56 protein-coding genes (2 of these 56 running past the window's edge) are annotated in these 56,434 nt (G+C 66.3%); 16 read left to right on the top strand and 40 right to left on the bottom strand.

The annotated features are described in order from the left end of the window. On the bottom strand, positions 1–189 hold the start of the coding sequence (locus HDC29_RS10325) for a hypothetical protein (RefSeq protein ID WP_179496863.1). 195 nt of this gene lie to the left of the window's left edge; the window shows 189 of its 384 coding nt (coding positions 1–189); its start codon is at positions 187–189; the stop codon falls past the left edge of the window. A 272-nt stretch (positions 190–461) separates the two neighbouring features. On the opposite strand from HDC29_RS10325, the gene hutC reads away from it, so the two are divergent. After that, the gene (gene hutC / locus HDC29_RS10330; protein WP_179496865.1) at positions 462–1,262 is read left to right on the top strand and encodes a histidine utilization repressor; all 801 of its coding nucleotides are present in this window, start codon (positions 462–464) and stop codon (positions 1,260–1,262) included. An 11-nt stretch (positions 1,263–1,273) separates the two neighbouring features. On the opposite strand, the gene HDC29_RS10335 is transcribed toward hutC, so the two are convergent. From HDC29_RS10335 to HDC29_RS10370, 8 genes are all read right to left on the bottom strand, one after another. Continuing rightward, a complete protein-coding gene (locus tag HDC29_RS10335) occupies positions 1,274–2,008 on the bottom strand; it encodes a PepSY domain-containing protein (RefSeq protein ID WP_179497452.1) in 735 nt (244 codons plus the stop codon). Continuing rightward, on the bottom strand, positions 2,005–2,709 hold the full coding sequence (locus tag HDC29_RS10340) for a PepSY domain-containing protein (protein ID WP_179496867.1): 705 nt from the start codon (positions 2,707–2,709) through the stop codon (positions 2,005–2,007). Before HDC29_RS10340 ends, HDC29_RS10335 begins: the two co-directional genes overlap by 4 nt. Positions 2,710–2,720: 11 nt before the next feature. Then, entirely contained in the window at positions 2,721–5,423 is a 2,703-nt protein-coding gene (locus tag HDC29_RS10345) for a TonB-dependent receptor domain-containing protein (RefSeq protein WP_179496869.1), read from the bottom strand. Between the two features lie 455 nt (positions 5,424–5,878). Then, complete coding sequence (locus tag HDC29_RS10350; RefSeq protein ID WP_179496871.1) at positions 5,879–7,069, bottom strand: copper resistance protein B; 1,191 nt, start codon at positions 7,067–7,069, stop codon at positions 5,879–5,881. Further along, positions 7,066–8,859, bottom strand: a complete 1,794-nt coding sequence (locus HDC29_RS10355; protein WP_179496872.1) for a copper resistance system multicopper oxidase — start codon at positions 8,857–8,859, stop codon at positions 7,066–7,068. The genes HDC29_RS10350 and HDC29_RS10355 overlap by 4 nt, the downstream gene beginning before the upstream one ends. Positions 8,860–8,955: 96 nt before the next feature. After that, positions 8,956–9,540, bottom strand: coding sequence for an RNA polymerase sigma factor (locus tag HDC29_RS10360; RefSeq protein WP_179496873.1), 585 nt, complete (start codon positions 9,538–9,540; stop codon positions 8,956–8,958). Then, complete coding sequence (locus HDC29_RS10365) at positions 9,537–9,977, bottom strand: periplasmic heavy metal sensor (RefSeq protein WP_179496874.1); 441 nt, start codon at positions 9,975–9,977, stop codon at positions 9,537–9,539. The genes HDC29_RS10360 and HDC29_RS10365 overlap by 4 nt, the downstream gene beginning before the upstream one ends. Next, entirely contained in the window at positions 9,977–10,282 is a 306-nt protein-coding gene (locus HDC29_RS10370; RefSeq protein ID WP_179496875.1) for a hypothetical protein, read from the bottom strand. Before HDC29_RS10370 ends, HDC29_RS10365 begins: the two co-directional genes overlap by 1 nt. A gap of 103 nt (positions 10,283–10,385) precedes the next feature. Here HDC29_RS10370 and copC point away from each other — a divergent pair, with 103 nt between their 5' ends. Continuing rightward, positions 10,386–10,769: a copper homeostasis periplasmic binding protein CopC gene (gene copC, locus HDC29_RS10375; protein WP_179496876.1), complete on the top strand. Its 384-nt coding sequence runs from the start codon at positions 10,386–10,388 to the stop codon at positions 10,767–10,769. A 173-nt stretch (positions 10,770–10,942) separates the two neighbouring features. On the opposite strand, the gene HDC29_RS10380 is transcribed toward copC, so the two are convergent. Both HDC29_RS10380 and HDC29_RS10385 read right to left on the bottom strand, forming a co-directional pair. Continuing rightward, positions 10,943–12,361, bottom strand: coding sequence for an amidase family protein (locus HDC29_RS10380; protein WP_179496877.1), 1,419 nt, complete (start codon positions 12,359–12,361; stop codon positions 10,943–10,945). Further along, positions 12,358–13,713, bottom strand: a complete 1,356-nt coding sequence (locus HDC29_RS10385) for an MFS transporter (RefSeq protein ID WP_179496879.1) — start codon at positions 13,711–13,713, stop codon at positions 12,358–12,360. The genes HDC29_RS10380 and HDC29_RS10385 overlap by 4 nt, the downstream gene beginning before the upstream one ends. A gap of 131 nt (positions 13,714–13,844) precedes the next feature. Here HDC29_RS10385 and HDC29_RS10390 point away from each other — a divergent pair, with 131 nt between their 5' ends. From HDC29_RS10390 to HDC29_RS10400, 3 genes are read left to right on the top strand one after another with little or no spacing between them, the layout of a single operon-like run. Beyond that, on the top strand, positions 13,845–14,717 hold the full coding sequence (locus HDC29_RS10390; RefSeq protein WP_179496881.1) for an alpha/beta hydrolase: 873 nt from the start codon (positions 13,845–13,847) through the stop codon (positions 14,715–14,717). Between the two features lie 34 nt (positions 14,718–14,751). After that, the gene (locus HDC29_RS10395; protein ID WP_257018145.1) at positions 14,752–16,977 is read left to right on the top strand and encodes a TonB-dependent receptor; all 2,226 of its coding nucleotides are present in this window, start codon (positions 14,752–14,754) and stop codon (positions 16,975–16,977) included. Between the two features lie 47 nt (positions 16,978–17,024). Further along, positions 17,025–17,645: a TetR/AcrR family transcriptional regulator gene (locus HDC29_RS10400; protein ID WP_179496883.1), complete on the top strand. Its 621-nt coding sequence runs from the start codon at positions 17,025–17,027 to the stop codon at positions 17,643–17,645. 78 nt (positions 17,646–17,723) lie between these two features. Here HDC29_RS10400 and HDC29_RS10405 read toward each other — a convergent pair whose 3' ends face one another. Further along, positions 17,724–18,173 carry a nuclear transport factor 2 family protein gene (locus HDC29_RS10405; protein ID WP_179496885.1) on the bottom strand — a complete coding sequence of 150 codons (450 nt, stop codon included), beginning with the start codon at positions 18,171–18,173 and terminating at the stop codon, positions 17,724–17,726. Between the two features lie 335 nt (positions 18,174–18,508). On the opposite strand from HDC29_RS10405, the gene HDC29_RS10410 reads away from it, so the two are divergent. Further along, positions 18,509–20,692: a calcium-binding protein gene (locus tag HDC29_RS10410; RefSeq protein WP_179496887.1), complete on the top strand. Its 2,184-nt coding sequence runs from the start codon at positions 18,509–18,511 to the stop codon at positions 20,690–20,692. A 25-nt stretch (positions 20,693–20,717) separates the two neighbouring features. Here the strand turns inward: HDC29_RS10410 and HDC29_RS19405 are convergent, their stop codons facing one another. After that, the gene (locus HDC29_RS19405; RefSeq protein ID WP_179496889.1) at positions 20,718–25,529 is read right to left on the bottom strand and encodes a calcium-binding protein; all 4,812 of its coding nucleotides are present in this window, start codon (positions 25,527–25,529) and stop codon (positions 20,718–20,720) included. A gap of 286 nt (positions 25,530–25,815) precedes the next feature. Between HDC29_RS19405 and HDC29_RS10420 the strand changes: the two genes are divergently transcribed. Further along, positions 25,816–27,930, top strand: a complete 2,115-nt coding sequence (locus HDC29_RS10420) for a type I secretion system permease/ATPase (protein ID WP_373562782.1) — start codon at positions 25,816–25,818, stop codon at positions 27,928–27,930. Continuing rightward, positions 27,927–29,321, top strand: coding sequence for an HlyD family type I secretion periplasmic adaptor subunit (locus HDC29_RS10425; protein WP_179496891.1), 1,395 nt, complete (start codon positions 27,927–27,929; stop codon positions 29,319–29,321). Before HDC29_RS10420 ends, HDC29_RS10425 begins: the two co-directional genes overlap by 4 nt. 170 nt (positions 29,322–29,491) lie before the next feature. Here the strand turns inward: HDC29_RS10425 and HDC29_RS10430 are convergent, their stop codons facing one another. The 13 genes from HDC29_RS10430 to trbB form a co-directional block, all read right to left on the bottom strand. Further along, a complete protein-coding gene (locus HDC29_RS10430) occupies positions 29,492–29,806 on the bottom strand; it encodes a TonB-dependent receptor (RefSeq protein WP_218844318.1) in 315 nt (104 codons plus the stop codon). A 445-nt stretch (positions 29,807–30,251) separates the two neighbouring features. After that, entirely contained in the window at positions 30,252–30,482 is a 231-nt protein-coding gene (locus HDC29_RS19110) for a helix-turn-helix domain-containing protein (protein ID WP_179496893.1), read from the bottom strand. Positions 30,483–30,504: 22 nt separating this feature from the next. Beyond that, positions 30,505–30,726 (bottom strand): DUF2274 domain-containing protein, encoded by a 222-nt coding sequence (locus HDC29_RS10440; protein WP_179496895.1) that lies wholly within the window; start codon positions 30,724–30,726, stop codon positions 30,505–30,507. After that, a complete protein-coding gene (locus HDC29_RS10445; protein WP_179496897.1) occupies positions 30,723–31,931 on the bottom strand; it encodes a TrbI/VirB10 family protein in 1,209 nt (402 codons plus the stop codon). Before HDC29_RS10445 ends, HDC29_RS10440 begins: the two co-directional genes overlap by 4 nt. Then, complete coding sequence (gene trbG, locus HDC29_RS10450) at positions 31,928–32,776, bottom strand: P-type conjugative transfer protein TrbG (RefSeq protein ID WP_179496898.1); 849 nt, start codon at positions 32,774–32,776, stop codon at positions 31,928–31,930. Before trbG ends, HDC29_RS10445 begins: the two co-directional genes overlap by 4 nt. Further along, the gene (gene trbF, locus HDC29_RS10455; protein WP_179496900.1) at positions 32,773–33,456 is read right to left on the bottom strand and encodes a conjugal transfer protein TrbF; all 684 of its coding nucleotides are present in this window, start codon (positions 33,454–33,456) and stop codon (positions 32,773–32,775) included. The genes trbG and trbF overlap by 4 nt, the downstream gene beginning before the upstream one ends. 4 nt (positions 33,457–33,460) lie before the next feature. Continuing rightward, positions 33,461–34,741 carry a P-type conjugative transfer protein TrbL gene (gene trbL / locus HDC29_RS10460; RefSeq protein WP_179496902.1) on the bottom strand — a complete coding sequence of 427 codons (1,281 nt, stop codon included), beginning with the start codon at positions 34,739–34,741 and terminating at the stop codon, positions 33,461–33,463. Next, a complete protein-coding gene (trbK-alt, locus tag HDC29_RS10465; protein WP_179496904.1) occupies positions 34,738–34,989 on the bottom strand; it encodes a putative entry exclusion protein TrbK-alt in 252 nt (83 codons plus the stop codon). The genes trbL and trbK-alt overlap by 4 nt, the downstream gene beginning before the upstream one ends. A gap of 1 nt (position 34,990) precedes the next feature. Then, positions 34,991–35,701, bottom strand: a complete 711-nt coding sequence (gene trbJ, locus HDC29_RS10470; protein ID WP_179496906.1) for a P-type conjugative transfer protein TrbJ — start codon at positions 35,699–35,701, stop codon at positions 34,991–34,993. Further along, positions 35,698–38,142, bottom strand: a complete 2,445-nt coding sequence (gene trbE, locus HDC29_RS10475) for a conjugal transfer protein TrbE (RefSeq protein ID WP_179496908.1) — start codon at positions 38,140–38,142, stop codon at positions 35,698–35,700. The genes trbJ and trbE overlap by 4 nt, the downstream gene beginning before the upstream one ends. Then, the gene (locus HDC29_RS10480) at positions 38,139–38,408 is read right to left on the bottom strand and encodes a VirB3 family type IV secretion system protein (RefSeq protein WP_179496910.1); all 270 of its coding nucleotides are present in this window, start codon (positions 38,406–38,408) and stop codon (positions 38,139–38,141) included. The genes trbE and HDC29_RS10480 overlap by 4 nt, the downstream gene beginning before the upstream one ends. Next, a complete protein-coding gene (locus HDC29_RS10485) occupies positions 38,408–38,740 on the bottom strand; it encodes a TrbC/VirB2 family protein (protein WP_179496912.1) in 333 nt (110 codons plus the stop codon). Before HDC29_RS10485 ends, HDC29_RS10480 begins: the two co-directional genes overlap by 1 nt. Positions 38,741–38,742: 2 nt before the next feature. Further along, positions 38,743–39,717, bottom strand: coding sequence for a P-type conjugative transfer ATPase TrbB (trbB, locus tag HDC29_RS10490; protein ID WP_373562783.1), 975 nt, complete (start codon positions 39,715–39,717; stop codon positions 38,743–38,745). Between the two features lie 218 nt (positions 39,718–39,935). Between trbB and HDC29_RS10495 the strand changes: the two genes are divergently transcribed. From HDC29_RS10495 to HDC29_RS10510, 4 genes are all read left to right on the top strand, one after another. Continuing rightward, complete coding sequence (locus HDC29_RS10495; RefSeq protein WP_179496916.1) at positions 39,936–40,454, top strand: helix-turn-helix transcriptional regulator; 519 nt, start codon at positions 39,936–39,938, stop codon at positions 40,452–40,454. A gap of 56 nt (positions 40,455–40,510) precedes the next feature. Beyond that, entirely contained in the window at positions 40,511–40,840 is a 330-nt protein-coding gene (locus HDC29_RS10500) for a hypothetical protein (protein ID WP_179496918.1), read from the top strand. Between the two features lie 41 nt (positions 40,841–40,881). After that, complete coding sequence (locus tag HDC29_RS10505) at positions 40,882–41,355, top strand: hypothetical protein (protein ID WP_179496920.1); 474 nt, start codon at positions 40,882–40,884, stop codon at positions 41,353–41,355. A 71-nt stretch (positions 41,356–41,426) separates the two neighbouring features. Further along, positions 41,427–42,290 carry a JAB domain-containing protein gene (locus HDC29_RS10510; protein WP_179496922.1) on the top strand — a complete coding sequence of 288 codons (864 nt, stop codon included), beginning with the start codon at positions 41,427–41,429 and terminating at the stop codon, positions 42,288–42,290. On the opposite strand, the gene HDC29_RS10515 is transcribed toward HDC29_RS10510, so the two are convergent. The 13 genes from HDC29_RS10515 to HDC29_RS10570 form a co-directional block, all read right to left on the bottom strand. Then, entirely contained in the window at positions 42,266–42,706 is a 441-nt protein-coding gene (locus HDC29_RS10515) for a CopG family transcriptional regulator (protein ID WP_179496924.1), read from the bottom strand. The two genes, HDC29_RS10510 and HDC29_RS10515, sit on opposite strands and share 25 nt — an antisense overlap. Then, on the bottom strand, positions 42,703–44,676 hold the full coding sequence (locus HDC29_RS10520; RefSeq protein WP_179496926.1) for a conjugal transfer protein TraG: 1,974 nt from the start codon (positions 44,674–44,676) through the stop codon (positions 42,703–42,705). Before HDC29_RS10520 ends, HDC29_RS10515 begins: the two co-directional genes overlap by 4 nt. Before the next feature lie 12 nt (positions 44,677–44,688). Continuing rightward, complete coding sequence (locus tag HDC29_RS10525) at positions 44,689–46,434, bottom strand: DUF3363 domain-containing protein (RefSeq protein WP_179496928.1); 1,746 nt, start codon at positions 46,432–46,434, stop codon at positions 44,689–44,691. A 223-nt stretch (positions 46,435–46,657) separates the two neighbouring features. Beyond that, entirely contained in the window at positions 46,658–47,380 is a 723-nt protein-coding gene (locus HDC29_RS10530; RefSeq protein ID WP_373562784.1) for a transglycosylase SLT domain-containing protein, read from the bottom strand. A 3-nt stretch (positions 47,381–47,383) separates the two neighbouring features. Next, positions 47,384–47,716, bottom strand: a complete 333-nt coding sequence (locus HDC29_RS10535; RefSeq protein WP_179496930.1) for a DUF736 domain-containing protein — start codon at positions 47,714–47,716, stop codon at positions 47,384–47,386. Beyond that, the gene (locus tag HDC29_RS10540) at positions 47,713–48,303 is read right to left on the bottom strand and encodes a S26 family signal peptidase (protein WP_179496931.1); all 591 of its coding nucleotides are present in this window, start codon (positions 48,301–48,303) and stop codon (positions 47,713–47,715) included. The genes HDC29_RS10535 and HDC29_RS10540 overlap by 4 nt, the downstream gene beginning before the upstream one ends. Beyond that, the gene (locus tag HDC29_RS10545; RefSeq protein ID WP_179497462.1) at positions 48,300–48,824 is read right to left on the bottom strand and encodes a DUF2840 domain-containing protein; all 525 of its coding nucleotides are present in this window, start codon (positions 48,822–48,824) and stop codon (positions 48,300–48,302) included. The genes HDC29_RS10540 and HDC29_RS10545 overlap by 4 nt, the downstream gene beginning before the upstream one ends. Before the next feature lie 17 nt (positions 48,825–48,841). Further along, positions 48,842–49,093 carry a helix-turn-helix transcriptional regulator gene (locus HDC29_RS10550; protein WP_373562797.1) on the bottom strand — a complete coding sequence of 84 codons (252 nt, stop codon included), beginning with the start codon at positions 49,091–49,093 and terminating at the stop codon, positions 48,842–48,844. 129 nt (positions 49,094–49,222) lie between these two features. Next, positions 49,223–49,834, bottom strand: coding sequence for a DUF2285 domain-containing protein (locus HDC29_RS19115; protein ID WP_257018148.1), 612 nt, complete (start codon positions 49,832–49,834; stop codon positions 49,223–49,225). Beyond that, positions 49,785–49,994 (bottom strand): transcriptional regulator domain-containing protein, encoded by a 210-nt coding sequence (locus HDC29_RS19255; RefSeq protein ID WP_257018149.1) that lies wholly within the window; start codon positions 49,992–49,994, stop codon positions 49,785–49,787. Before HDC29_RS19255 ends, HDC29_RS19115 begins: the two co-directional genes overlap by 50 nt. 181 nt (positions 49,995–50,175) lie before the next feature. Next, complete coding sequence (locus HDC29_RS10560; RefSeq protein WP_179496935.1) at positions 50,176–50,493, bottom strand: DUF736 domain-containing protein; 318 nt, start codon at positions 50,491–50,493, stop codon at positions 50,176–50,178. Between the two features lie 354 nt (positions 50,494–50,847). Further along, entirely contained in the window at positions 50,848–51,294 is a 447-nt protein-coding gene (locus HDC29_RS10565; protein ID WP_179496937.1) for a hypothetical protein, read from the bottom strand. A 123-nt stretch (positions 51,295–51,417) separates the two neighbouring features. After that, a complete protein-coding gene (locus tag HDC29_RS10570) occupies positions 51,418–51,582 on the bottom strand; it encodes a hypothetical protein (protein WP_179496939.1) in 165 nt (54 codons plus the stop codon). A 365-nt stretch (positions 51,583–51,947) separates the two neighbouring features. Here HDC29_RS10570 and HDC29_RS10575 point away from each other — a divergent pair, with 365 nt between their 5' ends. Further along, positions 51,948–52,175 carry a hypothetical protein gene (locus HDC29_RS10575; RefSeq protein WP_179496941.1) on the top strand — a complete coding sequence of 76 codons (228 nt, stop codon included), beginning with the start codon at positions 51,948–51,950 and terminating at the stop codon, positions 52,173–52,175. Between the two features lie 99 nt (positions 52,176–52,274). On the opposite strand, the gene HDC29_RS10580 is transcribed toward HDC29_RS10575, so the two are convergent. After that, positions 52,275–52,595 (bottom strand): DUF736 family protein, encoded by a 321-nt coding sequence (locus tag HDC29_RS10580; protein ID WP_179496943.1) that lies wholly within the window; start codon positions 52,593–52,595, stop codon positions 52,275–52,277. 341 nt (positions 52,596–52,936) lie between these two features. Between HDC29_RS10580 and HDC29_RS10585 the strand changes: the two genes are divergently transcribed. The 3 genes in view from HDC29_RS10585 to HDC29_RS10595 are tightly spaced (at most 34 nt apart) and all read left to right on the top strand, a layout consistent with a single transcriptional unit that may run on beyond the window. Next, complete coding sequence (locus tag HDC29_RS10585; RefSeq protein ID WP_179496945.1) at positions 52,937–53,668, top strand: ImuA family protein; 732 nt, start codon at positions 52,937–52,939, stop codon at positions 53,666–53,668. After that, entirely contained in the window at positions 53,589–55,136 is a 1,548-nt protein-coding gene (locus HDC29_RS10590) for a DNA polymerase Y family protein (protein ID WP_179496947.1), read from the top strand. Before HDC29_RS10585 ends, HDC29_RS10590 begins: the two co-directional genes overlap by 80 nt. Before the next feature lie 34 nt (positions 55,137–55,170). Beyond that, positions 55,171–56,434: the beginning of an error-prone DNA polymerase gene (locus tag HDC29_RS10595; protein WP_179497466.1), read on the top strand. 2,054 nt of this gene lie beyond the right edge of the window; only the first 1,264 of its 3,318 coding nucleotides appear in the window; its start codon is at positions 55,171–55,173; its stop codon lies off the right edge, out of view.

The following is a 56,434-nucleotide window of genomic DNA, read 5'->3' on the forward strand; positions in this document are numbered from 1 at the left end:
CCCCGGCCTGGCGTTCATTTTGAACGCTTCGGCCAGCGCTGGCCGATGCAACGGAACGATCGTTGCGAGCAGCAGTTCAAACTCGAACGGAGGGTGGTTCGCCCTTGCCGTCGGAGAGAGAGAAATGAAAAAGCTTCTGACAATTTTCGCAATTGGCAGCTCGATGTTGCTTATGTCGGCTTGCAACACTGTTGAAGGCGCGGGAAAAGACGTTGAATCCGTCGGAGACTGTGCTGATGGGGTCGAAGGCAATTGCTAGGCGGCGTGGACAAACTAGCGTGAAGCGGCATTCGCGGATCGCCTTCGTTGCCCATTAGGAGCCATTCCGCTTTCCGGCGTTGACCGGGAAGCAGACCCTCGCAGGCCTCGTGAACTAACAGAGTGCTCGGCAAGCTTGCGCCGATCCGATTTTCCGGTTCGGGCGCTTGGAATTTTATCGCAGCGACCTGTATAGACGGGTTATGGATTCCATTGCGCGCACGCCCGGGAGCGGTTCAAGCTTTTCAAAGGGTTCAACTACGTCCCGGCGAAGTGAAACCGATGACAAAGAAGCTCGCACCGGGCCGCGCTATGCAGCGATCAAGCAGAGCATCTGCAACGCCGTTAGAGACGGACTCCTGAAACCGGGCGATCGAGTGCCGTCGGAGGCCGAATTGGTCCACCAGTTCGACGTGTCGCGCATGACTGCAAACCGGGCGCTTCGCGAACTCCAAGCCGCGGGTATTCTGGTCCGCCGCGCCGGCAGCGGTTCGTTCGTCGCCGAGCCGAAACCGATCGGCCAGATGATCGAGATTCGTAATATTGCTGACGAAATAAGGGCGCGGGGGCATGTTTATCGTGCCCGCGTCGTACAGAATAACGAAATACGGGCTAGCGCCGACACGGCGGCGCTTCTGGAAGTTCCGGTCGGGACAAGATTGTTCCACTCGATCATCGTGCATCATGAGGCCGAGTTCCCAATCCAGCTCGAAGAGCGATTTGTGCTCGCGTCGGCCGCTCCCGACTATGGAAAGATGGACTTCACCCAGACGACGCCGAACGAGTATCTGACGCGCACTGCGCCCTTGGAGCGGGTTGAACATCGCGTCCGCGCGGAGATGCCAGACGCGCGGACGCACACCATGCTGGGGCTGTCGAACGGCGAGCCGGTGCTACGGATGACGCGCCGTACCTGGAGCCATTCGCGCCTCGTCTCACATGCCTGGCTGACGCACCCCGGATCACGCTTCGAATTGTCGGCTGCCTTCTCGATCGACGACTGACGGCTGACGGGTCATGCTGCGCCGCGGGTCTCGACAGGCTTGCGGCGGCGACGTAGCCAGCGAAAATCGGCGCGGCTGAAGCTTTTGAACAGCAGGTAGAATCCGGTTCCCGACAGCCACAGTGCCCCGAACGCGACGAAGATGATGAGCGGATGGTTGAAACTTTTCCGGTTCAGATAATCCATATTGTGGAGCATCCAGAAAAAGTCCCATGTCCGCCAGGTATCGCCGCGCATCACGAGGAAGCGCGCGGTGTCGAGCGAAACATAAGCGCTGCTATTCTCGGCATCGGCGAAGTCGACCCGCCACATGGCACCTTCGTGATCACGCGATTCGAGGTTCGGCCTCGTGAGTATGCTGATCTTGCGGATCGGGGCGTCGTTCATCATCGAGGCGACATCGCGGGCCATTTGCTCGTCCACCAGGACTGTCTTGCCATCCGTCGCATCCACAAGCCGCACGCCTTTCGTAGTCCGAAGTTCGTAAATCGGGCGAGCACCGAGATCGCGGAGGACGACAGCTGTCACGGGTTCATGACGCGGCAGCGAGGCGAGATCGAAATAGTCCCCGGGCGGCAGGGGGTGGGCGTGCGACATTCCGCCGCCATGACCGCCGACCCGGTCCTTATCGAGCAGCGCCATCACCGAGCCGCTCAAGGCCCACAGCAGGAACTGAAGACCCAGGATCAGGCCAACCCATTTGTGGATGCGGCGGAAAAGCAGCGGCGTCAGGCGTATCTTCTTCATGCCTTCTTCCCTTTGCGACGCTTGAAGGACCAGATCAGGAGCCACGCTCCGCTCAGCGCCATGGCGAAGGCGCTCCAGGTCGCGACACGAAGCAGCGGATTATTGACGTCGGTTCGTTCATCATAGTCCATGATGTGGAGCATCCAGGCGAAATCGAAGACGCGCCATAGCGCGTGGCGCCGTGAAATCAGCTCGCCGGTCTGGGGCGAGAGGTAGAGGGTGGGACGGTTCCATCCCTCGAACTCGACCTGCCAATAAGGCGGCTTGCGCGCTTGCATTTCCAGCGGCGCCACGGCCAGCAGCTTGACCGATACGATCTTGCCGTCGCCGGTATAGATGCGCCGCGCCTGCTCGCGGACCTGGGACTCGGTCAAAGCAGGTAGCGGCGCACCCGAGCGAGCATCGAACAGCCTCGCACCATCGGGCGTTTCAGCACGCCAGACGGCGCGATCGAACAATCGCTGCAATCGAACCTCGGACGCGCCGGGCGCGGCCGCCACGATCTGCGACGGCGGCGCCAGCCCGGCCAGCTCGAATGGCCGGAAAGCAGGCGCGCGCACCAGATGATCGCCATGGATGGTGTCGATGTGCACGACCACCATGTAAAAGCCGGTCAGCGTCCAGAGCAGCGCCTGGACCCCGACCACCAAGGCCAGCCATTTGTGCGTTCGCCGGACAAGCAGCGGCCAACGGATCGCCATTTCGATTACCCTCAGAACGCGGTTCGGAAGCCGACGTAGAAACGCCGTCCGAGCAGGTCGTATGTCATCGTGTCGGTGTTCGCATCGGTGAAACTCTGGATATAGGGGGCCTTCCGATCGAAAAGATTGTCGACGCCAACCTGGAACCGCGCCTTCTCGTCGATCTCAAAGGCGACCTGGAGATTGTGATAGAAGACGTTGGGCGTTCGGTAGCCGATCTCCCCGGGGGCCGCGTTGAAGTCGGTCGCCTTGCCGATCCACTGCGTCGACCAGGTCGCACTGATGCCGTCCTTTTCCGCGGTCAGGACGCCATAGCCGCGCCACTTCGGATAACCGCCGTTCCCCCCGCCGATGAATCCGTCGAAATCGATCGGTGCACCCCCGGGGAAGGGCAGGACGACATATTTGTTGAGGTAGGTCAGGTTGACGTCGAGCGAGACATTCAAGGCGCCGATATCGTTATTGTAGACGAGGCCGAGATCGAGGCCGTTCATCTCTTCGCGACCGGTGTTGATCGGCTGCGCGGAGAGGAAGGTGACCTCCCCGGTCAATGGGCTGCGCGTAAAATCATCGCAGAAGGGATGCGACAGGTTGGCGCTGGCATAACAGATGGCAAGCTTGGTCGATCCTGGAATGGCGCGGATCGCATCCTTGATTTTGATGTCGAACCAGTCGGCGGTGAGCGACAGTCCCGGAACCAGTCCCTTGGGCGTGACGACCGTACCGACCGTCCATGTCGTCGAGCTCTCGGGCTGGAGGTCCTCATTGCCCCCGACCGTGGTCAGGATGGTGGTGCCGAGCTGAACATAATTGGCTGGCACGCCCGACGCCTGGCAGTTTGCGATCAACGTCGCGTTGCCGCTGGTCGAATAACGCGAGCAAGGGTCGGTCGTCGTCAGATTGCCTTCCGACACACCGCCGAATAGTTCAGGGACGTTCGGGATACGAAAGCCGGTGCCATAGGTGCCGCGCAAACGGAAGCTGTCATTGATAACCCAGTCGAGGCTCGCCTTGTAGTTCCAGTCGCTGCCGAACAGGTCGTAGTTCGAATAGCGCACCGCCCCGCCAGCGGTCAGCGCCTGGAAGAAGGGCGTATCGGCGAGAATGGGCACCGAAAGTTCGAGATAGGCCTCCTTGGCGACGCTCGTTCCCGAAATCGGACTCTGCTGGTTTGTATTGGCGATCCCCAGAACGGTAAGCGGATCGGGATCGCGCCAGCCCTTTTCCTTACGATAGACGACACCGGCCGCGAAGGAGACGGGACCCGCGGGCAGCTTGAAAAGGTCGCCGTTGAGGTCGGCGGTGACCGTCGCGAGCTCGTTCCCGCCGCGGTCGCGCGAGGTGAAGAGAATATAGTCGAGCACCTGCGGGGTCAGGTCGCCGAACCCGAGATAGTCGCCGCATGGAATGGCCGCGCCTGGCGCGGGGCTGCAGACGCCGGTATCGATCGTATTCCGGACGCGCTCAAGATTGGCAATGTTGGTCGAACCATCGACCGCGGTGTTGCGACCAAAGGCGCCCGCCACTTCCCAGCCCCAGTCATTCGACAGCTTGCCGCGAAGACCGAAGGTTCCCTGCCAGGTGTCGGTTTCCTGAAAGAACTGGCGCGGGCCCGGTTCGGCGAGGCGGCGCTGGATCAGGACGATATCCTGCCCCGTGGGATTGGTGGGATTGCTCGCGGCGATCGCCAGGTTGCGCAACGTGCCGGGCGTCGCGATCTGGTTCGACTTGCGGAAGGTGTAGAGGAATTCGCCGAACGCCTCGATGTTGTCGGTCAGGTCATAGTCGGCGAAGAAGGCCGTGCTGACACGCTCGACCGGGCTCACCGCATTGAGGAACGGGTTCGAATTGAAGTTGTGCTTGGCGGCGCTGTAGGGCTCGAAGAAATCGCCGTTGCCGCCGAGTAGCTGGTTGAAGTTGATCTGCTGGCCGTTCGGCAACACCGCACGACCACCGATCGTCGAAGCGCTGTTGACGCAGCCCAGGGCGCCCGGTGTCGTCTCGGCGAGCGAACAGGGCGCGCGTGTCGCCATATTGACCGCACTCGTCTTCTGATAGGTGACCGCGGCCATGAAGCCGCCGCGATCGTTGCGCACGCCCCATAACAAATCGGCGGTGAAATCCGACCCATCGCCCTTTTCGGTGATGCCCTGCCGAACGCTGAGTCCAAGGCCTTCATAGTCGGTTCGGGTCACGAGGTTGACGACGCCCGCCATCGCATCCGCACCGTAAATCGCCGATGCGCCGTCCTTGAGCACGTCGGTACGCGCAAGCGCGGCGACCGGGATCATGTTGAGGTCGGGCGATGAGTTTGCCCCCGTGCCGCCTGCGACAAGGCGGCGGCCATTGAGCAGCACGAGGGTGCGCTTGATGCCGAGACCGCGCAGGTTCACCTGCGCGGTGCCATAGCCATTGTTCGCCCAATAGGCTGAAGTCTGGTTGCCGGCAAAGCCGGCGTTGGCCGGCAAGCGCTGCAACACGGTTTCGATATTGACCACACCCGTGTTCTCGATCTGCTCGGCGGATACGACGGTCGCCGGACCGACGCCGGCAAGATCTTGTCGCCGGATTCGCGAACCGGTTACCACGATCTCGCTGCCCGATTGGCTCGCCTCAACCTCGGAAGCCGTGGGTGCCCCGTCTTGGGCGAACGCAGGCGTTGCCATTGTTGCGAGCACCGCCCCGCTCGCGAGCAATGATTTTCTGATCGACATGCGAAACCCCCTTTTTGGTTGCGTAATGAACCTTAGAGAGCATCAATTGTATATACAGGTCAACAGAAAAAATCGTGCTTGTTCAATTGGTTAGTTATACGTTGATAGGTCGCACCGGATATTGCTAATACGCATCCCAAAGACTTACCCCTCACCGACGCGACATCTTTTTTCACCTGGGGTAGCGAAGCTGACGATGAGCGCCGCCCGACGTCCCTTTCGTGTAATTTAATTACCACGACGGGATGGCGTTGCGGGCGCCCGGATCCTCACAAAACGATGAATGTTGATAAGGAATACACGCGCTCGGCCAGCGCGGGCGCTGTTCCTGCAGTCACGCGCGAAATTGAGCGACGCTGCCGTCCGCCGGATTTGATCGACTTCCGGCTACCGCTCCTGTGCAAGGCGGTTCGCAGCAGCGGACCTTGCCCGTGCCTTTGTTCCGCCAGCCGAGGTTAGAACCAGGCCCTGACCCCCATGACCCAGCTCACGCTGTCGGCATCATCGCCCGCTGCGCGAGCGAAGCGCGCGGTATCGCCGACCTTGCGCGCCCATTCGACCCCCACATAGGGCGCAAATTCCTTCACGATTTCGTAGCGCAGGCGCAGTCCGAGCTCCATGTCGGACAAGCCGGACCCGACCCCGATTTCCGGAACATCCTGCAAAGCGAAGTTAACTTCCGCCATCGGCTGGAGGACCAGCCTTTGCGTGATGCGCTGATCATAATAGCCTTCAAGCCGGCCGTGCAGATCGCCCTTGTGCGACAAGAACAGGGCGCCTTCGACCTCGAACCAATAGGGCGCGAGACCCTCGAAACCGACCGTCGCATAAGTGCGATCAGGACCGGGCCCGAGATCTTGCCGGATGCCCGCCTGCGCATTGAAATAGGGGCCGACGGCTCGGCTGTAGAGCAATTGTGTCTCGGTCTCTTCGATGCCCTCGCCAAAGACGCCTTCGCCTTCGCTCTTGAGGGTCAGTCGGCTGATGTCGCCGCCATACCAGGCCTCACCGTCCCAGCGGAAACCGTCACGTCCCTTGCGCGCCTGATATTCAGCGAGGTTAAAACTGATGAAGGCGATCTTCTGTGCGCCATTTTCTTCCATCATCGCATGGCGCGAATGCTCCATTTCGGCCTTGGAATAGATACGGTCGGCGTACCAGTCGCTTGGCGGTGCAGGCGCGGCAGCGTCCCCCGGCGGCAAGTCGGTGCCGCTTGCCCCGCTCATCCCGTCCATGCCCGCAGTGGGGACCTTCGGCGTGCAATGCCCCATCTTGGCATGTTCGGGCGGACAGTCGGGGTCGGACGGGACGGCCGTACCATGGTCCATCGCGTCCATATTCGGCATTTGCGCGCCTGAAGCTTCCTTGCCCGAAGACTCCGCCTCAGGCGTACAATGGCCCATCGCCGCATGCTCGGGCGCGCAATTTGCCTCCTTCGGTTTCATGTCCATGCCGCCGTGACTCATATCGGGCATCGGCGTGGGTTCGGGCTGCGGCGGCGAGGACGACTGCAGCGTGGCAGCAGACTTCGGTTCGGCGGGCATGGTCATGCCCGGCATCGACGAATGATCCACCGACTGCGCGGTGACCGGAACGGCGAGGGCGAGCGCGGCTGTGCCCGCGAGGAAAAGCGTTGCGCGGGTCATGCGGCGTCTCCCTTCGGACGGACGCTGACGACGCGCATCATGCCTGCGTGCATATGGTAAAGCATGTGGCAGTGAAACGCCCAGTCGCCGAGCGCATCGGCGGTGAAGTCAAAGCTGGCAGTGCCGCCGGGCTGGACGAGGACCGTGTGCTTGCGCGGCGAGCGATCCCCCTTCCCCGTAACCAGTTCGAAGAAATGGCCATGGAGGTGGATGGGGTGGCTCATCATCGAATCGTTGATGAGGTTGATCCGCACCCGCTCCCCTTCAATGAAGGGTATCGGCTCGTGATGGTCCGACATCTTGACGCCGTCGAACGACCACATGAACCGCTCCATGTTGCCGGTCAGATGGATGTCGAGCGAGCGCTCCGCGGCGCGCACGTCGGGATTGCGCTCGAGCGCGACCAGATCATGATAGGTCAGCACCTTGTGCCCGACATCTTCCAGGCCTTGGCCGGGCTCGCCCATGCGGTCGACCGGCATCGGCGAGATGGTCTGGACGCTCGGGTCGCGTTTGACCTGGGGGGCGACGTCGAAATCGCGCATGCTGTGCTGCATGCCGCCATCGCCATGCCCCATCGCGGCATGATCTGTTTGTGCGGCATCGGCGGACGGGGTGCAATGGCCCATCGCGGCATGTTCAGGGGTACAAGTGGCATCGCCAGCCGTGCTGCCCGACATGGCACCCATACCCATGTCCTTCATGGTCGCCAGCGGCCGCTCGCGCAGCGGCGGCACCTCGGCGGCCATGCCGGCGCGGGGGGCGAGCGTCGCGCGCGCCATCCCTGATCGGTCGCTGGCTTCGGCGACCAGCGTATAGGCGCGCTCCTCGACCGGAGTCACAATGACGTCGTACGTCTCGGCAACGGCGATCTGGAACTCGTCGATCTCGGTCGGGACCACGTTGAGGCCATCGGCCTGCACGACGGTCATCCTGATGCCGGGAATGCGGACGTTGAAGATCGTCATCGCCGAGGCGTTGATGATCCGCAGACGGACGCGCTCGCCGGGATTAAAGAGCGCGGTCCAATTGTCGCGCGGGCCGTGACCGTTGACGAGGAAGGTGTAGGTTGATCCATTGACATCGGCGACGTCGGTCGGATCCATTCGCATCGCGCCCCACTCGACGCGCTCCTTCAGCGATTGGTCCTTGCCAGCGAGCAGCCCAGACAGTGTCTGGCGCTGCATATTAAAATGCCCCGGGTTGACCTTCAGCTTGCGGAAGATCGCTTCGGGCGACAATTGGCTGTGGTCGGATAGCACCACGACGTGCTCGCGGTCATAGCCGATCGGGTCGGGACCCGCCGGATCGATGACGATCGGGCCATAATGGCCGAGCTGTTCCTGCAGCCCCGAATGGCTGTGGTACCAGTAGGTCCCCGACTGGACCACCGGGAATTCGTAAACGAATTTCGAGCGCGGTTTGATCCCGGGGAAGCTGACGCCCGGGACGCCGTCCATCTGGAACGGCAGAATCAACCCATGCCAATGGATCGAGCTGTCCTCATCGAGATCGTTGATGACCGTCAGGCGCGCCGTCTGCCCTTCCCTCAGGCGGACAAGCGGCGCGGGCACGGTGCCGTTGACGCCGATCGCGCGGCTGATCTTGCCGTCGATCCGCATCGTCTGCCGCGCGATACGGAGGCTGATGTCGTTACCGGACACGGTCGGGAGCGGCGCGACAATTCCTGGCGACACAGTTTGAGCCCAGGCCGGAAACCAGGGCGCCAATGCGGCGACAGCGCCCCCGCCCAATGCTCCGCTCACGAAACGACGCCTGTCTATCTGCATAAAATTCCCGGATGTTGCCTTGTCTCGTTTGTCATACGCAGCGCAATCGCGCGCCCCTCAGCCTTTTGGACGAAATCGACTGCGCGCAACGCACGTTCACCCCGCCGCACGCGTGGATGGTTCGTCGAGGAACGTCTTCAGTTTCGTTCGAGCCCGGTAGAGACGTGTCTCGACCGTCTTTTCGCTGATTTGCAAGAGCTCGGCGGTCTCGGCCTGCGTAAGCTCCTCTACACCTCGAAGAACGAGTACCTCGCGCAAGTTCGGCGCGAGGCGCGACATAGCGGCGCGAACGCGCGCGAGTTCGGCTCGGTCGGCCGCCTCGGCGTCGGGCGCCGGTCCGTCACCGGCGACATCATGCGCGCTTTCAAGCGGCAGCGCGCGGGCGAAGAATGAACGGACTGTGCGCCGCCGCGCCCAGTCGCGGCACTTGTTAAGCGCGATCCTCGCAATCCAGATCCGGAAGGGCCGGTCGGGATCGTATCGGCCAAGCGCTGCGAAACCGGCGACAAAGGTCTCCTGCGTCAGGTCCATCGCTTCGTCCGGATCGCCGATATTGCTGCGGATCAAGCGAAACACCGGCGCTTTGTAGCGCCGCAGCAACTCGCGATAGGCCAGCTGCTGGCTGGCTCTTGCAAGAGCGACAAGGTCGCGGTCGCTACATTGCGAAAGATCGAGGCTCACCGCGCATCGGCGGTCAGCGCATTGACCACGCGCCTGTCGAACATCTCCGCCTGGTCGCGATCGAGAACGACGCGCATCGCGAACAGATGCTGGAGCGTTTCCTTCTGCAGCTCGCCCATCACGCGGTGCGTCTCGTCGATGGCCTCGGTGACGCGGGGACCATAGCCATGTTCGGCTTCGATCGCTTGGGCGAGCCGGATGTTGGCCGCGCGCATATCGAGTTCGAGGGCGTCGCGCCTTAGCCCGAATTTCGCTTCGATCCGATCGATCTTCACCTGCTGCGCCGGCGTAAGCTTCAGCTCATTGTGAAGAAGCGCATGCAGTTCGGTTTCGCTGGCGCGGGGCGTCTCGACGACGAATCGTCCGGCAATTACACCGGCAAGCGCGGCGATGAACGCGACCAGACCAAAGATCAGCAGACGGCGCGACGACGTCATCAACGCGAATCCAGCAAGGTCGAGGGAGCCAGCGGGCTGGCTGGAATGAGAGGCGTGATCGGGCTCGCAGCCACGGCAGGGGGCACGACGGCGGTGCCAACAACGAATCCGCCGCCCAGCGAGACGAACGCGGCAAACGCCATCATGCGCCGCATGGACGCCGCCTCGCGCTGGCGCCCCGCCAGGCCGGCGAGAACATGCTCGTCGAGCGTGTCGAGGGCAGCGGGCAGCTTCGCGTCATTCAATATCCGGAGTTCGTCCATCGACTTTTCCTGCCAGTCCTTCCCAAGGTCATACGCGCGCAATCTCGGTATCCCTTGGAAATAATCCATTCCGCCATGTCAGATTTTCCAAGGGGCGGTTTGCAGATTTGCGTATTAGCAGGACAGACCCGAAAATGGAGCATTTATGATCAAGTCCCTCCTCCCTGCTGCGACCGCCGTCCTGACGCTGCTTCTCGCCTCGACGCCGGCCAGCGCGCACGCCAAGCTCGTCGGGTCCACACCCGCCGCGAACGCAACGGTTTCGAAGGTCACCTCGATCGCACTGAGGTTCAACGAAAAGGTCATTGCGTCGACCGTCAAGGCAGAGGTGGTGATGACGGGAATGCCCGGCATGGCCAATCATGCCCCGATGAAAATCCCCGCGACGCCGATGATGGGCAAGGACGGGAAGTCGATGACGCTTGCGGTTAAGCGCGCGCTCGTCCCCGGCACCTACAAGGTAAAATGGGCGGCGGCGGGCGCCGATACGCACCGTATGGGAAGCGAGTTCAGCTTTACCGTAAAATAGGGCCATGGCCGACCTTATTTTGATCGGCATCAGGTTCGCGCTCTTTGCGAATCTGATGCCGATTGTGGGACTTGCCGCGTTTATCCTCTATGCGCTTGACGGCAATCGGTCGGCACGATGACATCGGCAGCACCCGTGGCGTCGCTTTGCGGACGTTCCCGAAAAAAGCGCCGTCACCGGGCCCCGGCCCAGATCGGGGGGATATGGCGGTGCCATTCGATCGCGGCTTCGAGCTGATAGCCGAGCGCGAGCAACAGGTCTTCGCCGCCGGGGCGCGTCGCGAACTGGACGCCGACGGGAAGCCCGTTGTCGCTGAATCCCATCGGGAGGCTGATCGCCGGCGAGCCCGCGAAATTGTCGATCCAGCAATAGCCCGCATAATCGATGAGCGCGTCCTTCTGGTCGTCCCATGCAACATCGGGCCCGAAGACGCCGATACGCGGAATCTCCGTGCTGAGTGTCGGCGTCATCCAGACATCAATCTGTTCGAGCCGGTCGAGATAGGCGGCGACGACGCCCTCGATCGTCGTCCATGCCGACGCGAATTGCTCATCGCTTATCGCCGCGCCCGCCGCGATCAGCGTCGCCGACCGATGCTCGAGGTCTTCGGCTTTGACCTCGATGCCGATCGCTTGTGAAAGCATCCCCAGCCGGCGGCAGAACATGCCTTCGGTGATCGTGCCGAGGAGCTCCATCGCGCGCGCGCCGTCAAAGGGGACGTCGGCATCCGAAACCCGGTGGCCGAGCCGGCCGAGCAATGCGATCGCCTCGCCCAAAACCCGCTGGACGCTGGCGTCGGGCAGTTCGCCGGTCCGCATCACCCGGCTATAGGCATGGATGCGAAGGCGGCGATCGACCGGCGATGTCACCAACGGAACCGGCGGCAGACAGCTCGGGTCGCGCGTCTGCGTCGCCTCGATCCAGGCCGCGGTGTCGCGCACCGTGCGGCTGACGCAGCCGTTCACCGTCAGGTCGGCGATCGACCGGAATGTTTCTTCGCCGGCATTGCGCCCGCGCGACGGCTTGAGGCCGACGAGGCCGCAAGGCGCGGCACCGTGGCGGATCGATCCGAGCCCGTCGCTCGCGTGCGCGATCGGGACCACCCCGGCGGCAACCGCCGCCGCCCCGCCGCCCGAAGATCCGCCTGGCGTATAATCGGGGTTCCACGGGTTGCGCGTCGGACCGAGCAAGGGCGATTCCGTGACCGCGTTGAGCCCCAGTTCGGGCATTGCCGAGCGCGCGATCGAGATCAGCCCCGTACTCGCGAGAGCCCGCGTGTAAGGCGCGTCGTCGGGCGCGATGAAATCGCGCAGCGCGGCCGAGCCGAAGCTCGCGGGGATCCCCTTTTCGGGGAGCATGTCCTTGATCAGCGTCGGGACCCCGGCGAGCGGGCCGGATCGGGACTCCCCCGCCTGGCTGCGCGCGCGCTCGAAGGTCGGCCAGGCGATGAAGTTGAGCTGCGGGTTGACCGCTTCGGCGCGCTCGATCGCCTGTTCGACCAGCGCGGACGCGGTGACGCGACCGGACGCCATCGCCTCGCGCATGGCGGTCATGTCCGCAGGCGCGGGGCCGGTCGATAGCGTCGTCGTCATGAGAAATCCTTCGAAAGCTGAGGCCGGATCGCCCGCAGAGTAGCGGCATAGGGGCCGGGTGCGAATGCCATCAGTATCGCCGAGACGATCAGCGACGGCAGGCTGACGATCGTGATGGCGTAGAGCATGCCGCGCGGCCCCGCGATCAGCCCGGAGATCGAGCCGACCGCCAGCGGCGACACGGCGAGCGCCAGCGCGTTGACGATGCCGAGCAGCGCCAGAACGCGCGAACGCAGGTGCGGCGGCGCCAGATTCTGCAGCACGCCGGGCATCAGCGAGGAGGCGGCGATACCCAGCGCGCCCTGCACCGCCGCGATGCCATAGGCCTGAAACGCCGAGGTCGCGAACGGCAGGAAAGCGGCGGGCAGCGGGGTCAGCGCGACGAAAATCGCGGCCGCCCTGACCGGGTCGAGACCGGCATCCGTCCGGCGCAGCCTGAGCATCAGCGGGGCGAGCAGCACGCCGACGATCGTCGCGATCGTGATCGCGGTGCCCAGCCCGACCCCGACCGTCGCAGGATCGATCCCGAAGGCGCGCGGCAGCGCCAGCGGAAACCACATCAGCCCCGACGTCATCGCGACGGCCATCGCGAAAATCGACCCGAAGATGCAGGCGAGCGTGCGCCAATGCGCGGTCGCATAGGGTATGAAATCGCGGGAACCCGCGTCATCGGTCGCGATCGGCGTTGCCGTTTCGCTCCCTTGACGACCGAGCGGCATGGTCAGGACGAGGAGGAAGAAGATCGGCCCCGGCAGCGCGATCAGCATCATCGCGAGGCGCCAGCTGTCGATACCGGCCAGCCAGCCGGGGAGACTGCCATGCGCGCCCGCCAGCCATTGCAGCATCGCGCCCCCCAGCGCCATGCCAAGTCCGGCACCGAGCAGCGAGCCGCCGTAGAAGATGAAGTTCGCGGTGTTGCGCTGTCGTTCGTGAAAGAGATCGGGGATCAGGGCAAAGACGATCGGGGCGAGACCTGCCTCGCCGATCGCGATCCCGATCGTTGCGGCGAACAGGCCGCCGAAGCTGTCCTGAAAGGCGAAGAGCGCGGTCGCGAGCGACCAGCAGGCGACGCCGAGCGCGAGGAGGAGGCGGCGCCCGAACCGGTCGGCGAGCCAGCCCATCGGATAGCTCGCAATGCTGGCGAAGACCGCCATGCCGAGCCCCTGCAACATGCCGAGCTGCAAGTCGGAAAAGCCGAGCGACGTCTGCAGCGCCGGCGCAATCAGACTGAGCATCTGGCGCACGACGAAGGCGAAGAGCGTCGTCATCAGCAGCACGCCGAGCCCGTACCACGCCCATGCGGCGGCATGGCGCGCTTCGCCTTTGCCCGCCCTTGGCATTCCGATTTCCATATCGCTCTCCTCGAGCCGGTTTCGCGGTCTATAATAAACAAGTTGACTTTATTGTAAATGGGGCAGATGAGTCGCATCGACGAAAAGAGGCTGGCAGCGTCAGGCGCCAGCCTTCTGTCGGGAGACGATCGATGCCCTTTTCGGTGCGTGCCGCCCTCGAGCAATTCACCCTCCCCCATCCTTCGGGCGAGGGCGCGCTGACGGTCAGCGTCGCACCGCCGGCGGGGCCCATGCCCGACAGCGGCGTTCCCGTCCTCTATGTCGTCGATGGCGACCTGCTGTTCGGCATGGCGGCCGAAATCGCGCGCGCGGTATCGAGCGTCGCCGCCTTTCCCGCCCATTATGTGGTCGGTATCGGTTATGACGCTGCCTATGCCGATTTCCTGAAGCTCCGCACAGCGGACCTCACCCCGCCGATCGGGGTCGAAGCGCTGGAAAAGCTGGGTGGACTCGCCGCGGCGATCGGCGGCGACCGGAACGGCGGCGCCGACGCGTTCCTCGCCTTCCTGACGGACACGCTGCGCCCCGAAATCGCAGCGCGTTACCCCAAGGCGGCGGAGGGGCCGCAAATATTGTTCGGCCATTCGCTCGGCGGGCTGTTCGCCGCGCACGCATTATTGACCCGGCCCGACAGCTTCGCCGTCTTCATCGCGAGCAGCCCGTCACTCTGGTGGAACGGCTTCGCGATCCTTGGCGAACTGCCTGCTTTCGGGGAGCGGCTCGCCGCCCTGCCCCGCCAGCCGCGCGTGTTCGTCGATGTCGGCGCCAAAGAGCAGGAGCTGCCGACCAGCGTGCCCGACGGCATCGCGGTGACGCTGGAGGAAGCGCAGGCGCAAATCCGCGCCGCGCGCATGGTCGATGCCGCTCGCGAGTTCGCCGATTCACTCCGCGACGCAGGCCTGGCCGAGCTCAGCCATATCGCCTTCGCCGGGGATGACCATGTCTCGGCCGCGCCCGCCGCGATCCTGCACGGCATGCGCTTCGCGCTCGGCCACGGCCGCTGAAACGAAAAGCGAAAATCTGATGAGGGGACTGACAATGCGACTTCCGACCAAGGCCCTGAGCGGCACGGCCCTTACTCTCGCTCTCGCCTCGCCCGGCGTGGTGTGGGCGCAAGACGGCGAAACGGGCTTTGGCGACGAGATTGTCGTGACCGCCCAGAAGCGATCGCAGACGCTGATCGACGTGCCGCAATCGGTGTCGGTCGTGTCAGGCGCGACGCTCGAACAGCAGGGCGCGACCAGCTTCGCCGATTACCTCAAGAATGTCCCGAGCCTGCAGCTCGTCCAGGGCACGCCGGGTCAGGGGCGGCTCGTGCTGCGCGGCATCAACACGGGCGGGGTCGCCTCGACGGTCGCCGTCTATGTCGACGAGACGCCCTTCGGATCGAGCACCGGCCTTGCCAACGGGTCCGAACTCGCGGGCGATTTCGACAGCTTCGACATCGCGCGGATCGAAGTGCTGCGCGGCCCGCAGGGCACGCTCTATGGCGCCAGCTCGCTGGGCGGCCTGCTCAAATTCGTGACCAACGAACCCTCGACCTCTGCCTTCGAGGCAAAGGCGCTCGGCGGGGTCGAATTCACCGACGGCGGCGACGTTTCCTATCGCGGCGCCGCGATGATCAATGTCCCGCTCGGCGAGACGTTGGCGTTTCGCGCCTCGGGCTCGTACCGCAAGCAGGGCGGCTATATCGACTCGATCGGCACCGCGGGATCGAACGTCCACAGCAACATCAACGATTTCGAAAATTACGGCGGCCGCGCCTCGCTGATCTGGAAACCCGACGCCAATCTCGACGTTCGGCTCAGCGCGCTCGTCCAGAATCTCCATGTCGACGCGCCGAGCATCGTCGAGGCTGACCCGGCGACGCTGAAGCCGCTCTATGATGGCCTTACCCAGTCCGAATATCTGCCGACCTTCAGCAATGTGAAATACCGGCTCTATAACGGCACCATCGACTATGATTTCGGCGACGTCACGCTGACCTCGGCTACGAGCCATGGCGAACAACTCCAGTCGTTCCGCGCCGATTATACCGCCAATCTGATCGGTGTTCTCGGCGCCTATGTCTATTTCGACCAGCAGACCGAGAATCGCAAATGGACGCAGGAACTGCGCCTCGCGTCGAATGGCGGCGATTTCCTCGAATGGATGGTCGGCGGCTATTACACCCGCGAAAAGGCGCGGATCTTCCAGAATCTGAAAACCGCCGTGCCCGGCACGCCCGGCGTCCTGACCCCGATCGACCTGCCCTTTGACTATGCGGTGTTCAATCTCGATTCGCGCTATGAGGAGATCGCGGGCTTCGCCAACGCGACGCTGCACCTGTCGCCCTGGTTCGACGTCGATCTCGGCGGCCGGTACAGCCACAACAGCCAGCACGCCGAGCAGGCGACCGACGGCGTTCTGCTGGGCACCGCGCTGATCGACGGCCTGCGCTCTTCGGACGACGTCTTCACCTGGTCGGTCGCGCCCAAGGTCAAGTTCGGCAGCCAGGCATCGCTCTATGCGCGCGTCGCCAAGGGCTATCGCCCCGGCGGCCCGAACGTGATCCCGATCGGGTCGCCGGCGGGCACGCCGACGACCTTCGAGCCCGATACCGTCACCAGCTATGAAATCGGCTTCAAGGGCGACACCGCCGACCGCAGCGCCTCGATCGAGGCGTCGCTCTATCATATCGACTGGAACGACATCCAGTTCGCGGCGGTGGTCAACGGCTTCGGCGTCAATGTGAACGGGACGAGCGCCAAGGTCGACGGCGCCGAAGTCGTCGCCACGCTGCGTCCGACGCGGGGCTTAACAACCTCGATCGGCTTGACCTTCACCGACGCGAGACTCGGCGGCGACACCGACCCGATCGCTGTTGGCGCGGTCAAGGGCGACCGCCTGCCCTTCACGCCCAAATATGCCGTCAACCTCAACGCCGACTATCAGTGGGATCTGGGATCGAACGTCACCGCGTCCATCGGCGGCTCGATCCGGTCGCTCTCGCGGCAGAGCGGCAGCTTCGACCCCGCCTATCGCGCGGCCTATGGCCATTTCGCGCGGGTGAGCGCCTATGAGGCCATCGACCTGCGCGCCGGTCTCGACTTCGGCCGCTATTCGCTCAGCGCCTATGCCAATAACCTGACGGGCAGCGGGGGGATCACCTCGACGCAGGCCTTGCTGGGCGTCGCGGGAGTGCCAAGGAACGCCAACGGCGCACTCGGCACGGGCGTCGTCCGGCCGCGAACGATCGGGGTCAATGCGACCGTGGCATTTTGAGGCGCTCGCTTATCGGCGGCGCGACAGCTATCGCAGATGACCAAGGCATGACGACAACCGCGACCCGACCCCGCCGCAGCCAGGCCGACCGCAGCGCCGCCACGCGTGCCAAGGTGCTCGCGGCGGCGCGCGACGTGCTCTGCTCGCAGGGCTATTCGGGGGCTACGATGCTCGCGATCCGCGATGCCGCGGGGATGAGCCTCGGCGCCATCCAGCACCAATTCCCGACGAAAGCCAAGCTGATGGCCGCGGTCGCCGCCGAATTCGCGGCCTATCGCACGCGCGTTTACGCCGAGGCCATCCGGGCCGGCGCCACGCCCCGGCAGTCGATGGAAAATCTGATCGACGCCAATTATCAGATGGTCAGCCGGCCCGAAATGGCTGCGGTGCTCGAAATCCATCTCGCCCGGCGCAACGATCCCGACCTCGATCAGGAGGTCGGCCCAAGCGCGCGGCGCTTTGACCGCAGGGTCCGCTTATGGGGTCATATGATCCTGCGGGCGGCGGGGATCGATAACGACCAGGCCTATCAGACGCTTCAACTGCTCAACAACGCCGTGACGCGCGGCTTGACGGTCGAATATATTCGCAATCCGGACATGGCGCTGATCGAGCGATCGGTCGCGATCTGGAAACGCCAGATGCTCGAACTGGTTTTCGGCAATTGAGACAGCCCGAAGCGGCCGTGTGTGGACGGCCCGGCGTGCGTTGCCATCCCCCGCATGGCCGAACGATCGTCGCCGGCGTCAGTCGCGCTCGACACGAATACGGCTGAGCCGCGTCCGGGCGATCAGCCAGCGTCCGCTCGCCTTGCGATAACAGTCGTGATAATGACCGAAACCATGGCGCGAGCGACCGGCAAGATCGCTTCCCTCGCCCGCCCAGAAATGGTCGTCCATCGCCCAGATGCCCTCCGCGTCGCGTGCGCCGGTGAAGCGGATTTCAAAGCTGTGGACATGATGGACCGTGGTGGCATTCTCGAGCGCCGAGGCGACCCCCGCGACAAAGGCGTCGGCGCCGGTGGTCAACAACTGCTCGTCAAGCTCGCCGCCCGGCATCTCGCGAAAGTCGCCGACCATGTCGTCGGTCAGCAGGCTGCGCAGCAACGCCCAGTCCTTGGTATCGAGCGCGCGCAGATAACGCGCCTTGAGCAGCCGGATTTCTTCGATTGCGGCGAGATTGACGGCTTCGGTCATGTTTTCCCTCTCCAGGACGGCGGCTCGACAGGCCGTGAAACGCTGCCCGACATCGGAGCGGAGCGGGCACGAATCTTCAAGTGGATATTTGTGCTGGGACCGCGGACCGGGGGCTTTTGCGATCGAAAGCGCAAAAACAGATCATGCCGCTTTCGGGGAGGCTGCCGCAGCAAATTTCCCTGCAGGCAGAAAGCCTTGCCTCCAGCCGGACCCCGCGACGGCCCATCGTAATAACCCCACCGATGATCAGCATAATGCTGGCCTAACCATACCGCAGTGCAGCATGATGGCTTGGCCGAGGTTAACCTCGCCGCAACAACAAGGGGTCGATCGCCATGCCAAGCCTGTACATCTCACCTGCCGGATCCGGGGACAAAAGCGGCAGCGACATCAACAATGCAGCGTCGATCGGTTCGCTCAACACGCTGATCGGAAGGGCGGGACCAGGAGGCGAGGTGCTGATGCTGGCCGACCAGGGCGACTATAATGTCACCGGCATCCTCGGCATCACCCGCGGCGGGGCGGAGGGCGAGCCGGTAGTGGTGCGCGGCATCGATTCCGGCGGCAATGCCATGGCGGCGCAGTTCACCGGTTCGCGCCCGGTCGACTGGCAGGCGGGCGACGCTTCCGGCAACGAATTGTTCAAGCTCGGCTCAGGCGCCGACAATCTCGTATTCCGCGACTTGCAGATCGACAATGTCGGCACGGCCTTCCGCGTCACCGCCGATCTCGCCAATCTCCATATCGAGGATGTCGACGCGAAGAATGTTCGCCGCTTCTTCGAGGATTATGCCAGCGCGCCTTCGGCTACCGCGACGATAACCGGGCTGACGATCCGCGATGTAGACGTGGAGGGATTCTCGAGGGTGGCGATCCGCCTCCAGTACGACACCAACAATGTGGTCATCGACAATGTGACGGCGGACATGGCGGGGCAGACGGGCGACGACCTGCCCGCGGGCGTTCATCTCGACGGCACCGTCCATAACGTCACGCTCAGCCAGGTGGTGATGGAGAATGTCCAGAGCACGGCCGGCGCCTATTTCAACGGCGACGGCTTCGCGACCGAGCGCGGCGTCCATGACGTGCGCTTGATCGACACCGCCGCACGCGGCAACAGCGACGGCGGCTATGACCTCAAGTCGAGCGGCACCCTTGTCGTCCGCGCGCTCAGCGAGGAAAATGGCCGCAACTACCGGCTCTGGGGGGAGGCGACGCTGATCGACTCGGTCGGCCTGAACCCGGTACTGCGCGGCGGCATCTCCGAACAGAACCAGCTCTGGCTCGACGACTCCGCAGACGTCACGGTGATCGGAGGCCGCTTCGATGATGCCGGTTCGCGCACCAAGGTGATCTCCTCGCAGGGGCGGCTCACCCTGCAGGGCGTCGAGATCACCCTGTCCGAACTCGCCACGCTCGCCACCCGCGATTCGTTTCCCGGCCTCAGCGGCATCGAGACGATCCGCGAAACGCTGACCGTCGATCGGGGCGACGCTTCACCCGGCGCGACCGACTTTATCGCGCTGCTTCCCCTGCCCGCCACCGCCACCGCGGATGAGCTGCTTGGCACTGCCGGTGACGATATTTTCCTTGTCGACGACACCGGCGACCGAATCGCCGAAGCCGCAGACGCCGGGTTCGACCGGGTCGAAACGACACTCGATGGCTATACGCTCGCGGGCAATGTCGAGGGATTGATTCGCCGCGGCGCCGCCGATTTCACCGGCAACGGCAATGCGCTCGCCAATGCGATGATCGGTGGCGCGGGCAGCGACACGCTGGGCGGCCTCGGCGGCAATGACGACATCGCCGGCAACTCGGGCGACGACTGGCTCGTGGGCGGCAATGGCGAAGACCTGCTCCGGGGCCAGTCGGGCGCCGACATGCTGCTCGGCGGCTGGCAGTCGGACATGCTCGCCGGCGGCTCGGGCGCGGACCGGCTGGTCGGCGATCAGGAATGGTTGAGCAGCCAGGGCGCCAACGACCGGCTCGACGGCGGCGACGATGCCGATTTGCTGATTGGCGACGCGACCAACATCTATGGCAACGGGAAGGGCGGCGGCGACCGGCTGGCTGGTGGCGCGGGCAACGACATTCTGATCGGCGACGGCGACGTGATGATGGACAGCGCGAGGGGCGGCGCAGACACGCTGGAGGGCGGCGACGGCAATGACTGGCTCTATGGCGACGGTCGGGAGTCGGCCGCGGATGTGGCGGGCGGCGCCGACAAGCTCTATGGCGGCGACGGCGCCGATCACCTGATCGGCGGCGGCGGCGCCGACATGTTAGCGGGTGGCGCCGGTGCCGACTGGTTCGTCTTCGCGCCCGGCTCCGGTGCCGACGAGATCAGCGATTTCACCTCGGGCGCGGATCATATCGACCTCAGCGCCTTCGATATCGCCTATGAACAGCTCGGTTTCATGGCGAGCGCGGACGGGGTCCGCATCACCATGGGCCCGGACAGCATCTTCGTCCGCGGTGCGCAGGCGTTTTCGCCCGCTGATTTCGTCTTCGGCTAATACCCGCCCGCCGGCCGGGAGCGGGTCAGCCGAAGACGAAGTCCGTCTGATCGAGCGCGGTCGCACCGCGCACGAAGATCGTGTCGGTGCCGCCTAACTGGATCGTCACGCCCGCGCTGCTCGTGGTGAAGCGCAGCGCCTCATAGGCGATGTCGAAGGCGCTGAGGTCGATCCGGTCGGCCTCGCCGCCGCCGCGGGTAAAATCGCTGATCTCGTCGGCACCCGAGCCGGGCGCGAAGACGAAGCGATCGCTCCCGCCGCCGCCGGTCAGCTTGTCCGCCCCGCCGCGCGCCCCGACCGCCATATTCACCGCATCACCGTACAACACATCGTTGCCCAGCCCGCCAATCAGCGTGTCCGCGCCGCCGATCCCGCTCGCCGTCATGCTCATTCCGTCGCCGACCAGCATATCGTCGCCGTCGCCGCCGTCGAGATGGTCCCTGGCCGCGAGGGACGAGATCCATTCGGTGTCGCCGACCAGCAGGTCGTCACCCGCCCCGCCGTACAGCTTGTCCGTTTGCTGGCCGCCGTAAAGCGCGTCGCCGTCATCCTCGCCGTAAAGCATATCTTCGTTCTTGCCGCCGTCGAGTTGGTCGGATCCGGCGCCTCCCCGCAGCGTATCGTTGCCGTCGTCGCCCGCGAGCGTGTCGTCGCCATCACCGCCCGTCAGCACATTGGCGCCGGTGCTGCCCAGCAGCACATCAGCAAACGCCGAACCCTGCGCATTCTCGATACTGACCAACTTGTCGCCCATGGCATCGCCCCCGGTCGCAGTCTGCGCCCGCAGGTTGACGAGCACGCCGCCGAGCGAACCGGCGTATTCCACACTATCCGATCCCGCGCCCCCGTCGAGCAGATCGCCGCCCGCCCCGCCGCGCAGCACGTCCGCGCCATCTCCGCCGGCCAGCCGATCCTCGCCGCCGCTTCCGACGATGAAATTGTCGAGCGTATTGCCGGTCATCGTCGCGCCGATCGTGCCGGTATAGACCAGCTCCTCGACATGGGCGCCGAGCGTGTAGCTGCTCGCCGCGGTGCGGATGCGGTCGCGTCCCTCCCCCGCCGCCTCGATCACCTGGTCGCCGGCCTCATAGACGACATAGAGGTCGTTTCCGGCGCCACCGCGCAGCAAGTCGTTGCCGCTGCCGCCATCGAGCTGATCGTCGCCCGCGCCGCCGACCAGCAGGTCGCCGCCGCCACGCCCATAGAGGATGTCGCCGGCCAGCGGATCGTCGCTGCCGGTGATACTGTCGGAATAGTTGGAGCCGATCACGATCTCGATGCCGACCAGCCGGTCTCCCTCGGCCTCGCCGCCGTGATTGACGTTGGTGACAAGGTTCACCGTGATCGCGGCGGACTTGGTATAATCGACCTGATCGCGTCCCGCACCGCCGTCGAGCAGGTCCGCGCCCGCGCCGCCCACCAGCTTGTCGTCGCCGTCGAGCCCATAAAGCGCGTCGTCCGCCGCCTTGCCATAGAGGCTGTTGTCTAGCGCGTTGCCGGTGCCGGAGAAGCCGCCGCTACCGACATAGCTCAGGTCCTCGACCCCGTCGGCAAGCGTCAGCGAGGACAGGGTCGTGCGCACGATATCGACCCCGCCGCCAACCGCCTCGGCCACCTGGTCGCCGGCGTTGTCGACCACATAGGAGTCGTTGCCCTCACCGCCGATCATCACATCGGCGCCCGCCCCGCCGTCGAGCGCGTCGTTGCCGCCGCCGCCCTCGATCCGGTTGATATTGGCATCGCCCGTCAACGTGTCGGCGAAGGCACTGCCCACCAGCCCCTCGATTCCGGAAATGCTGTCACCCTGTGCATCTCCGCCCGACAGGATGCTGGTCGCGAGGTTGACCTTCACGCCCGCGGCGCTGCCCGCGTAGACCGCTATGTCGAAGCCGCCCGCGCCGTCCAGCCGATCGCCCGCCGCGCCGCCGACCAGTATCTGATCCGCCCCGTCGCCGACGATCGTATCGGCAAAGCTGGTGCCGATGAACCGCTCGACGCCGTCGAACCGGTCGCCCTCGGCATCGCCGCCGCTGCTCGCGCCGGTCTGGAGGTTGATCGAGACGGCACCCGCATTGGCGCTGTAGTCGACCGTATCGATGCCTTCACCGCCGATCATCATATCGGCGCCCGCACCGCCCTGAAGCAGATCGTCGCCGCCGCGCCCGTCGAGCCGATCCGCGCCCGCACCGCCGTACAGCGCCTCGTCGCCCCCCACGCCCGCCAGCACATCGTCGAAGGCCGAGCCGACCAGCGCCTCGATACTCGTCAGCCGGTCGCCCGCTGCATCGCCGGTACCGCCCTGCACCGACAGGGCAAGGTCGACCTGCACCGCCGTCGCCGAGCCCGAATAATCGGCCGTATCAAGGCCATCGCGCCCATCGATCACGTCCGCGCCCTGACCGCCGAGCAGCAGGTTGCCGCCCGCGTCGCCGTTCAACACATCGTCGAACGCCGAGCCGATCAGGCCCTCGATCGCGACGAGCGTCACCTCGCCCGAAGCCGTGCCCGCCGCAAGATCCGCCGTCACTGTGCCCGCGGCGGCCGAAAAGTCGGCAACGTCCGAGCCCGCACCGCCGTCGAGCCGGTCCGCCCCGCCGTTGCCCGCCAGCCGGTCGTCCCCGCCGCCGCCCGACAACATATTGACCGCGCCATCGCCGACCAGCACGTCGCCAAACCCACTACCGACCAGATTCTCGATCCCCGTCAGCACATCGCCCTCGGCATCGCCGTCGCTGCCCGCGCCGCCCAGCACGGCGTTCACCGCCCCGGCGCTCGCCGAATAATCGGCGGTGTCAGTCCCGGCGCCGCCAGTCAGCCGGTCCGCGCCAGCGCCGCCAATCAGCACATTGTCAAAACCGTCGCCGGTCAGCACATCGCCGAAGCGCGAGCCGATCAACCGCTCGACCCCTTGCAGCCGGTCGCCCTGAGCATCGCTGCCGCTTCCGGTGCCCGCGGCAAGGTCTACGGTGACTGCCCCCCCGCTGGCAGAATAATCCGCGCTGTCGATCCCGGCGCCACCGATCAGCATGTCGGCACCCGCGCCGCCGACCAGCAGGTCGTCGCCGCCGCGACCGTCGATCCGGTCGTCGCCCGCGCCGCCGCCGATCCAGTCCGCGCCTTCATTGCCCGACAGCATATCGCCAAAGCCCGAGCCCTCGACTCCTTCGATCCCGATCAGCCGGTCGCCCGCCGCCTCACCGCCACTCGCCGCGCCATTGGCGAGATCGACAACCACGCCCGCGCTGCTGCTGCCATAATCCACCCGATCGATACCAGCGCCGCCGTCGAGCAAGTCCGCACCCGCACCGCCGTCGAGCAGGTCATCGCCGGCACCGCCCGAAAGCGCGTCGTCGCCCGCGCCGCCGAACAGCCGGTTCGCGCCCGCGTCGCCTGCAAGGACGTCGGCGAAGGCCGAGCCCTCGACATCCTCGAACCCGTCGAACAGGTCGCCCGCGGCATCGCCGCCGCTGGCGGAGAGCCGCAGCAGGTCGACCCGCACCGCAGCATCGCTGCCGGCGTAGCTGAGCAGATCGCGCCCGGCGCCGCCGACCAATATGTCCGCGCCCGAACCGCCGGTCAGCACGTCGTCGCCGGCATTGCCGACCATCATGTCATCGCCGGCACCGCCGATCAGCAAATCGACGCCCGCCGTGCCGCCGATCAAGTCGTCTCCGGCCGTCCCCGCCGCGACCACCGCCCGCTGCCCGTCCAGCGTCAGCACCGATCCCGTGCCCTTCTTCCAGGTCAGCGTGCCCGCACCGGTGGCAAGGCCATAGTCCTGCACGGTCAGCGCGCCATTCCTTTCGGCGAGGTTGAACAAAGTCGGCGAGCCGGGATCGGAGAAAAACGCCCCGTCGATCGTCGCATTGGCGCCCTCGGCCAGCCAGATATGTTCGCGATTGCCGCCGGCGAGTGGTGCGCCCGCGTCGAGGCTGACGATATTGCTGAGCTGCGCGCCCGTGCCCCACAGCCGGATGTTGCGACCATTGCCCGAGACGATCGCGCCGTCGACCACGATGTTATCGCTCTTGAGGTCGAGCCCGCCATCACTGTTGCCGGTGGCGATCACATCGCGCAGCGTGATGTCATAGGTGCCGCGTTCGGTCGCGAAGCCGTCGCCGTTGCGATAATCATTCACCGTGTCGAGCGCGTTGCGCATGGCGACGCGGTCGATCGTCACGTCGTGCGCGGTGCCGGTGATATGGACGCCGATCGCGAAATTGTCGCCGTCCTGAAACTGGCTGTCGCCGCGCACATCCTCGATCAGCACATTGTTGCTATCGTACTGGATCCGGATCGCGCCCTTCGAATAGCCGTCCACCGCGACGTCGCGGATGGTGAGCCCGCTGATCGTCGCGCTGGCATTGGCCCCCGACACCATATTGTCGAAAAAGCGCGAGACGTTCGCGGCATCAACATGTTCGATCGCAAGGTTGCGCACATCCGCGCCCACGCGAAAGGCCGTGCCGACATTCTCGAAGGCCAGATCGCTGAAGCGCAGATTGTTCGCACCGCCGAGCAGGCGGAAGACCTCTTCGCCCGAGGGGTTGGCCGGGTCGAAGGGCTCGGGCCGCGTGCCGGCAATCGTCGCCGCCATCGCATTGCCCGCGCTGTCGACCCCGCGGATCGTCACGGGCGCGCTCGCCGTCCCTCCTGCGACGATCGCCAGCGGCCCGGTCGGCGCACTATAGCCTCCCTGATCGGCGAGCAGCAGCACCTGCCCGCCCGGCCCCGCCGCCGCGATCAGCTGCGGCAGGTCCTCGATCGTCGCGGCGTTCGCGGCGCTCGAACCGTCGCCCGAACCGCTGCCGGTCGGTGAGATGTAAAGGGTGGGCATGGCAGGGCTCCCGTCATAAGCCTGAAAACATACCCCCCACTTGATCGCGACCAGACAGCCCGCGACGGCATCGGGGTCAACCATATGCTGCACCTGCGAACGCCGAATTGCCCCTTTGCTCCGACGACCGGAGCGGCGGCGCCTTCGCTCGCCAGGCTTTGGCGGCTACCAAGGTTCGTGCCGGACGATTTACCTTGCCGCACCCCGCAGATTGTCGACGCCTGAAGAACCCGATCGGAGACCCACCGTGCAGCAGGACCTGTCCCTCGGGACATCGGAGGCGCCCGTGGATAGCGGGCTCGTCGCCTTCGCCCAGATTCTCGCGATGCACCGCATTGTCGCGGACCCGGCCGAACTGCGCCACAGCCTGGGCCATTCCGATCCGGTCACGGCATCCGATCTGGTACGCCTGGCCAAGCGCATCGAGGGCGTCCGCGCCCGCGCCTCGACCGCCGATTTCGAACGGTTGAGGCGCCTCCCCATGCCGGTATTGGCCAGCGGCGCGGAGGGCTGGTTCGTCATCGGCCGCGTCGGCGAGGATGCCGTCGCGGTCCAGCGTCCCGGCGCCGCGATCGAGCGCTGGGACCGCGCCGCGCTGGAAGCCCGCTGGTCGGGGGCGCTGCTGCTCGTCGCCACGCGCGATTCCGCGCAGGTTGCCGCGCCCGCCTTTGACATAACCTGGTTCGTCCCCCAGATCGTCAAATATCGAAAGCTGATCGGCGAAGTGCTGCTGATCACCCTCGCGCTCAACCTGCTCGGCCTCGCCGCGCCGCTCTTCTTCCAGAATGTCGTCGACAAGGTGCTGGCGCACAACAGCCTGGCAACGCTGCAGGTGCTCAGTATCGGGCTCGTGCTGGTTTCGCTCTGGGAAGTCGCGTTCGGCTGGCTGCGCACCCGTCTCTATTCGGAGACAAGCCAGAAATTGGATGTCGAGCTGGGCAGCCGCCTTTTCCGTCACCTGCTCCGCCTGCCGCTCGCCTATTTCGAAAATCGCCGCGTCGGCGACACCGTGACCCGCGTCCGCGAGCTGGAGACGGTGCGCGAATTCATGACCAATGCTTCGCTCACCGTGCTGGTCGATCCGCTGTTCACGATCGTCTTCCTCGTCGCGATGTGGCTCTATTCACCGCTCCTTTTCGTGATCGTAGCGCTCACCCTCCCGGCCTATGTGATCGTCTCGCTGCTCGTCACCGGCCCCTTGCGCCGCCGGCTCGACGAGAAGTTCGCGCGCGGCGCCGCCAACAACGCGCTACTCGTCGAGAGCGTCTCGGGCATGCAGACGCTCAAGGCCGCCGCGGTCGAGCCGCAATGGCAGGACCGCTGGGAACGCCAGCTCGCCGCGTACAGCGCCGCCAACCAGCGCGTGATCAACCTCGGCAATTCGGGCAGCCAGGCGGTCCAGCTCATCTCCAAGCTCAGCCTCGCCGCGATCCTGTTCTTCGGCGCGCAGCAGGTGATCGCCGGCGCGCTGACCATCGGCGGGCTGGTCGCGTTCAACATGTTCGCCCAGCGCGTCTCCGGCCCGGTCATCCGCATGGCGCAGCTCTGGCAGGATTTCCAGCAGGTCCGCCTCTCGGTTCAGCGGATGGGCGACATCCTCAACACCGGTGCGGAGCCCGGCGCAGGATCGCGTACCGCCTTGCCTGCGCTCGCCGGCCATGTCCGCTTCGAGAATGTCCGCTTCCGTTATGCCGCCGACGGCCCCTGGACATTGGACGACATCAGCCTCGACCTGCCCGCCGGCGCCACGCTCGGCATCGCCGGCGCCTCGGGCTCGGGCAAATCGACGCTCACCAAATTGCTCCAGCGCCTCTATCTGCCCGCAAGTGGCCGGGTGCTGGTCGACGGCGTCGATATTGCCCAGATCGACCCCGCGTGGCTGCGCCGTCAGATCGGCGTGGTGTTGCAGGAAAATATCCTGTTCAACCGCTCGATCCGGGAGAATATCGCGCTCGCCGATCCCGTCACCCCGATCGAGCGGGTGATGACCGCCGCCCGCCTCGCCGGCGCGCACGACTTCATCCTGGAGCTGCCCCGCGGCTATGACACGATCGTCGAGGAGCGCGGCGTCAACTTCTCGGGCGGGCAGCGCCAGCGCCTCGCCATCGCCCGCGCGCTGATCACCAATCCGCCCATCCTGATCCTCGACGAGGCAACGTCGGCGCTCGATGCCGAAAGCGAGGAGATCGTCCAGCGCAATCTCAAGGCGATCGCTGCCGGCCGCACCGTGCTGATCATCGCGCACCGCCTCTCTGCGATCCGCCAGTGCGACCGCATCCTGACGCTCGACAAGGGGCGCATCGTCGAGAGCGGCACGCATGACGAGCTGCTCAAGCTCGGCGGCCGCTATGCCGCGCTCCATCACCGCCAGATCGGCGTTCAGGCGGGAGCGGCGGCATGAATGCGCTCACGCGTCACTGGACCGCCGTTCGCGACGCGCTCGACAATGAACGTGCGCGGTCGCGCCAGGTTTTGCGCACCGAGGAGGCCGACTTCCTGCCCGCCGCGCTCGAAGTGGTCGAGCGGCCCGTGTCGCCGACCGCGCGGGTCACTGCCTGGCTGTTGCTCGGCCTGCTCGCAGCCGCGCTGCTCTGGTTGGTGCTTGGCCGGGTCGACGTCGTCGCCTCCGCACCGGGCAAGCTGGTCCCCGCCGACGACGTCAAGCTGATCCAGCCCGGCGCGGCGGGAATCGTCCACGCCATATTGGTACGCGACGGCCAGCGCGTCCGCGCCGGCCAACCTCTGGTCGAGCTCGATCCCACCGTCTCGGATGCCGACGCGGCGCAAGCCGGCAAGGCGCTGGAAACCGCGGTGCTCGACGCGGCGCGGCTGCGCGCCATACTGTCGGCACTCGACGGTAGGGGTCTGCGCTTCACCCCGCCCGCCGGAACTGCGGCCGACGTAGCCGACACCCAGATCGCGCTCGCCCGCGCCCAGCTCGCCGAGATCCGGGCGGGTAGCCAGACGCGTGCGGCCGACACCGAATCCGCCCGCGCCGCCCGCGCCGAGGCGGAAATACAGGCGGCCAAGCTCAGCGAGACGCTCCCGCTGCTCGACGAGCAGATCGCCGCCAACGAAAAACTGCTCGAAAAGGGTTATGTCTCGAAGCTGCGCGTGATCGAGATGCGCCGCCAGCGCCTCGTCGCCGCGCGCGATCGCGACGCCGCCCTCGCCACCGCGCGCAAGGCGGAGGCGCAGATCGGCGTGGCCGGCGGCAATTCGAGCCAGTCTATCGCCGAGGCGCGCGCCCGCATCCTCGCCGATCTTGCCAAGGCCGAGAGCGACGCGCGGCTACGCAAGGAGGAGCTGACCAAGGCAACGAAACGCAGCAGCCTCCAGCGCCTCGTCAGCCCCGTTGACGGAACGGTCACGCAACTGGCCGTCCACACCGTCGGCGGCGTGGTCGAGGCCGCCAAGCCGATCATGGTGATCGTGCCCGCGCGCGGGAAGCTGATCGCCGAAGTGGCGATCGCCAACAAGGATGTCGGCTTCGTCCGCGCCGGCCAACCGGTCGCACTCAAGGTCGAGGCCTTTTCCTTCACGCGCTACGGCGCGGTGCCGGGCAGGCTCGAGCAGATCAGCTCGGACGCGGTGCAGGACGAGACGCGCGGACTGATCTATACCGCGCGGGTAGCGCTGGACCGGGCAACGATCCGGGGGGACGGTGCGACAATCCCCCTGACCCCCGGCATGGCGGTCACCGCCGACATCCGCACCGGTCGCCGTTCGCTCGCCTCCTACCTGCTGAGCCCGATCGACGAGATCCGCGCGACGGCGGCGCGGGAGCGCTAAATGCCATCTCCCCGTTAGGGAGCGGGGCTGCCGCGCAATTCCTGCTTTGCAAAGTTCCGCGACAAGCTGTTCGTCTTCGGCAGGTTTCAAAGCACGAGCGTCTGGCCGAAATCGGAATGGCATAGGGGAGCGAAACCCGCTCTCACTTCCATCGGATCATATACTCGGCGTCAGAAGGAATGGCGCATGCCAAAGGCGATGCTGCGGCCGCGCAGCGGTGACTGGTCCTTCACGAATGACGTGTGGGAAAATGCCAGTTCGTCGAGCAAGTTGGTGCCGCGCACATAAAATTCCACCCTCCTCGTGCCACCGAGATCGAAGCGATAGCTGAGTGTGGCGTTCAGCATGTCATAGCCGTTCGTGCGCGTCTCGTAGGACGCAAATTTATCCTGCCCGAACGTGCGATAATATTCGAGTTCGCCCGCCAGGGGTCCAGCGCTGTGCTCGTAACGCGCGCCCAGCCGTCCCGGCGGAATGCGCGGCAAATTGTCGTCTTCGCGCGATGAAATCTAAGCGTTGTCATAACATTACCCCTTCATGGCCAAGGGCCCGTCAAATAATAATATGTTATGCCGTCAAGTCATAATTGATGCTTTGGAGCAGAGGGTCGCGACCGTCATACCGCAGATGGACATGGGCGTTTGGGCACGCGAATCATCCGGAAGCCGCCCAATAATCGGCCTTCTGTGGATGCTCTCGGTCTGATGGGGTGGCCCCCTGGTGGACAGGGCTTCCGCCCCAAAAATCCAATAAAATGCCAAAATCTAAGAGAAAACATGGGATTTTCTAAACTACATCCCACGCGTTCTCCCACACCGGTTGTCCGATACCAGTTCGGCTATTCGTTACACTCGCATGGACAAGCATGGATTGTCTATAAAAAAATGGGCCTCAATTGCGACCCGTGCAACGAATATTATACTTCCCCGACTATTCCGATTTGATGCGCCTGCTGTCCACAAAACGACGGAGGCTGTCGACCGGGATGAGCGTGACGCTGCCAACCTTCGCCGTATCAAGGTCGCCCGACCTTATGAGGTTGTAGATTGTCGACCGACTTAGCCCGGTCAGCTTTACCGCCGTTGGTATCCTGACGCTCACCGGCTCGACCGGAAGATAGGCCGGGCACGGGAGTTTCTCGGGCGTCGAATAGGGCTTCACGACGATTTCATCCGCGCGCCGGCTATCGCTTCCTCAGCCGGGCAAACCCCCGGTCGGTCGCGATGAACCTTTCGAGCATCGGGGCGATCAGCCGCTCGGGCGGAAGCGCCGCCGCCAGCCCTGTCTCTCGCGCATGCAGCTCGGCATATTCCGATAGCTGGGCGTGGAGGATGCTCGACAATTCCAGTGTGATCTTGACTGGCTTTTCCTCGACGATCGGCCCGAGACGAAGACCCTGGCTCATCGCCCCACTCCGTCGGCGGGTTCGAGGATGAGATCCCGCGTGACGAGCACTCGAAGAGGGAAGCCCGGCCGCACCGTCAGCGTCGGCGGAATTCGCAATTGGCGATCGACGAGCCGCTGCCCTACTTCGCTGACACCATCCTGCGGGCCGCGCCGGAGCGCGCGAACCAGACGATCATCGTCCCCCGAGCCGATCTCCGCGCCGGCACCGAGCAGCGATGTCACGAGCGCCGCGCGGATCATATGCCCCCAGTGATTGTCGGTGCGATCGGACAAGCCAGCCATTCCGCGAGCATCGGCGCCCGGCAGGCGTTCGAGCGAGACCGATCGGCCGTCGGCAAAAAGCAGCCGGTCCCAGCCGAGCAGCACCCGGTTCTGACCGGCGGCCACTTCACTGTCATATTCCCCGATCAGCCTTGCACCTTGCGGGATCAGGAGAATGCGGCCTGTCGGGCTGTCATAGACATTCTCGGTAACCTGGGCGATCACCTGCCCCGGCAAATCCGACTGGATACCCGTCACCATCGCCGCGGGGATGACGCTTCCGGCCTGCAACAGATAGGGAGAACTCGCCGCACGGATGGGTGCCGTGCTTTCCTCCGCCCTGTCGCCGGCTGCCATGAAAGACCGACGTCCGGCTGTTGGCGCGGAGTCGGTTGGATTGCCCTGCCCCGCTGCCGAGGGCTCGATTTCAGCGTCAAGAGCCGGCCCGCGCGAAGCCGCGCCGCCCGCCAGAAAGAGCCGGCTCGCATTCGCACTTTCCCTCTCCTCTCGCGCACGATCTCGCGCATCGAGGGCGGGATCGGGTGCGCGCGCCTGGCCAGGTGGAGGCGGCACGGGCGGCAATTGGCCCTCCTGCTGCGCCGACAGGATGGGACGACCAAGATCGCCGGGTAGTGGCGGCCCGAGTTTCGGAATAGCGCCATAATCGGCTGGCGCGCCGGTGACCGTGTCGGGCTTGTTGGTCCCTTCGGCGACATACAGATTCTCGGGTGCTTTCTTGTCCGCAGGTTGCAAGGCCCAGAGCAGCGCCCCGCCGATCGCCGTTCCCGCGAGGGCGCCGGCGATCGCGAGCGTCTTTCGCGACAGGCGCATCACGGAGGGCGGCTCGCCGCGCAATCGAAAGGGGTCCGACTTCGCCAACGAGGCCTCTACCGGCTCCGGCAGCCTGTCGTCCGCCACGGGCTGCTCTTCTGCCGCGCTCATGTCCGGTCCCCGCGGATCGGCGCGGTGCGCTCGATGCGGACGGCCTTCGCCCGCTTGCCCGCACCGAGCCGGAGTTCGCTACGTTCGAACAGGCGGTCGACGATCAGATATCGTCCGCGGACGCGGTAATTGACGAGCTCTGCCTGTTTCGATGCGCCGATCACGAAGAGCGGCGGCATTTCCGACGTCGCAACATCCGCGCCGAATTCGATGAAGACTTGCCGCCCGTCGTCGAAGGCTCGAACCGGCCGCCAGGCCGTGCGGTCGCCCGATATCCGGTAACGGAAATCGAGCGACGCGAGTTGGATGCTGTCGGCGACGGGCGCGGCGGCATCGGCTGCCGCGGCCGCTTTTTCGAGCGCGATAAGCTCGTCCGCCGGATAGGTCCAGGATACCGACGCCATCCACGCTGCCGCCGTCGCGCGAAGCTCGACATGATAGGTCCGCCTGTCGGTGTTGATGACGAGGTTCGTGGAAATGTCGGATCGCGTTGGTTTCACGAGCAAATGAACGCGGCGCTTCGCGCCTGCTCCGCTCACCGTGTCCCCGATGATCCAGCGGACCGTGTCGCCGGAGGCGACCGGACCGGGACCCACGAGCTGCTCTCCCTCCTGTAGCACGATGTCGGTGACCTGACCGGGCGCGGCATAGACCTGATAGAGTGCGCCATCACTCCAGGGATATTGCTGGATGGCGTTGCGGAAGCCCTGCCGATCGGGCTGTACCCGCGCTTCCGAATTGGCGCGCCCGATCCGGACCTTCGGATCGGCGGGCTCGCCGGCGATCGCGGTGGGGGCGAGCAACGAGAGCAATATGCCGAACGGCACGAGGGGGAGTTTTGTCATTGGCTGAGTTCCTTCGACCAGTTGAGCGCGGAGACGAAGACGCCGAGCGGGTTCTTCCGGAGGGCATCGGGGGTGCGTGGCGGCTGGATCGTGACCGTCACGATCGCGGACCAGCGCGAGGTTTCGAGAAGACTGCCGTCCTGATAGCGGCGCTCGGTCCAGGCGATGCGGAAGCTGTCCTTCGACGCTCGGATGACGCTCGACACGTCGACGGCGACCTGCTGCTTGCCGATCAGCGCAAAGGGATCGTTCGAGCGCGCATAATCATTCAGCGCCTGCGTGCCGCTCGTCGTCGTGAAGTCGTAAGCGCTCAGCCAGTCCTTGCGCAGCACCACTGGGTCGGCGGGGATCGAGCGGACGTGCTCGATGAAGCGGGCGAGGTGGAAGGCGATCTGTGGATCGGTCGGCGAGAACTCGCCATCGGCGGGCGCGACCGCCCTCGCCTCGCCCAGCTTGTCGACCTCGACCACCCAGGGCGTCACGGTCCCGCGCGCCGACTGCCAGACCAGCGCCGAGGCCAGCCCTCCTGAAAGGCACAGACAGCCGAAGAAGGCGAGCCGCCAGTTCTTCGCCTGGACACGCGCGGAGCCGATCCGATCGTCCCAGACCTGCGCGGCGCGCTGAAAAGGCGTTACCGGCTCGGGGCTCTTGCCATAATGATTGCTGGGTCGTCGGAACATCGTCTCAGTCCTTCTGGCTAATGTCGGGAGCGGAACCGGCGCCATGGCTGTCGCCGGCCTTGAGGGTCTGCGATGCGATCGTCGCACCGGAGGTGACCGCCTGGCGCCGCTTCATCGCGGCCGCCCAGGCTGGCGGTCCGTCGGCCGCTGCGCCTGCAGCAGGCGCGGCCGCGGCACCTGCCCGGCCTTCCTCGAAATTCTCGCGCATCTTGCTGCCCGCGGAGCGTAAGGGAGAGCTGGCGCCGCTCGCCGCATCGCGCGCGACGTTCGCGAGACCCGCGCCGAACGCCCGCATTCCGCTCTTTCCGGCTGCGCCCCGGGCATAGGAGGCCGACGCGCCGCCCGCGGCGCGGGAGGCGCCGAGTGCCGTCCGGCCGAGCGCGCTGCTCGCAGCTCCGGCCGCGAGCGTGGCGCCGGCGGCGCCCGCTGCCAAGGTTGCGCCGGCGGCAACCGTCGTCCCCGCCGCGGCGCCGGCTCCGAGCTGAGGCCCGCCCGCCACGATGCCATTCGCGACGCTCGGACCGAAGATGCCGAGCCCGAGCAGCGTCAGCGCGCCGAGCGCGATCGCCATGACCTGGCGAATGTCGGGCTCGGTGCCGAGCCCCGCATCCATGAAGCGCTGGAACAGCGTCGTGCCGATGCCGGTGATGACGGCGAGCACGAGCAATTTGATGCCCGAGGAGATGATGTGCCCGAGAACCCGCTCGGCCATGAAGGCGGTCCGGCCAAAGAAGGCGAAGGGAATGAGGACGAAGCCCGCAAGGGTCACGAGCTTGAATTCGAGGATCGTGACGAAAATCTGCACCGCGAGGATGAAGAAGGCGAGCACGACGATCACCCAGGCGATCAGCAGGATCATGATCTGGACGAAGTTGGTGAAGAGGCCGACGGGTCCAACGAGATCGGCCGACGCGTCGAGGAGCGGCTGCGCCGCGTCGAGCCCGGTCGCCGCGACCATGCCCGGGCGCATGAAGTCGCCGACCGCCATCGCCCCGCCGCTCGCCTTCAGACCAAGCCCCGCGAAGCTTTCGAGCATGATAACGGCGAGCGCCTGGAAGTTGCCGATTATGAAAGCGAATACACCGATGTAGAGCGTCTTCTTCACGAGCCGCTGCAGCACATCCTCGTCGGTCCCCCACGCCCAGAAGAGCGCCGCGATCGTCACGTCGATCACGATCAGCGTCGAGGAAAGGAAGCCGACCTCGCCGCCAAGCAGGCCGAAGCCGCTGTCGATATAGGTCGAGAAGACCGACAGGAAATTGTCGATGACGCCGGTGTCGTTCATGATGCGTCCTTGTCCGAACCGAAGAAGTGACGCCGCTTCGCCTCCCAGGCCGCCGTGCACTCGGGATCGGCGGTGGTGATCGTGCGGCAGCTGCGGAGAATGTCCTCGCGCGATGGAGGTGCGTCCGCTCCGGAGATCGGGGGAGCGGACGCACCGGGCGCGGGCGGGTCGAGCGCAGCGACGAGCAACAGGGTCAGCGCGAACCCTGCAAGGATGGCGCCCAACGCCAGCCGGCCCACCCGGCCCATCTCAATTGCCGCCGCGGAACCGGCGGAAGCGCTCGCGGCCCTCGGCCTCGGCTGCCGCACTCCGCGCTGCGTCGAGCATCTGGGCACGGCCCTGCGCCGCGACCACCGCGGCGAGGTCGGCGAGCTGGCGCGCTTGCACGGCGAGGATCTGATTGCCCGCCTGCGCGACCTGCAGCGCGCCGGTCGCCGACTGGCTGGCGCCGACGAGGATGCCGAGCGACTGCTTCGTGCCGCCGATATTGCCGACGATCCCTGCCTGGACCTTCATCGCGTCCTCGAACGCGGCAACGCTGTCCTGCCAGCGCGCGTCGGCATTGGCGACCATCGCGGCCTGCGGCCCAGTGAGCGCCGCGCCCTTGTAGCGGGCACCGAAGCTCGCCTTGATGTCGGTGACATCATAGGCGATGCGCTGCGCCTCGCCGAGCAGCGCGCGCGTCTCTTCGACCTGCGCCTGCAGCTCGCCCAGCGTCGAGACCGGCAGGCTGGTGAGGTTGCGCGCCTCGTTCATCAGCGAGGTCGCCTGGTTCTGGAGCTGCTTGATCTGGTTGTTGATCTGCTCGAGCGTGCGCGCGGCGGTGAGGATATTCTGCGAATAGTTGCGCGGATCGTGGACGATGCCGCCCACCTGCGCCTGCGCCGGCGCGGCAACCATCGCAGCGGGAAGCGCGGCGCCGACGAAAAGCAGCGACGCGGTAAGAACGGGGTATTTCATGCGGGGGACTCCTCGGGGTTCGGGGCGGACTGGTCGGGAAGCAGCTCGGCCGCCCATTCGAGCTTTCGGTGGTGAAGCCAGGCCGCGGCGAAGCCGGCAGCGCCATGCGCTTCGAAGAGCTCGCCGATGCAGATCTGGTCGGCCTTCGAGGAGGCGGCCGTGAAGGCGAGCGCGATCTCGCCGAGGCCGAGTTCGAAGAGCCGGTTGCCGCGGCGGGTCTGGCAATAATAGTCGCGCTTCGGCGCCGCTCTTCCCAATATCTCGATCTGCCGGTCGTTGAGACCGAAGCGTTCGTAGATGCGGGCGATCTGGGGCTCGGTGGCGCGCTCGTTGGGGAGGAATATCCGGGTCGGACAGCTCTCGATGATCGCGGGGGCAATATTCGAGGTCTCGATGTCGGCAAGGCTCTGGGTCGCGAAGACGACGCTCGCATTCTTCTTGCGGAGCGTTTTCAGCCATTCGCGCAGCTGCGCCGCGAACGCCGGGCTGTCGAGCACCAGCCAGCCCTCGTCGATAATGATGAGGGTGGGCGATCCGTCGAGGCGGCCTGCGACGCGGTGGAACAGATAGGAGAGCACGGGCCCCGCCGACCCGGCACCGACCAGGCCCTCGGTCTCGAACGCCTGCACGCGGGCGCTGCCGAGCCTTTCCACGTCGGCATCGAGAAGGCGGCCCCAAGGCCCCCCGATGCAAAAGGGTGCAAGCGCCAGCTTCAGCGGGTGCGATTGCAATAGGACCGCGAGTCCGGTCAGCGTGCGTTCGCCGACGGGCGCGGTCGCGAGCGAGGTCAGCGCCGACCAGATATGCTCCTTCGCCGCGGGATCGATCGCCACTCCCTCGCCCTTCAGCAGCGCCGCGAGCCATTCGGCGGCCCAGCTGCGCTCGGCGGGCTCGTCGATCCGCGCGAGCGGCTGAAGCGCGACGCTGCCTTCGCCCCCGTCGAGCGCGCCGCCGAGATCCTGCCAGTCGCCGCCCATCGCGAGCGCCGCCGCGCGGATCGAGCCGCCGAAGTCGAAAGCGAAGATCTGCGCGCCGGGGTAGCGCCGGAACTGCAATGCCATGGCGGCGAGCAGCACCGATTTGCCGGCGCCGGTCGGGCCGACGACGAGGCAGTGCCCGACGTCGCCGACATGCAATGCGAAGCGGAACGGGGTCGAGCCTTCGGTCTTGCCGTAAAGCAAGGGGGCATCACCGAAATGCTCGTCCCGTTCCGCCCCCGCCCACACCGCGGAGAGGGGAATGATGTGGGCGAGGTTGAGGGTCGAAATCGGCGGTTGGCGGACGTTCGCATAGACATGGCCCGGCAGGCTGCCGAGCCAGGCCTCGATCGCGTTCATGCCTTCCGCCGTGCAGGTGAAATCGCGGCCCTGGATAATCTTCTCGGCGAGGCGGAGCTTCTCCGCCGCGATCCCGGCATCGCGGTCCCAGACGGTGAGCGTCGTCGTGACATAGGCGACGCCCGCCTCGTCGGCGCCGAGCTCCTGCAGCGCGAGATCCGCGTCGGCCGCCTTGTTCGACGCGTCGCTGTCCATGAGGACCGACTGCTCGTTGGTCATGACCTCTTTCAGAATCGCCGCGATCGATTTGCGCTTCGCGAACCATTGCCGCCGGATCCGCGTCAGCAGTTTCGCGGCGTCGGTCTTGTCGAGCATGATTGCGCGCGTCGACCAGCGGTAGGCGAAGGCCTGCGCATTGAGATCGTCGAGGATCCCCGGCCAAGTCGCGCTCGGAAAGCCCGAGATGGTGAGCGTGCGGATATGATGCGCGCCGAGCCGCGGCTCGAGACCGCCCGCAAGCGGTTCGTCGGCGAGCAAGGCGTCGAGATAGACGGGGGTCTCGGGGACGCGGGCCTTCTGGCGCCGCGTCGACACCGTCGAATGGAGATAGGTCAGCGTTTCGGCGTCGGTGAGCCATGCCGCCTCGGGCACGAAACCCTCGACCAGCTGGAGAAGCCGGCCCGACCGGTCGACGAAGCTCTTCAGATGATCGCGCGGATCGACCCCGTCGCCCGCCATGCCCTCGTAAAGCCAGCGCTCGGCGCGCGACACCTCTTCGGCGGGCGGCATCCACAGCAGGGTGAGGAAATAGAAGCTCTCGAAATGCGCGCCTTCCTCGCGAAACTGTTCGCGGCGTTCGAGGTCGACGAGCGCCGAGACCGGGTCGGGGAAGACCGATTGGGGATAATCGCTCGCTGCTATGCGCTGCGCCTCGACGAACACGGCCCAGCCCGAGCCGAGGCGCCGCAGCGCGCCATTGAGCCGCGCGGTGACCGAGACCAGTTCGGCGGGCGTCGCGCTTTCAAGGTCGGGTCCGCGAAAGCGCGCGGTGCGCTGCAGCGATCCATCCTTGTTGAGCACGACGCCCTCCGCCACGAGCGCGGCCCAGGGCAGGAAATCGGCAAGGCAGGCGGACTTCGAGCGATATTCGGCAAGGTTCATCATGGCCGCATCCAGACGGGATATTTGAGGTGACGCCGGGCAACATCGAAGAACTGCGGGTCGCGCCGCGCCGCCCAGACCGAAAGCGCGTGGCCGATCGCCCAGATCGCGAGCCCCGCGAGCCAGAGCCTGAGGCCAAGCCCGATCGCGCCGGCGAGCGTGCCATTGACGATTGCGAGGCTGCGCGGCGCGCCGCCGAGCAGGATAGGCTCGGCCAGCGCCCGGTGGACCGGAGCGAAGAAGCCCGGCACCTCCCCTTCCCGGCTCATCAGACGAGCGCTCCGCCGCCGAAGGAGAAGAAGGAAAGGAAGAAGCTCGAGGCGGCGAAGGCGATCGACAGGCCGAACACGATCTGCACGAGCCGGCGAAAGCCGCCCGACGTGTCGCCGAAGGCGAGGCTGAGTCCGGTGACGATGATGATGATCACCGCGACGATCTTCGCGACCGGACCCTCGATGCTTTCGAGGATCGACTGGAGGGGTGCTTCCCACGGCATCGACGAGCCGCCGGCGGCGGCGGGCGTCGCTACCGTGAGGGCCACGACGACGGCAGTTGAGGCACACGCCATACGGCGTGCGGCACAGGCAGCGACTTTGATCATGACTATTCTCCTTCGCGGGGTCTGAGGGTTGTGAGGCGATATTCGCCGGTCGCAGGATCGAGCCCCGACACCCGGCAAAGCTCGGCGAGGCGCCTCCCGGCGCCGTCGCGCACGAGCACGGCGACGAGGCCGATCGTCTCGGCGAGCAGCGCGCGCGGGACAGTGACGACGGCTTCCTGGATCAGCTGTTCCATCCGGCGCAGCGCCCCGAGCGCCGAGCCCGCATGGATCGTGCCGATCCCGCCGGGATGGCCGGTGCCCCAGGCTTTCAGGAGGTCGAGCGCCTCGGCGCCGCGCACCTCACCGATAGGGATTCGATCGGGCCGCAGCCGGAGCGAGGAACGGACGAGGTCCGAGAGCGAGGCCACGCCGTCCTTGGTCCGCATCGCGACCAGATTGGGCGACGCGCACTGGAGCTCGCGCGTATCTTCGATGAGGACGATGCGATCGGAGGATTTTGCCACCTCGGCGAGCAGCGCGTTGGTAAGCGTCGTCTTGCCGGTGCCGGTGCCACCGGCGACGAGGATATTGGCGCGGTCGGCCACGGCCCGGCGGAGCGCCTCGGCATCGGCTGCAAGCATGATCCCGGCGGAAACATAATCGGCGAGCGTGAAGATCGCGACGGCGGGCTTGCGAATCGCGAAAGCCGGGGCCGCGACGACAGGCGGAAGCAGGCCTTCGAAGCGCTCGCCGGTTTCGGGCAGCTCGGCCGAAACGCGCGGTGCACCGGAATGAACCTCCACGCCCACATGATGCGCCACGAGCCTGATGATGCGCTCGCCATCGGCTGGCGCGAGGAGGACGCCGCTATCGGCAAGACCGGCGCCGAGCCGGTCCACCCACAGGCGACCATCGGGATTGAGCATGACCTCGATGACCGCAGGGTCGGCGAGCCATTCGGCTATCGCCCCGCCGAGCGCGGTGCGCAGCATCCTCGCGCTGCGTCCCTCCCCTTCGTTTCGATCGTTCGCGCCCATTGGGACCCCGCCTGCTCGTCCGGGCAACGGCGCCCGGCTCGACGGGGACGAGTAAGAGACGCAGAAATATCCGCCTCGCAACAGGCATTTGACCGCTTCCAACTCGGTCGGGCAATTACCAGCTCGGTCAAAGTCAACTTTGCTCGCGGGCCCGCCCGCCGGCCCGCGACTCAGCCGTCAATGCTTGCGCCGAGGCTCATTTTGACAAGAGTGTAAGAATGAATGATTCGGGGTCGCACCCAGACAAGGACGCGGAACGTTGGAACCGGCTGACCGGGAAGCAGCGCGCGTGCCTCGACCTCGTGATCGAACACAAGACCTCGAAAGAGATCGCGCGAATTCTTGATATCTCCAAGCATAGCGTCGATCAGCGCCTCGCGACGGCGCGCGATGTCCTTGGCGCGAGCGACCGCAACGAGGCCGCCTTCATCTATCGCCGCCTTCGCGAAACCTACGATCCGATGACATATGATCCGGTGGGTATTCCCCCGCCGCCCAAACTGGTGCCATCCGACTTCCCGAACGGCAGCCCGCCCAACTTGATGGAATTGCACGACAGTTCTGACGAATTGGGCAAGCCCTCGGGCAAGGCGTGGTCGTTCGGGGATTTGTGGAGACGCGATCATAGCTCCGAGGCACGGATCTGGATTTACCTCGCTGGCTTCGGACTTGTCGTCCTGATCGCGCTTGGCGGTCTGGGCATAGCGCAAGCGCTCGATCGGCTGCTCTCCAACTGATCTTCAATGACAGGCGCAAGCGACCGAGGCCGCCGGGTTTCGGCGAAGGAGAATTTATGTCCCAGATAATGACTGCCATGACCGCAAGGCTCGAGCGCGACGTCCCGCTCGCGGAGGGGAGCATCGACGACGCGCTGATCGCCGTGTCGTCGCTCCTGACGAGCGTCGTCACCGCCCGCCGGGCGACCGGCGTGCCGCCGACGACCGGCCAGCGCACGATTATCCGGCTCGCCAACGCGCAGCTGTCGCTCGTCAAGGTCAGCGGCGACATCCACCGTGCGCATGGCGAGCTTGCCGACATCGGCCAGGAAAAGGCGGGCTATGATCTTCGCGAATGTCCCGCGCAGGCGGCTGCCGGGGCTACTCCGATCGCATCGGCCGCGTAAGGTGAATTGACCGGGGGCAATCGGCATGAATAGTGGCGAGCATGCGCATCGCGATTTTCGCCGCTATCTTGCTGATTGCCCTCCTTTATGCCGCCTGGCGTGGCGGCGCGCCGGAACGGACGATGGTCGCTATCGCGGTGATCATTGTGGTGTGGGACCGGCTCATGGTCGCCTTTGGCACCATGGTCTATCACTTGCTCGATATTGGCTATCTCGCGCTCGATCTCTTTGGCGCGGTCGCGACCTTCATCCTCGCGATGACCGCGCTGCGCTTCTGGCCCCTCATCGCCGCGATCCTTCATGCGATACCGCTCCTTGGCCATCTCAGCCGGGCGATCGATGTGGCGATGTCGCCGATGGCCTATCTTACCATGCAGGTCGCCGCGTCGTGGTGCCTTCCCCCTCTCCTCATCCTGGCAACTTGGCATCATCAGAAAAGGCTGAAGCTCGACGGCAGCGATCCGCCCTGGCGGACTTCATTGCGCTCGTCGCCCCTGCCGATGGGGAGCGACTAGCCAGCGCACTCCTCGCCGAATTCCACTCCCTCGCGCGGGCGAGGTCGCAGACCCGCGAAGCGCTCGAACGCGTGGTCGGGCCGGGCTCGCCCGTCGCCGCCCTGCTGCATCTTTCACACGAACTGCAGATCGAAGGCTACGCCGAGAATCTCCGCCACATCGCGATCGACCCATTTGCGCCAGCGCTGCGAAAATATCTTATCGCGTCGATGGGCGCGCTCCCCGATGAACATCTGCGCGTGCTCTTTCTCGACGGCGCGCAGCGGTTGATCGCTGACGAGCAATTGCAACACGGCTCGCTCGCCCAGCTTTCGATCTATCCGCGAACGATCTTCCGCCGCGCGCTAGAGCTGAACGCGGCGGGGCTCATCCTCGTCCACAATCATCCGAGCGGCGATGCGACACCGAGCGAGGAGGATATCCATGCCACGCGAATGCTCGACCAGATTGGCCGCGGGCTCGACGTCCGCCTGGTCGATCATATCGTCGTCACGGAGACTCATGCCCATCATATCGTGAACGGCGATCGAGGCGGTCGCAGGCAAAATCCGTCATCGCTAACGCTCCGAACACCCGCGAGGGAACCGTTAGCCGACCTCCATGAGACCGCGCTCGCCAACGCCCGCATCGCCGCCCGCCGCCGGCTACTGCGCCAGCAGCTTTTCGGCGCGCCGGAGTTGTTCGGTGACCCGTCATGGGAAATGCTCATCGACCTCTTCATCCACCAGGCCGAGGGCAAGGATCTCTCGATCACAGCGCTCTGCATCCCGGTCGGCCTGCCGCTCAGCAGCGCACTCCGCCTCGTGCAGAAGCTTTGCGATGCGGGCATCTTGCGCCGGCTTCGCGACCCGATCGACGGCCGCCGCAGCATCATCCGCCTCGAACCGGCATCCTGGCACCGCCTTTGCGCCTATTTCGGCGCGGGCGACGTCTGAGCTTCGCCCGGCAGGTCGCGCGACAGCTCTGAACCGAACCGCGGCCCCGCCTCCATCCGCCGGGCAAGGGCATCGACAAAGGATTCCCACCGCCTCTTGCCGTTCGCCTGCGCCGCGGAAAGCGCGGCTTCGGGAAGCGACGGGCTGCTCGTGAGCCAGTGCCGGACGAACAGCGCGAGCGTCTCGGCGCCAAGTTCGCCCTGCCATTCGATGCGGTCGAGCTGGCGCGCGATCCGGTCGAGCCTTCGCGTCACCATCGCCTCGATCCGTTCTTCGTGATCGGGGGTAAGAAGCGATGCGAGCGCCGCTTCGACCACCTCGGTACGCGTCAGTCGTCGCTGCCGCGCGCGCTCGGCGACGAGCTCGACGAGCGCCGCATCAAGCCGGTAGGTCTGCTTGACCGTCCCGCCCCTCAAAGCTCGATCCCGTCGTCGGGATCGAGCGAGGCCGCACGCGCACACCGCGCCATACGCCGGTCCGCCGCGCTGCGAAGCCAGGCGGCATCGCCTTGCACATCCTCTTCGCCGAAGTCGAACTCACCGATCGCGGGTGGCGGCGGCGGGGCGATATCCTCGTGGAGCGGGAGATCGGGCTCCTGCCGAATGCCGCCATTGGCCGCGCCATCGTCGGCGAGTGCGTCTTCCGCGCAGGCGACTGATTGAGCAGCAATCACCGGATCGTTCCATTCGTCGGGGCGCGCTGCCGATGGCGGAGCAACGGCAGGCGGCGGTAACAGCCGGCGCATGAATCGCCGGTCGGTATAATATCGCGCCTTGCCGGCCCGGATCGGCGGCAACCCGGATGCCATGACGATCTCCTCGTCGCTTGGAAGCTGCATAACCTCGCCTGGCGTCAACAAGGCTCGCGCGGTCTCGGTGCGCGACACCATGAGGTGTCCGAGCCAGGGCGAGAGGCGGTGGCCGGCATAATTCTTCATCGCCCGCTGTTCGGTAGCAGTGCCGAGCGCATCGGAAATCCGCTTCGCGGTCCGCTCGTCGTTCGTCGCGAAGCTCACCCGGACATGGCAATTGTCGAGAATGGCATTGCTCTGCCCATAGGCCTTTTCGATCTGGTTCAGCGACTGCGCGATGAGAAAGGCCTTGATGCCGTAGCCCGCCATGAAAGCGAGCGCGCTCTCGAAGAAATCGAGACGCCCAAGCGCCGGAAACTCGTCGAGCATCAGCAGCAGGCGCCGTTCGCGTGTCGGCGGGTTCAATTCCTCCGTCAGCCGCCGCCCGATCTGGTTGAGGATGAGGCGGATGAGTGGCTTGGTCCGGCTGATGTCGCCCGGCGGGACCACGAGATAAAGCGACACGGGCGCTGCGCCGCCGACAAGGTCGGTGATCCGCCAGTCCGAGCGGCCGGTCACGGCGGCGATCACCGGATCGCGGTAAAGGCCGAGAAAGGACATGGCGGTCGACAGCACGCCCGAGCGTTCATTCTCGCTCTTGTTGAGAAGCTCCTGCGCGGCCGCCGCGACGACGGGATGCGGCGCCGACCCAAGATGCCGCGCCGTCTTCATCCGGTGCAGCGTCGCCTCGATCGGGCGTCGCGGATCCGACAGGAAGGCCGCGACCCCGGCAAGCGTCTTGTTCTCTTCGGCATAAAGGACATGAAGGATGGCGCCGACGAGCAGCGCGTGGCTCGTCTTCTCCCAGTGGTTGCGCTTCTCGAGACTGCCTTCGGGATCGACGAGGACATCGGCGACATTCTGCACGTCGCGCACTTCCCATTCGCCGCGCCGGACTTCGAGCAGCGGATTATAGGCCGCGGAGCGCGAATTGGTCGGATCGAACAGCAGCACACGGCCGTGCCGGGCGCGGAAGCCTGCGGTCAGTTGCCAATTCTCGCCCTTGATGTCGTGGACGATGCAGCTCCCGGGCCAGGTGAGAAGCGTCGGGATGACGAGACCCACCCCCTTTCCCGATCGCGTCGGCGCGAAGCAGAGCACATGCTCGGCGCCATCGTGGCGCAGATAACGCCCGGCAAGGCGCCCCAGGATGACGCCCTGCTCGCCTAGCATATTCGCCTTGCGGATCTCGCGCACGCTCGCCCAGCGCGCCGAGCCATAGGTCTCGGCGCGCCTTCGCTCGCGCGCGCGCCACACCGAGAGGCCGATCGCCATAATGATCGAGAGAAAGCCGCCCGATGCGGCGATTGCCGCGCCGCGGTAGAAGATCGGCGGCGCATAGGCGTCATAGGCAAACCACCACCAGAAGAAGGCGGGCGGCGGATAGACGGGATAGCCACGAAGATGGAACCATGGCGGCCCGAGCGCGGCCTGATAGCCGAGCGCGCCCGCGGTCCATTGCGTGGCGCCCCAGACGCCTGCGGTCACGATCGCGAGAATGAGGAGGACCTGCCCCCAGAGGATCTTGTCGTTCATCGCTTCGTCCTTTCAGATACCAAGTCCGCGACCGCGCCCAAGCGACCAGTCGATGCCGCTGGCGCCGTTCACCGATCCTGCAAGATGCTTGCCGAGATGCCGATCGAGCGCGGGTCGCCAGGGCACGAGCTGGAAGCCGAGGCCATCGTCGATCATCGCGAAGCGGCCCGACGCGAGGGTGACGCGCTCGCGGTAGATGCCGCCGACCGCCTCGCCCGGAGCGGCGGCGCGATGCGAAAGGCCGGTTCGCGCCGCGATCGCCGCAGCCGCCTCGCCAAGCTCGCGCCGGCGCAGCGTGTCGATTAGGCCGGGCGCAGGAACGAGCCTGCCTCCGGTCCGGCGGAGCAGGCCTTCGCCCTCGAGCCATTCCGATCGTGCGTCCATCGCCCGCCCGACCTCGGCCCCAAAGCCCGCGGCGGCGACGTTCTTGTCGCCGCCGACGATCCGGCGGTCGAGCCAGGTCGCTCCCCCCGCAGAGATTTGCGCAGCGAGCGGCAGGTCCGAGCGGACGGCCAGCGACGTCCGCTCCGTGCCGTCGCGTCCCTCCCAGCGGCGGAGCTCGACGATCGCGCCGGGCGCCGCGTCGCCTGTCCATTCGAGATCGGCGAAGCGGATATGATGGGTGCGCCCGTCGATGCCGTCGACAATCGCGAAGGCAGTGCCGGCGAGTTCGTCGTCGAGCCCTCGCGCGACGAGCCGGCCCGTTAGGGACACGGCGCTCCCGCCATCGTCGATCGCGATCGCGCCCGCATCGAACGCGAGGCGCTGGCCGACCATTTCGCGGTGGATGCGCTTGATGATGTCGCCGCGCGCTGCAAGGCCGCGCAGTACGGTTTCGGCACCCGGATCGATGATGAAGAGGCCCCGACCGACGCGCGAGGCCAGTCCCATCCTCTCGAGCACATCGGCGCGTCCGACGAGGTGCCGGTCGCTTCCAGGAGCACCCGCCGCGGGACGAAGATCGACCGTCCCCGTCGCATCGGCGCGCGCGCGGAGCGCCGCGTCGAGACCCGTCCAGCGTTCGGCATCGACTTCGCGCGCGTGCGCGGTATCGATGGCCCGTTCGGTGCGCGGCCCGAGTTCGAGCGTCGCGATCTCGGACGCCCGGCCGCGTATGCCTTCCGCGACATAGGCGCGGTCGATGACGAGGTCGGCGCCGTCCGCGTCTACGCCGCGGACGAGGATATGGATGTGCGGATTGTCGGTGTTCCAATGATCGACCGCCACCCAGTCGAGCGGGGTTCCGAGATCGGCTTCGAGCTGCCGCATGAGATCCCGCGTATAGGTGCTGAGGTCGCCGAGCTCGGCTGCATCCTCGGGACTGACGATGAACCGGAAATGGTGCCGGTCGTCCGCGCAGCGCTCGGTAAAGGCGGCGCGATCGGCATCGTCGCCGCGGGCATCGAACATCGAGGCCGCGCGCCCGTCGCGCGTCACGCCGTCGCGCTCGAGATAGGCGACATGGCGTCCGAGCGGCGCGGCACGAAAGCGGGGCCCCTTATGGCGTACAATCCGCGCCATGACGGTCACGCGCCGCATGGAAGGGCCGCGGCGGATCGCCGCCAGCGCCAGTCTGCCGCGGCCGTGACGCCCCGTGCCCCCGCTGCGGCGGCCGCCGGGACGCGAGCGGGTATAGCCCGACCGCGCGGCCGCGCGCTTCACCTGCGCGGCGAGCTTCTTGGCGCGCCGCCCCGATCCCGCACCGGCATCGCGTCCCCGTCCCGGCCGCACCCGGAAATCATGCTCGTCGCGGCTCATGAGGCGTGAGCCTGACGATATCCACCTGAAATCACACGATAAAGATGCCGAGCGTATGGCTCGCCCAAGGGGATGCCGTACAAGAAAACCCTGCAAGACCAACCACATACCGCCAGCAAGCTGGCAGGTCTTTTATCTTGCCATCCCCCCGTTTCTTCCAATGCCAACCGCCTGCCTCTGCCATCGGGCCTTGCGACCGGGCGACAAGGTCCCGCGCGTGCGATCATTGGTCGCGACCGGAAAGCGGTACGAAGAGCGGCGACGGATGCCGCACGGGCGGAGACGGCGGTGCGTCGGCCACGCGGTCGCCGCGCAGCGGAGCTGCAGCGGCGGCGGAGTCCGGGATGCGCTCAGGCTGCTGCGCAAAGAGCGAAGCGTCGCGCCAGGAGGGCACCGGGCGTGTCGGCGCGGGAGCAAGCGAAGCGACGCTCGAGGCGCCGATCGCCGGCGCGATCGCGGCGACATAAGCGACGGTTTCAGCGGGCAGGCCCCGCCGTCCCGCCGCATAGGCGTCGGCGCGGCCGGGTCCGGCATTATAACCGGCGAGCATCAGGCGGACGTCGCCATAGCGGTCCCACATGGCGCGCAGATAGGCCGCGCCGGCGAAGATATTGGCGCGGACATCGAACGGGTCGGAACCGAGGCGATGGCGCGCGGTCAGCATCGCCCAGGTCGCGGGCATGACCTGCATCAGCCCCATCGCGCCGGCGTGCGAGACCGCGCGCGGATCGCCGCGGCTCTCGACATGCATCACGCGCCATATCCAGGCCTCGGGTATGCCGAAGCGCAGCGAGGCTTCCGCAACGGGGCCTGCATAGGCGGCAGCGCCAGGCGAAGCCGGCGCAGCCGCCGCGCCGTGGGCGAGATGCATCTGCGCAGCGAGCAGCAGCAGGACGGCGGCGATGCGGGCGGCGCGGAAGCGCGCCGAGCGAGCCGAATGACGCACGGCTCAGGCCTTGGATTGCGGAGTGGGCCGCGACCAGAGAAGATGATAGTCGTCCTCGCTCGTCCCCGAACGAAGGAGATTGGCGCGGATCGGAGCGCCGAGCGCCGGATCGTCGATCTGCAGCGCGATGTAGGATCCGGCGCGCTCGCTGCGCCGTTCCCAGCCGGCACCGATTTCGGTGCCGGTATCGGCTTCAACGAGCAGGACTCGCCACGCCGGCGCATTTTCGGCGTCCGACGGCCGCGCGGGAACGATTGCGATCATCGCGTCGAGCGTGAGGGTGCGGATCTGGCCGGCGTAGCCGTCGTCGGCGGTCTGGAAGCTGCCAATAATCATATCGTCGGTTCCTTTGCCTGGGGGTTGAAGGCATGCGTGGGATCGCCCCGGCGCCAGCGCAGCGGCGCGCCGGGCGCATCGCGCGTGAGCAGCGGATGCGCGGTGCCGATGAGGCTCTCGGCGCGAAGCGCCCCGAAATAGCGGCCGTCGAAACTGTCGGGCGCCGAGCCCAGGAGGAGATATTCGCCGCGTGCGAGGCGGCGGCAGCCGAGCCAGCGCGGAAGCGCGCGGCCGAGCCGATCCGCCGCGCGGGCGCGTGCCCCGAAGCGGCCGTCGACCGTCACGAATACCCCGCTCCGGCAGACGAGCGCACCCTCGGCCGCGGCGACATGCTTCAGCAGCGGAACGCCGCGCGGCAGGTAGCCGCGTCCGGCGAGCAGCGCAGCGAGGGGCGCGGGCGGCTCGACAAGAACGAGGTCACCGAGTCGCGGCGTGGCGCCGACATCGATGCGGTAGAGGCCGAGCGGAACGCTGGCGCTCGCATTCCAGACGAGGCGCGGCTGCGGCGCGAGCGCAGCGACCGCGCCGAACAGACCGGCGAAGCCAGCGGCCGCGAAGGCGGTCGCGCGAAGCCAGCGCCGCCTCACAGCCCGAGCGCCTGTCGCTGCAGCCAGGCCTTGTGCCGGGCGTCCCCATAGGGACGGAACGGCAGGCCGGCGGCGAGCTGGCTGCCGATGTGGCGCCAATGATCGGGCGCGACATCGCACGGATCGACGCCCGCCGCCTCGATCGCATCGATCGCGGCGAGCACCTGCTGGACTTTCGGCCAGCCGTCGATCCGCAGGAGCAGGTCGCCGCCCGGACGCACATAGGGGTGCGTCGCGAACGGCGCTCCCGGCACCGCCGCGGCGATGACCGCGATGCTCGAATGCACCGTGCCATAATCGTTGGAGGTCCAGCGCACGAACGCAAAAACCGCGCCAGGACGAAAGGCGTCGACCCTCGTCCGGCGGCTCACGATCCGCGTCCCCGCGACGCGGCCGAAGCGGATCCACTGCTCAAGCCGCTGCTCGATCCACGTCAGCTCGACTTCGGTCAGTCCGCTCGCCGGCGACACCGCAGTAGGCAGCGGCACGCTGCCACCTTCGCTCGCCGCATGCGCGGCCATGGTATGCGCGGCGCGCATCATCGCCGCACCGGCGGCCGGCGGCGGAGCGGCGTGATGCCCCCCACGGTCGGCTCCTTCGTCGAGCGCGTGCGCCCGGTCGCGGCCCATTCGTCGAGATCGGCAAAGGTATAGACGATCCGCCGCCCAAGCTTGTGAAAGCGCGGGCCGGTCCCATAGCAGCGGTGCTTTTCAAGCGTTGCCGGCGAGACGCCAAGATGCAGCGCCGCATCGGGGGTGCGCAGGTAGCGCGGCACAACGGGTTCGGGAATATCGCCCAAGATCAGCCTCCATCGGGGATCCGGAAGCTCGGTCGGGCTCCCGGAGAAGAGGCCGGGACAATTGGCGGCCGAAGCCGCGTCGCGGAACGGACAAACCGAGGAGGTGCCCGAATGTCCCGATCAGGGCGCGAGCAGCTGGCGATATCCGCCGTCGCGCATCGCGATGGCAGCTCGCTGCCAGCGTCCGATGCGGCGGCGCTCGCTCGAGGCGTCCCACTCGGTCGCCGAATAGGCGGCCACCTCGCTAGCGAGAAGCGCGGCAGCCGCTTCGCGTGCCGACGCGCCGCCGGCCAGCGCGTCGAGGAGGCGCAGCCATTGGACGAGCCGCCAGCGCTCGCTTCGCCCCGGCGCCCCGGCGGGAGGCCAGCGCGCGCCGCGGCCGAGCGCCGCCTGCACGGCAGCGGCGACGGCGAGCCGCGCGGCCGCGCCGCGATCGGCCGGACAGAGATAGGCGAGCGGCTCGTTCGCCGCGCAGCGGCGAAGCTGGAGCCGGAGCCGCCTTCCCCGCTCGGTCAGGACGACATGCCAGTCGCCGCGTTCGAGATATTCGGCGGCGATCGGCGCGGCGGCAGCAAGCTCGCCGGGCCGCGCGCCGGCGAAGCCCGAGGGCGATGGCTCGGCGATCGCGACGAGCGAGCAGCCGGTGGGCCGCCAGAGCGCTGGCGCGGCGGCGGCCCCGAGATCAGGATCGGCGGCGAAAGACCAGCCCCCAGCGGGCGGCAAGGTCGTCAAGCCGCGCCGCCCTTGCGCTCGCGGGCGCCGCGCGCGCCGCCGCGAACGCCGAACGGTAGGCGGGGCTTCGGCGCAGGAATTCCTGCGCAAAATCGGCCCGGTCATATTTTTCGAATATTTTGGGAAAATATGGCGAACGCCACGAGACAGCCTGATCCATTTCCACCTCCAACCCGAAAGATGAGGATTTGCGCGGCTTTGCGCCTTCTTGTCCTTGGTTCAATCGCGATGGTTAACGCCGCGCAAGCGATAATCGTAGCGCAGTTTCGCGTGAAACTCGCGCGCTAACATCCTCAATATGGGGATATATCGCCCGGCGGGAGCCGGGCGATAGACCCGTGTCAGCTCTCGCCGCGGCGCTGGCGGGACCAGACGAGATCCCATCCGCCCGCATGATCTTCGAAGAGCTGCGCGAAAATGGGCGCGGTGAAGCTCGGATCGTCGAGCTTGACCGAGAGATAGTCACGGCCATCCTTCGATGTCTTGGCCCAGGCGACCCCGATCTCGGCGACGTTGCCGATGGTGACGCGGTGGGTGGGTGCATTGCCGCTGGCGTCCTCGTCGCGGGCAATGGCGACCGACTTGGCGTGGAGCGACAGGGTGACGATTTCTCCGCGGAAGTCTTCGCCGTCTTTCGTGAAGGTGCCGATCTGGTTCATGACAATTCCTTTCCTCGTCGCGGCCGCACCGTTGCGGCCTCGATGCGTATCGTTCGGCGACAAGGGACCGGCGCTGCATCCGGCAGGACCGCAGCGAAGCGCAGGACGGCGCGGCGGGGATTTTCTTGTTTCGCGAGGAACGGCGGCACGCCGGGGGAAGAAAATCCCCGCGCGCCGTTGCGGCAAGCCGGGCCAGCGAAGCGGCTTGGCGGTAGATGACGCATTCGAGAAGGCCGCAACGGTCCGCGGCGAGGCAAGCATGAGCCAGCGGCCCTTTCGGGAATGCAGGGCGATAACCGCCTCGTCAGCTGCCGCCGCAGGTCCGATTTTTGGGCCGATGGCTCGCAGCGGGGACTAAATCGCCCGCTCCCGCGTCATCATCGGCGGCCGACGCACGACCGTCATCTCGCCCATGAGACTGCGCCAGGAAGCCACAGCGGTCGCGGCGGCTCCGGCAAGCGAGACCCCGAACTGCGCCGCAGCGTCGGCGCCCGCGAGAGCCAGAAAAGCTTCTGTCGCAGCGAAACCCGCCAGCGCTGCGGGGATGGCAAAGGCCAGAGCAACCAGGACCTTCAACGCCGGCGCGATCTTCGCGCTCACCAGCATTCGCGCCGACGCGAGCAGGGATATTCCCAGACCCAGGCCGATGGCGATCGCGGCCGGGTCGGAATAGCCGCGACCGAGCGCCTCGAACGCGGCGGCGACCCCGGCGCACACGGGAAGCGCCAGGGCTGCGAGCCGGAACAGGAGCCAGAGGATATAGAGGGCGGCGGCACCGCCGAGAATGAGGGCAAAGGTCATGAGCGTCCTCCTTCGGGACGCGCTCTCCTCCACCCCCACAGCGCAATCTGCGGTAGCGGAATAGTGCAAAAGCACCGAAGGCGGAACCGGAACCCGGTCCACCTTGGGTGCAATCGAGCGATATCAGCGATTGAACGGGTCATATTCGCTGACGATCGTTGCCGGGTCACCGTCGAACTCGTCGAGCGGCATCACCGAATATCCTTGACCTGCTTCAACGAGGACGATGATGACCATCATCGTGCGGGCGAGGCTCCAGCCGAGCGATTGGGCGGTTGAAAGCGGCATCTGCGTTGCTCCTGCGGCGGAGCGGGTCCATTCCCGCTCGGCAGTCGCCCCGCTGGCCGGGGTCAGGCCGCAATCACCGCGCGAATGCGCGGCCCAAGCGAAGCGTAGGAACCCTTCACGGGTTGATTGAAGGAGGCCTGCACCGGCCAAGGGATCAGCGGCTTCGAGAGCGGGACTGGACCCGCATAGGCAGGGCACGGCCATGACGCGCCGCCCCGTCGATCAGGGACCACATCGGGCGGCGATTTCATTGTGCCCGGGCGCGCAGGATCGCTTGCCGCTTGACTGCTGCCATCCGGCAGGCATCGTGGGGGCGCGTTTACCCGCCGCCAGAGCGGGACCGCGAACCGGGGATTGGAGAATTGATGTCGCATCAGACTGCGCAAGAGCGTCCGGGTGTGATGCCGTCGGGCATCGTGGTCGAACTTTTTCCGTCAAGCGCCGCCGATGAAGGGCCAGGTTCGAAGGTGGCTCAAGGCAAACCACCGAGCGAGAAGCTCGCAAGGGCCTGCAACACCGCGATCATGGCCATCATCGCGCTTCCCCTTCTTCTCGCCATCGCCGCCCTCCTCCGACGGCTCATGGGTTCCTGACAGCGAAACGGCCGCCCCAGCGCCAGGCTGAAGCGGCCGATCGCGTCGGTATGGACGAAAAAAGAGCTGGCCCCGCTCTCGCGGGACCAGCTTTGCGGCTCAGCTCGGCGGGTTCCAGATCAGGACCTTCTTCGACGGGTCGTCGCCGGGCGCGTTCGCGAGGTTGCTGTAGATCGTGCCGAATTCGGGCGCCGACATCGTCACCGAGACATATTCGTTGCCGTTCTGCTGCGAGGTGCGGACCCAACCGGCGCCGAGTTCGAACCCGTTCTTCCGGCTGATCACCCGATAGTCCGGCTCGCTGTCCTTCATCTTGCGGCCGTTCGGCACGAGCGCGATCGGAGCGCTGACATTGAGCGTGGCGAGGTTGCCCTCGAAGCTGCCGTCGGCTTTTTCGGTGAGCGTTGCGATGGTGGGCATGTGTCGTCTCCTTGGTTGCTCGGGGCCATTCCCCGATGGCGCCCATCGGAGGGCCAGCGAGCCGCCGTCACCGAGCGGCACGCGAGGGCGAACCCCCAACGGGGGTTGACGGCATTAGGCGAGCCGGGACCGCAGTCAGGCGCTGAATGAGGGGTGGCCCCGCCACCGGAACGACTGCCCTCACCCGCTCCGCCACCGGCCGGCAGCACGCGGGCCTTTCCTCGCTTTCCGGCCTTTCATCCACAGCGCCGACGCAGCGTCGCCGCACCGCATCTTGACGGGGAACGGACAAAAGGAACAAAGAGGGAACATAGAGCCCCGCCGCCGAGTTATCCGTACCCATGCGCACACCAGCGATCCTCGAAGATATCCGCGCCAAAATCGCGCAAATAGAAGGCGTTGCCGCGCGTCATGACGTCATCCCGTTCGGCCTCGAAGATGTCGACTCGCGAATCCCCGCCGGAGGAATCGCAACCGGCGCGCTCCACGAGATGGCCGGCAGTCCCGAACTCGCCGACGATGCAAGCGCGACGATCTTCCTCGCCGGCATCCTCGCAAGGTGCCAAGGCCCCGTTTTCTGGTGCCTTCACTGGCGCGACCTTTTCGCCCCCGCACTCCATCTCGCGGGGCTGCATCCCGACCGGCTGATCCATGTCGAGGCGGGAAGCGACACCAATGTGCTTCTCGCCATGGAAGAGTGCCTCCGCCATCCGGGCCTTGCCGGCGTGGTCGGCGAGGTTCGCAAATATAGCACGACCGCCTCGAAGCGACTGCAGCTCGCCGCCGAAGCCTCCGGCGTTCCTGCCTTCATCTTCCGCCGCGCCTGCAAGGCGGGCGAGCCTGCCGAAGGCAGCGCCGCCCTCACCCGCTGGCGGGTCACCGCAAGCCCGAGCGAGGATCTCGGCATCCCTGCAATCGGGCGGGCGCGCTGGCGCGTCGCGCTCGAGCGCGCGCGCGGCGGCAATCCCCATAACTGGATATTGGAGGGGTGCGATGCGACGGGTCGTATCGCTCTTCCTGCCGCACTGGTCGACCGACCGGCTGCGCAGGAAGATGCAAAAGCCGCGGCCTGACGGCAGCGCCTCGCCCCGCCCGCTCGTCACCGCGATCCCCGACCATGGCCGAAGGATCGTGGCGGCGACGTGCCGCGAAGCGCGCACGCTCGGTATCCAGCCGGGGATGACCATTACCAAGGCAAGGGCGTTCGCGCCCGAGCTTGAGGTCGTCGACGCCGAGCCCGAGGCCGATTTCGAGGGGCTGCGGCGCCTCGCCCTCTGGGCGGGCAGCCGCTATTCGCCAATCGTCGCGCCCGATCCGCCCGACGGGCTGTGGCTCGACGTGACGGGCTGCGCCGCGCTGTTCAGCAGCGAGCGCGCTCTCCTCAAGGATCTCCACCGCCGCGTCGCGGCCTTTGGCCTTGGCCTGCAGATCGCGGTGGCCGATACCGCAGGCTGCGCGCATGCGACCGCGCGCCACGTTCCCGCCGGACGACCGGTGACGGTCGAACCTGGCGCGCACCGCAAGGCGATCGCGCTTCTGCCGATCGCCGCACTTCGCCTCCCGCATGCAGATGTCGAAGGCCTCCGCAAACTCGGCTTCGAGCGGATCGAGCAGCTGATCGGCGCTCCGCGCGGCCCGCTTGCAAAGCGCTTCGGGCGCGAGCTCCACCGCCGGCTCGACCAGGCACTCGGCGTCCAGCCCGAGCCGATCGAGCCGATCTTTCCGGAACAGCTGCCGCGCGCGCGGCGCGGTTTCATGGAGCCGATCGCGACCGCCGACGCCTTCGCGCAGGTGATCGGCGATCTGTCGAAGGATATCGCCACCCAGCTTGCGCGCGCCGGAACGGGCGCGCGCCGGCTCGATTGCTATTTCCAACGCGTCGACGGGCAGGTCCAGGCGATCCGCGTCGGCACCGCGGCGCCATCGCGCGATCCCAAACATCTCGCGAAGCTGCTGACCCCGCGGATCGAGAGTATTGACCCCGGTCTGGGGGTAGAGGCGATGACGCTTGTCGCCGCGCTGGCCGAGCGCCAGCGCGGTGCCCAAGCCGACGCGCTCGAAAATCTGGGAAGACGCGGCCCCGATCTTCCGGCACTCGTCGACACGCTCGCAAACCGCTTCGGCCAGCGCGCGCTCCAGCGCGCGGCGCCGAGAGCGAGCGCGATGCCCGAGCGCTCGGTCGCGATCATCCCCGCGCTCGCACCCGACACCAATGCGGCATGGAGCGACTGGCCGCGGCCGTCGCGCATTCTCGCGCGGCCAGAGCCAGTCGATGTCGTGGCACTGCTGCCCGACGATGCCCCCCGCCTCTTCATCTGGCGCCGCAAGCGCTACCGCGTCACGCACGGCGACGGGCCCGAGCGGCTTCAGGGCGAATGGTGGCGAGATGGCGGGATCGAGGGAGAGACGCACCTCACCGTCCGCGATTATTATCAGGTCGAGACCGAGACGGGCGGCCGCTACTGGCTGTTCCGTCTCGGCGACGGCGTGAATCCTGCCACCGGCTCGATGCGCTGGTTCATACATGGAGCATTCTCTTGAGAGTGCGACCATCAAATAGCGGCGCCTTTGCGTGATGTCCGACGAGGCGCCAGCCTATGTCGAGCTGCAGGTCACGACGCATTTCAGCTTCCTGCGCGGCGCCTCGTCGCCCGAGGAGCTCTTCACCGCTGCGGCGATGCTCGGCCTCCCCGCGCTCGGCGTAGTCGACCGGCACAGCGTCGCCGGCATCGTGCGCGCATGGGACGCCGAGAAGGTCACCGGCGTCCGCGCCATCGTCGGCACGCGCATCGATCTCGCCGACGGCACCGCTCTTCTCGTCTATCCGACCGACAAGGCGGCCTATGGCCGGATGTGCCGGCTACTCAGCGTCGGCAAAACGCGCGCCGGCAAGGGTGCGTGCCTGCTCGACTGGCCCGATCTCGAAGACTGGCACGAAGGCCTGCTCGCGATCCTGCTTCCCGATCGCGGCGACGGCGCAGCCGAGACGGCGATCGCCCGCGCCAGGCGCATCTTCGACGATCGTCTCTATCTCGCGCTCACGATCCGCCGCCGTCCCGGTGACGCGATCCGGCTACGCGATCTTGCTGCACTGGCCACCAAGGCGAGAGTGCCGACACTCGCAACTGGCGATATTCTCTATCATATGCCCGACCGACGCCTGCTGCAGGATGTTGTCACCTGCATCCGCGAGAAATGCACGATCGACGAGCTCGGCGACCGGCGCGAGCGCTTCGCCGACCGCCATATCAAGACCGCTGCCGAAATGGAGCGGCTGTTCCGCCGCAATCTCAAGGACAGTTCACCCGTCGCACGGACGGTCGAATTCGCGGCGCGTTGCACCTTCGGCCTCGAGGAGCTGCGCTACCAATATCCCGACGAGATCCAGGTTACCGGGCGCACGCCGCAGGAGGAACTAGAACGGCTGACATGGGAAAAGGCGCCGATCCGCTATCCTGAAGGCGTGAGCGACAAGGTCCGCTCGCAGCTCATGCATGAGCTAAAGCTGATCGGAGAACTCGATTACGCGCCCTATTTTCTCACCGTCCACTCGATCGTCGCGGAAGCACGTCGGCGCGAAATCCTCTGCCAAGGCCGCGGCAGCGCGGCAAACAGCGCGGTCTGCTATGTCCTCGGCATCACGTCGATCGACCCGGTGCGCTCCGAACTGCTCTTCGAGCGCTTCGTTTCCGCCGAGCGCAGGGAACCGCCCGATATCGACGTCGACTTCGAGCATGAGCGGCGTGAGGAAATCATCCAGTGGATATACGAGACCTACGGCCGGACGCGCAGTGCGCTGACCGCAGTCGTCACCCGCTATCGCTCGCGCGGTGCCGTCC

This window comes from Sphingopyxis sp. JAI108, from assembly GCF_013410105.1.
GTDB lineage: Bacteria > Pseudomonadota > Alphaproteobacteria > Sphingomonadales > Sphingomonadaceae > Sphingopyxis > Sphingopyxis chilensis.

Coding starts and splice junctions, on each gene's coding strand:
- hutC (WP_179496865.1), top strand. CDS start 462: ATGGATTCCATTGCGCGCACGCCCGGGAGCGGTTCAAGCTTTTCAAAG.
- HDC29_RS10335 (WP_179497452.1), bottom strand. CDS start 2,008: ATGAAGAAGATACGCCTGACGCCGCTGCTTTTCCGCCGCATCCACAAA.
- HDC29_RS10340 (WP_179496867.1), bottom strand. CDS start 2,709: ATGGCGATCCGTTGGCCGCTGCTTGTCCGGCGAACGCACAAATGGCTG.
- HDC29_RS10345 (WP_179496869.1), bottom strand. CDS start 5,423: ATGTCGATCAGAAAATCATTGCTCGCGAGCGGGGCGGTGCTCGCAACA.
- HDC29_RS10350 (WP_179496871.1), bottom strand. CDS start 7,069: ATGACCCGCGCAACGCTTTTCCTCGCGGGCACAGCCGCGCTCGCCCTC.
- HDC29_RS10355 (WP_179496872.1), bottom strand. CDS start 8,859: ATGCAGATAGACAGGCGTCGTTTCGTGAGCGGAGCATTGGGCGGGGGC.
- HDC29_RS10365 (WP_179496874.1), bottom strand. CDS start 9,977: ATGACGTCGTCGCGCCGTCTGCTGATCTTTGGTCTGGTCGCGTTCATC.
- copC (WP_179496876.1), top strand. CDS start 10,386: ATGATCAAGTCCCTCCTCCCTGCTGCGACCGCCGTCCTGACGCTGCTT.
- HDC29_RS10380 (WP_179496877.1), bottom strand. CDS start 12,361: ATGACGACGACGCTATCGACCGGCCCCGCGCCTGCGGACATGACCGCC.
- HDC29_RS10385 (WP_179496879.1), bottom strand. CDS start 13,713: ATGGAAATCGGAATGCCAAGGGCGGGCAAAGGCGAAGCGCGCCATGCC.
- HDC29_RS10390 (WP_179496881.1), top strand. CDS start 13,845: ATGCCCTTTTCGGTGCGTGCCGCCCTCGAGCAATTCACCCTCCCCCAT.
- HDC29_RS10395 (WP_257018145.1), top strand. CDS start 14,752: ATGCGACTTCCGACCAAGGCCCTGAGCGGCACGGCCCTTACTCTCGCT.
- HDC29_RS10400 (WP_179496883.1), top strand. CDS start 17,025: ATGACGACAACCGCGACCCGACCCCGCCGCAGCCAGGCCGACCGCAGC.
- HDC29_RS10405 (WP_179496885.1), bottom strand. CDS start 18,173: ATGACCGAAGCCGTCAATCTCGCCGCAATCGAAGAAATCCGGCTGCTC.
- HDC29_RS10410 (WP_179496887.1), top strand. CDS start 18,509: ATGCCAAGCCTGTACATCTCACCTGCCGGATCCGGGGACAAAAGCGGC.
- HDC29_RS19405 (WP_179496889.1), bottom strand. CDS start 25,529: ATGCCCACCCTTTACATCTCACCGACCGGCAGCGGTTCGGGCGACGGT.
- HDC29_RS10425 (WP_179496891.1), top strand. CDS start 27,927: ATGAATGCGCTCACGCGTCACTGGACCGCCGTTCGCGACGCGCTCGAC.
- HDC29_RS10440 (WP_179496895.1), bottom strand. CDS start 30,726: ATGAGCCAGGGTCTTCGTCTCGGGCCGATCGTCGAGGAAAAGCCAGTC.
- HDC29_RS10445 (WP_179496897.1), bottom strand. CDS start 31,931: ATGAGCGCGGCAGAAGAGCAGCCCGTGGCGGACGACAGGCTGCCGGAG.
- trbG (WP_179496898.1), bottom strand. CDS start 32,776: ATGACAAAACTCCCCCTCGTGCCGTTCGGCATATTGCTCTCGTTGCTC.
- trbF (WP_179496900.1), bottom strand. CDS start 33,456: ATGTTCCGACGACCCAGCAATCATTATGGCAAGAGCCCCGAGCCGGTA.
- trbL (WP_179496902.1), bottom strand. CDS start 34,741: ATGAACGACACCGGCGTCATCGACAATTTCCTGTCGGTCTTCTCGACC.
- trbK-alt (WP_179496904.1), bottom strand. CDS start 34,989: ATGGGCCGGGTGGGCCGGCTGGCGTTGGGCGCCATCCTTGCAGGGTTC.
- trbJ (WP_179496906.1), bottom strand. CDS start 35,701: ATGAAATACCCCGTTCTTACCGCGTCGCTGCTTTTCGTCGGCGCCGCG.
- trbE (WP_179496908.1), bottom strand. CDS start 38,142: ATGATGAACCTTGCCGAATATCGCTCGAAGTCCGCCTGCCTTGCCGAT.
- HDC29_RS10480 (WP_179496910.1), bottom strand. CDS start 38,408: ATGAGCCGGGAAGGGGAGGTGCCGGGCTTCTTCGCTCCGGTCCACCGG.
- HDC29_RS10485 (WP_179496912.1), bottom strand. CDS start 38,740: ATGATCAAAGTCGCTGCCTGTGCCGCACGCCGTATGGCGTGTGCCTCA.
- trbB (WP_373562783.1), bottom strand. CDS start 39,717: ATGGGCGCGAACGATCGAAACGAAGGGGAGGGACGCAGCGCGAGGATG.
- HDC29_RS10495 (WP_179496916.1), top strand. CDS start 39,936: ATGAATGATTCGGGGTCGCACCCAGACAAGGACGCGGAACGTTGGAAC.
- HDC29_RS10500 (WP_179496918.1), top strand. CDS start 40,511: ATGTCCCAGATAATGACTGCCATGACCGCAAGGCTCGAGCGCGACGTC.
- HDC29_RS10505 (WP_179496920.1), top strand. CDS start 40,882: ATGCGCATCGCGATTTTCGCCGCTATCTTGCTGATTGCCCTCCTTTAT.
- HDC29_RS10520 (WP_179496926.1), bottom strand. CDS start 44,676: ATGAACGACAAGATCCTCTGGGGGCAGGTCCTCCTCATTCTCGCGATC.
- HDC29_RS10525 (WP_179496928.1), bottom strand. CDS start 46,434: ATGAGCCGCGACGAGCATGATTTCCGGGTGCGGCCGGGACGGGGACGC.
- HDC29_RS10535 (WP_179496930.1), bottom strand. CDS start 47,716: ATGATTATTGGCAGCTTCCAGACCGCCGACGACGGCTACGCCGGCCAG.
- HDC29_RS10545 (WP_179497462.1), bottom strand. CDS start 48,824: ATGGCCGCGCATGCGGCGAGCGAAGGTGGCAGCGTGCCGCTGCCTACT.
- HDC29_RS19255 (WP_257018149.1), bottom strand. CDS start 49,994: ATGGATCAGGCTGTCTCGTGGCGTTCGCCATATTTTCCCAAAATATTC.
- HDC29_RS10560 (WP_179496935.1), bottom strand. CDS start 50,493: ATGAACCAGATCGGCACCTTCACGAAAGACGGCGAAGACTTCCGCGGA.
- HDC29_RS10565 (WP_179496937.1), bottom strand. CDS start 51,294: ATGACCTTTGCCCTCATTCTCGGCGGTGCCGCCGCCCTCTATATCCTC.
- HDC29_RS10570 (WP_179496939.1), bottom strand. CDS start 51,582: ATGCCGCTTTCAACCGCCCAATCGCTCGGCTGGAGCCTCGCCCGCACG.
- HDC29_RS10575 (WP_179496941.1), top strand. CDS start 51,948: ATGTCGCATCAGACTGCGCAAGAGCGTCCGGGTGTGATGCCGTCGGGC.
- HDC29_RS10580 (WP_179496943.1), bottom strand. CDS start 52,595: ATGCCCACCATCGCAACGCTCACCGAAAAAGCCGACGGCAGCTTCGAG.
- HDC29_RS10585 (WP_179496945.1), top strand. CDS start 52,937: ATGCGCACACCAGCGATCCTCGAAGATATCCGCGCCAAAATCGCGCAA.
- HDC29_RS10590 (WP_179496947.1), top strand. CDS start 53,589: ATGCGACGGGTCGTATCGCTCTTCCTGCCGCACTGGTCGACCGACCGG.